Origin of the sequence: Pseudomonas helleri, assembly GCF_009600315.1 — a bacterium.
Taxonomy (GTDB): Bacteria; Pseudomonadota; Gammaproteobacteria; order Pseudomonadales; family Pseudomonadaceae; genus Aquipseudomonas; species Aquipseudomonas helleri_A.
Window position 1 is genome coordinate 57,143 of the sequence record NZ_WIWC01000016.1, and the last position, 42,279, is coordinate 99,421.

At 57.9% G+C, this 42,279-nt stretch carries 43 protein-coding genes and 1 riboswitch (1 of these 44 running past the window's edge); of the genes, 16 read left to right on the plus strand and 27 right to left on the minus strand.

Going from position 1 to position 42,279, the window contains the following annotated elements; genetic code table 11:
- From modA to GHN86_RS11950, 4 genes are all read right to left on the minus strand, one after another.
- Positions 1-374, minus strand: partial view of a molybdate ABC transporter substrate-binding protein gene (gene modA, locus GHN86_RS11935; RefSeq protein WP_153378802.1) — the 5' end (the start) only. The gene continues 394 nt to the left of window position 1, outside the view; only the first 374 of its 768 coding nucleotides appear in the window; the start codon lies at positions 372-374; its stop codon lies off the left edge, out of view.
- A 122-nt stretch (positions 375-496) separates the two neighbouring features.
- Positions 497-1,153 (minus strand): DNA oxidative demethylase AlkB, encoded by a 657-nt coding sequence (alkB, locus tag GHN86_RS11940; RefSeq protein WP_153378801.1) that lies wholly within the window; start codon positions 1,151-1,153, stop codon positions 497-499.
- Positions 1,154-1,155: 2 nt separating this feature from the next.
- The gene (locus GHN86_RS11945; RefSeq protein ID WP_153378800.1) at positions 1,156-1,332 is read right to left on the minus strand and encodes a hypothetical protein; all 177 of its coding nucleotides are present in this window, start codon (positions 1,330-1,332) and stop codon (positions 1,156-1,158) included.
- Between the two features lie 36 nt (positions 1,333-1,368).
- Positions 1,369-1,671, minus strand: coding sequence for a DUF1883 domain-containing protein (locus tag GHN86_RS11950; RefSeq protein WP_003445729.1), 303 nt, complete (start codon positions 1,669-1,671; stop codon positions 1,369-1,371).
- Positions 1,672-1,878: 207 nt separating this feature from the next.
- Here GHN86_RS11950 and GHN86_RS11955 point away from each other — a divergent pair, with 207 nt between their 5' ends.
- Entirely contained in the window at positions 1,879-2,229 is a 351-nt protein-coding gene (locus GHN86_RS11955; protein ID WP_153378799.1) for a hypothetical protein, read from the plus strand.
- Positions 2,230-2,314: 85 nt separating this feature from the next.
- Here the strand turns inward: GHN86_RS11955 and GHN86_RS11960 are convergent, their stop codons facing one another.
- On the minus strand, positions 2,315-2,596 hold the full coding sequence (locus tag GHN86_RS11960; RefSeq protein WP_153378798.1) for a hypothetical protein: 282 nt from the start codon (positions 2,594-2,596) through the stop codon (positions 2,315-2,317).
- A gap of 26 nt (positions 2,597-2,622) precedes the next feature.
- Entirely contained in the window at positions 2,623-2,814 is a 192-nt protein-coding gene (locus GHN86_RS11965) for a hypothetical protein (protein ID WP_153378797.1), read from the minus strand.
- Between the two features lie 281 nt (positions 2,815-3,095).
- Between GHN86_RS11965 and galU the strand changes: the two genes are divergently transcribed.
- The 5 genes from galU to GHN86_RS11990 all read left to right on the plus strand — a co-directional run bounded on the left by galU (position 3,096) and on the right by GHN86_RS11990 (position 7,512).
- Positions 3,096-3,935 carry a UTP--glucose-1-phosphate uridylyltransferase GalU gene (galU, locus tag GHN86_RS11970; protein WP_122782721.1) on the plus strand — a complete coding sequence of 280 codons (840 nt, stop codon included), beginning with the start codon at positions 3,096-3,098 and terminating at the stop codon, positions 3,933-3,935.
- A 133-nt stretch (positions 3,936-4,068) separates the two neighbouring features.
- Positions 4,069-5,427: a glutathione-disulfide reductase gene (gorA, locus tag GHN86_RS11975; RefSeq protein WP_153378796.1), complete on the plus strand. Its 1,359-nt coding sequence runs from the start codon at positions 4,069-4,071 to the stop codon at positions 5,425-5,427.
- Positions 5,428-5,738: 311 nt separating this feature from the next.
- Positions 5,739-6,344: an SCO family protein gene (locus GHN86_RS11980; RefSeq protein ID WP_153378795.1), complete on the plus strand. Its 606-nt coding sequence runs from the start codon at positions 5,739-5,741 to the stop codon at positions 6,342-6,344.
- A gap of 28 nt (positions 6,345-6,372) precedes the next feature.
- Positions 6,373-6,834, plus strand: a complete 462-nt coding sequence (locus GHN86_RS11985; RefSeq protein ID WP_153378794.1) for a copper chaperone PCu(A)C — start codon at positions 6,373-6,375, stop codon at positions 6,832-6,834.
- A gap of 186 nt (positions 6,835-7,020) precedes the next feature.
- Positions 7,021-7,512 carry a GNAT family N-acetyltransferase gene (locus GHN86_RS11990; protein WP_153386645.1) on the plus strand — a complete coding sequence of 164 codons (492 nt, stop codon included), beginning with the start codon at positions 7,021-7,023 and terminating at the stop codon, positions 7,510-7,512.
- 4 nt (positions 7,513-7,516) lie between these two features.
- Here the strand turns inward: GHN86_RS11990 and GHN86_RS11995 are convergent, their stop codons facing one another.
- The 6 genes from GHN86_RS11995 to GHN86_RS12020 all read right to left on the minus strand — a co-directional run bounded on the left by GHN86_RS11995 (position 7,517) and on the right by GHN86_RS12020 (position 13,656).
- Positions 7,517-8,860 carry an OprD family porin gene (locus GHN86_RS11995; protein ID WP_153378792.1) on the minus strand — a complete coding sequence of 448 codons (1,344 nt, stop codon included), beginning with the start codon at positions 8,858-8,860 and terminating at the stop codon, positions 7,517-7,519.
- The gene (locus GHN86_RS12000; RefSeq protein ID WP_153378791.1) at positions 8,857-9,297 is read right to left on the minus strand and encodes a pseudoazurin; all 441 of its coding nucleotides are present in this window, start codon (positions 9,295-9,297) and stop codon (positions 8,857-8,859) included. Before GHN86_RS12000 ends, GHN86_RS11995 begins: the two co-directional genes overlap by 4 nt.
- Positions 9,298-9,319: 22 nt before the next feature.
- Positions 9,320-10,096 carry an ABC transporter ATP-binding protein gene (locus GHN86_RS12005; protein ID WP_153378790.1) on the minus strand — a complete coding sequence of 259 codons (777 nt, stop codon included), beginning with the start codon at positions 10,094-10,096 and terminating at the stop codon, positions 9,320-9,322.
- On the minus strand, positions 10,093-11,094 hold the full coding sequence (locus GHN86_RS12010; protein WP_153386646.1) for a FecCD family ABC transporter permease: 1,002 nt from the start codon (positions 11,092-11,094) through the stop codon (positions 10,093-10,095). The genes GHN86_RS12005 and GHN86_RS12010 overlap by 4 nt, the downstream gene beginning before the upstream one ends.
- Positions 11,095-11,105: 11 nt before the next feature.
- Positions 11,106-12,119: an ABC transporter substrate-binding protein gene (locus GHN86_RS12015; protein WP_153386648.1), complete on the minus strand. Its 1,014-nt coding sequence runs from the start codon at positions 12,117-12,119 to the stop codon at positions 11,106-11,108.
- 145 nt (positions 12,120-12,264) lie between these two features.
- A riboswitch (cobalamin riboswitch) is annotated at positions 12,265-12,460 on the minus strand.
- 32 nt (positions 12,461-12,492) lie between these two features.
- Positions 12,493-13,656 (minus strand): DUF1624 domain-containing protein, encoded by a 1,164-nt coding sequence (locus tag GHN86_RS12020; protein WP_153378787.1) that lies wholly within the window; start codon positions 13,654-13,656, stop codon positions 12,493-12,495.
- 197 nt (positions 13,657-13,853) lie between these two features.
- Between GHN86_RS12020 and GHN86_RS12025 the strand changes: the two genes are divergently transcribed.
- The 3 genes from GHN86_RS12025 (at position 13,854) to GHN86_RS12035 (ending at position 17,754) form a co-directional block, all read left to right on the plus strand.
- Positions 13,854-15,182: an MFS transporter gene (locus tag GHN86_RS12025; protein WP_153378786.1), complete on the plus strand. Its 1,329-nt coding sequence runs from the start codon at positions 13,854-13,856 to the stop codon at positions 15,180-15,182.
- Positions 15,179-16,381, plus strand: coding sequence for a benzoate/H(+) symporter BenE family transporter (locus GHN86_RS12030; RefSeq protein WP_153378785.1), 1,203 nt, complete (start codon positions 15,179-15,181; stop codon positions 16,379-16,381). Before GHN86_RS12025 ends, GHN86_RS12030 begins: the two co-directional genes overlap by 4 nt.
- A 272-nt stretch (positions 16,382-16,653) precedes the next feature.
- The gene (locus GHN86_RS12035; protein ID WP_153378784.1) at positions 16,654-17,754 is read left to right on the plus strand and encodes a polyamine ABC transporter substrate-binding protein; all 1,101 of its coding nucleotides are present in this window, start codon (positions 16,654-16,656) and stop codon (positions 17,752-17,754) included.
- 7 nt (positions 17,755-17,761) lie between these two features.
- Here GHN86_RS12035 and GHN86_RS12040 read toward each other — a convergent pair whose 3' ends face one another.
- From GHN86_RS12040 to GHN86_RS12070, 7 genes are read right to left on the minus strand one after another with little or no spacing between them, the layout of a single operon-like run.
- Complete coding sequence (locus GHN86_RS12040) at positions 17,762-19,858, minus strand: flagellar biosynthesis protein FlhA (RefSeq protein WP_153378783.1); 2,097 nt, start codon at positions 19,856-19,858, stop codon at positions 17,762-17,764.
- Positions 19,859-19,860: 2 nt separating this feature from the next.
- Positions 19,861-20,991 (minus strand): flagellar type III secretion system protein FlhB, encoded by a 1,131-nt coding sequence (locus GHN86_RS12045; RefSeq protein ID WP_323369287.1) that lies wholly within the window; start codon positions 20,989-20,991, stop codon positions 19,861-19,863.
- On the minus strand, positions 20,981-21,784 hold the full coding sequence (fliR, locus tag GHN86_RS12050; protein ID WP_153386650.1) for a flagellar biosynthetic protein FliR: 804 nt from the start codon (positions 21,782-21,784) through the stop codon (positions 20,981-20,983). The genes GHN86_RS12045 and fliR overlap by 11 nt, the downstream gene beginning before the upstream one ends.
- 3 nt (positions 21,785-21,787) lie before the next feature.
- Positions 21,788-22,060 (minus strand): flagellar biosynthetic protein FliQ, encoded by a 273-nt coding sequence (locus GHN86_RS12055; RefSeq protein ID WP_122782738.1) that lies wholly within the window; start codon positions 22,058-22,060, stop codon positions 21,788-21,790.
- Positions 22,060-22,827 carry a flagellar type III secretion system pore protein FliP gene (gene fliP / locus GHN86_RS12060; RefSeq protein ID WP_153378782.1) on the minus strand — a complete coding sequence of 256 codons (768 nt, stop codon included), beginning with the start codon at positions 22,825-22,827 and terminating at the stop codon, positions 22,060-22,062. The genes GHN86_RS12055 and fliP overlap by 1 nt, the downstream gene beginning before the upstream one ends.
- Positions 22,824-23,192 (minus strand): flagellar motor switch protein FliN, encoded by a 369-nt coding sequence (gene fliN, locus GHN86_RS12065; protein WP_153378781.1) that lies wholly within the window; start codon positions 23,190-23,192, stop codon positions 22,824-22,826. The genes fliP and fliN overlap by 4 nt, the downstream gene beginning before the upstream one ends.
- The gene (locus GHN86_RS12070; protein WP_153378780.1) at positions 23,189-24,034 is read right to left on the minus strand and encodes a FliM/FliN family flagellar motor switch protein; all 846 of its coding nucleotides are present in this window, start codon (positions 24,032-24,034) and stop codon (positions 23,189-23,191) included. Before GHN86_RS12070 ends, fliN begins: the two co-directional genes overlap by 4 nt.
- A 349-nt stretch (positions 24,035-24,383) precedes the next feature.
- On the opposite strand from GHN86_RS12070, the gene GHN86_RS12075 reads away from it, so the two are divergent.
- From GHN86_RS12075 to GHN86_RS12105, 7 genes are read left to right on the plus strand one after another with little or no spacing between them, the layout of a single operon-like run.
- Positions 24,384-25,775: a sigma-54-dependent transcriptional regulator gene (locus tag GHN86_RS12075; RefSeq protein WP_153386662.1), complete on the plus strand. Its 1,392-nt coding sequence runs from the start codon at positions 24,384-24,386 to the stop codon at positions 25,773-25,775.
- Positions 25,776-25,826: 51 nt separating this feature from the next.
- Positions 25,827-26,159: a flagellar hook-basal body complex protein FliE gene (locus GHN86_RS12080; protein ID WP_153378779.1), complete on the plus strand. Its 333-nt coding sequence runs from the start codon at positions 25,827-25,829 to the stop codon at positions 26,157-26,159.
- Positions 26,160-26,176: 17 nt separating this feature from the next.
- Positions 26,177-27,844, plus strand: a complete 1,668-nt coding sequence (gene fliF, locus GHN86_RS12085) for a flagellar basal-body MS-ring/collar protein FliF (protein ID WP_397462593.1) — start codon at positions 26,177-26,179, stop codon at positions 27,842-27,844.
- The gene (locus GHN86_RS12090) at positions 27,816-28,871 is read left to right on the plus strand and encodes a FliG C-terminal domain-containing protein (protein WP_153378777.1); all 1,056 of its coding nucleotides are present in this window, start codon (positions 27,816-27,818) and stop codon (positions 28,869-28,871) included. Before fliF ends, GHN86_RS12090 begins: the two co-directional genes overlap by 29 nt.
- Positions 28,872-28,881: 10 nt before the next feature.
- Positions 28,882-29,574, plus strand: a complete 693-nt coding sequence (gene fliH / locus GHN86_RS12095) for a flagellar assembly protein FliH (RefSeq protein ID WP_323369285.1) — start codon at positions 28,882-28,884, stop codon at positions 29,572-29,574.
- A 3-nt stretch (positions 29,575-29,577) separates the two neighbouring features.
- On the plus strand, positions 29,578-30,897 hold the full coding sequence (gene fliI, locus GHN86_RS12100; protein ID WP_323369284.1) for a flagellar protein export ATPase FliI: 1,320 nt from the start codon (positions 29,578-29,580) through the stop codon (positions 30,895-30,897).
- A gap of 26 nt (positions 30,898-30,923) precedes the next feature.
- Positions 30,924-31,373 (plus strand): flagellar FliJ family protein, encoded by a 450-nt coding sequence (locus GHN86_RS12105; protein ID WP_153378776.1) that lies wholly within the window; start codon positions 30,924-30,926, stop codon positions 31,371-31,373.
- Between the two features lie 689 nt (positions 31,374-32,062).
- On the opposite strand, the gene GHN86_RS12110 is transcribed toward GHN86_RS12105, so the two are convergent.
- From GHN86_RS12110 to GHN86_RS12145, 8 genes are all read right to left on the minus strand, one after another.
- Positions 32,063-33,673 carry an ABC transporter ATP-binding protein gene (locus GHN86_RS12110; protein ID WP_153383211.1) on the minus strand — a complete coding sequence of 537 codons (1,611 nt, stop codon included), beginning with the start codon at positions 33,671-33,673 and terminating at the stop codon, positions 32,063-32,065.
- A 15-nt stretch (positions 33,674-33,688) separates the two neighbouring features.
- Positions 33,689-34,711, minus strand: coding sequence for an ABC transporter permease (locus tag GHN86_RS12115; RefSeq protein ID WP_153386652.1), 1,023 nt, complete (start codon positions 34,709-34,711; stop codon positions 33,689-33,691).
- Entirely contained in the window at positions 34,711-35,781 is a 1,071-nt protein-coding gene (locus GHN86_RS12120; RefSeq protein WP_153386654.1) for a microcin C ABC transporter permease YejB, read from the minus strand. Before GHN86_RS12120 ends, GHN86_RS12115 begins: the two co-directional genes overlap by 1 nt.
- Before the next feature lies 1 nt (position 35,782).
- On the minus strand, positions 35,783-37,660 hold the full coding sequence (locus GHN86_RS12125; RefSeq protein WP_153386656.1) for an extracellular solute-binding protein: 1,878 nt from the start codon (positions 37,658-37,660) through the stop codon (positions 35,783-35,785).
- Between the two features lie 136 nt (positions 37,661-37,796).
- A complete protein-coding gene (locus tag GHN86_RS12130) occupies positions 37,797-40,514 on the minus strand; it encodes a TonB-dependent receptor (RefSeq protein WP_153383149.1) in 2,718 nt (905 codons plus the stop codon).
- Positions 40,515-40,791: 277 nt separating this feature from the next.
- Positions 40,792-41,193 (minus strand): ExbD/TolR family protein, encoded by a 402-nt coding sequence (locus GHN86_RS12135; protein WP_122783591.1) that lies wholly within the window; start codon positions 41,191-41,193, stop codon positions 40,792-40,794.
- On the minus strand, positions 41,193-41,897 hold the full coding sequence (locus GHN86_RS12140; protein ID WP_153383151.1) for a MotA/TolQ/ExbB proton channel family protein: 705 nt from the start codon (positions 41,895-41,897) through the stop codon (positions 41,193-41,195). The genes GHN86_RS12135 and GHN86_RS12140 overlap by 1 nt, the downstream gene beginning before the upstream one ends.
- A gap of 51 nt (positions 41,898-41,948) precedes the next feature.
- On the minus strand, positions 41,949-42,279 hold a 331-nt coding region (locus tag GHN86_RS12145; protein WP_153386658.1), incomplete at its 5' end, for an energy transducer TonB.

The following is a 42,279-nucleotide window of genomic DNA, read 5'->3' on the forward strand; positions in this document are numbered from 1 at the left end:
TGACCCTCCGGGTCGACGTAACCGTCCTTGGCGGACCACAAGGCGAGGGTGCCCACTGCATAGGTAAACCGTGAGCCGGGGACGGTTTCGCCTTCCTTTTCAAGCTTCTCGGGGGTGCTGTCATCGGCTGCCAGAAACACCTCAAAAGGCGCGCCGTTTTTTATTTGCGTATAAAACTGGCCGGTGGCGCCATATGCAGCAATCAGCTTATGCCCGGTATCTTTTTCGAAGTCGTTGGCAATGGCTTGAATCGGTGCCGTGAAGTTGGCTGCCACAGCCACTTGCACGTCATCGGCGCAGGCGGTGCCCACTGTGAAGCTGGTGATCAGTGCCGCAAGCACGGTGGGGGCAAACAGACGAGCGCGAACGAGCATGACAAAACTCCATGTAGAAACGAGGGCAGCCCGGCGTAATTGGGGTGTGTCGGGCGGTAGGAAGATAAACGGTATAAATGGAAATTTATAGCGTTTTGCACCCTGACGCGGCAGCGTCCGGTTCAACCTGCCTGGCGCAGGGTGATATTGACGCGTTGCTCACCCAGCAACGGATGATGGCCGGGTTTAACCGGCAGTACACCGTGATAGCGTAAGCGATCGACACCGCCCCATACCACAATGTCGCCATGAAACACCGAGATGCGTTGGGTCGGGTCGCTGCGTGCGAACCCGCCGAACTGAAAGACAGCGGGTAAACCCAGCGAAACTGATACGACAGGAGCTTCCAGGCACCGCTCGTTTTTGTCCTGATGCAACGACATTTTTGCACCTGGGCAATAGCTGTTGATCAGGCAAGCATCAGGCACAAATGGGTTGAACCCTGCGGCACTGGTGGCTGTTTCAGCCAGCGCCAAAAAGACCTCGGGCATGGCTGGCCAGGGCTGTGCGGTCAACGGATCAACTGGGCTGTAGCGGTAGCCCATGCGGTCGGTTGTCCAGCCCAGAGCGCCACAACTGCTAAGGCGTGCTGACATCGTGTAGCCGCCGGGTGTTTGCATCTGCCGAAAAGGCGATTGGCGTAAGACGGGTGCCAGTGCGGCCAGCAATGAGTCGACCCACGGCAAAGCAAACCCGCGCAACACAACAGCTTGCTCGCCGATACGCTCGAGCCGGTCAGGTTGCTGCAGGTCTTCAACGGCAAATAGGTCGAGCGTCATGCTTAGAGCGGCGTGCTGACTTTTACATTTTCGATCAGATCACCCTGATCATGCATGCGCTCAAGGGCTGCACGCGCTTCTTCATCAGATTTATGGCTCAGATTCACAAACTCGAAACGACGTTCGCCGTTGAGTGTGTATTTGATGACGTATTTTTTAGTCTCGGAAGGTGTGTTCACGCTATATCCTGTATTTAAAGGCTGTGGGCGTCAGGCTTAGCGGAGCTTTGAGCTGGATCGACGGACAATCTTGATGGTCGGCTGGAAGCTCGGCTTGCGGGTGACGCTGATCGCACGGCTGGTGACGGTGTCGATGGTAATGTTCCAGAAGCCTGTGCTCGGCGCCGTGATACGGGCCGGGAAATCCTTGAACGCACCACCGTGATAGGAGTGACGACCGCCATTTTTGAAGCTGCGAAAATGTGCGTCGCTCATCAGGCGAATGTTGCAGGGCTGGGAGCATTCGATGACGACGATATCGTCTTCGTTCAAATGCTCGCGCTGGTGAATAAACTTCATGGGTGCTCCAAAAGGCTGCTGTCGCTAAAAAATCAGCAAGATAACATGTGCTTTAGTACTAACAGGCGTCTAAAGGCGCTTATTATGCCGCGATGCGATATTTCTGACGTAAAATCCTGACAAATCGCCACAGCAAAATCTTTATTCCCTCAATCAGGGAGAAATTTCGGGAATTTACGGTCGTAAGATCTTTAACGGAGAACATTTATGAAGTGGGGCGTTTTGCTGGCGATGCTGGCTTTGGGTGGCTGTGCATCAGTTACGGATATTGAGCAGACGTTACCGACCATGAGTGTGATTTCAGGCAAGAAGCCTGATGCGTACGCTCAGTGCCTGGTGCAGCAGTTGTCTCAGACACGTAAGGCACCGCAGATTGAACCGCATAAAGAAGGGTTACGTATCATCGTCCCGCAAAAGTTGACTTCCAACCCTACTGCCGTGATTGATATCGAAGAGCGTTCGGGTGGCAGCAGCATCAAGGTTTACGAAAGCATGTCGAATGTGCCCGTTAGACCAGGCGACATTCGCAAAGCCGCAACCCATTGTATTTCTGGTTAACAAGACTTCCATCAAGCCCTGTCAGGGCTCTCGGCCTGACGACTGCCTCATGCAGCGTCAGGTAGCCCTGATGCCCCTCACGCGGTTACTTGCACACGACCACGATATTTCGGCTGTTGAAATTGCCTACATCCACGCCAAGGGTCTTTTCGCTGTCCTTGACGGCAGGTGAACCGTCCGTCCCGACAATTGAATAACCGGTGCCTGCGCAAGACGCGTCAGCTTTTTCGTAGCACTTGGCCCACGACATGGCTTCGCCAGAACAGTCTATGCTCAACCCTTGTTTGCCGTCGGCCAAGTAGGTGTTGGATGCAGTGGCACAGCCGCCAAGCGCCAGAAGTGCGAGTAGTGTCAGGGCTTTATTCATTGAGGGTCATCATCGAAAGTGGGAGGTCAGGATTTACTTTTGCCCTTGCGGGCGGGTGCTGCGGGCTGATCCTGAAACACAGAAGCCACCTCGATGGCTGACTGTTCCGAGGTAAAAGGGCCCGCCACGTTTTCATCTGAAGCATCGGCAATCCACCATTGGTCTGTGCCGACTTGTTTGATCAGGTAGCCATTGATGATGTTTGTTGGAACTGACATGGAGCGTAGGCCTTGTTGGCAGGGAAATTGGCGCAATAATAGCGCCTATTACCCATCGCCGGCGGCTTATATGGCACGTTGCCCCTACCGATGAGCAGACCGGGAGGCGGCGTCATAGGTTCAATAAACCCGTGCTGAATATGAAAAAAACGTAATAAATGAACTAACTGGCACTAATTTTCTCTATGAGAGATCAGTTTGCTATCAGGGGCCATTGTAACGCTGCAGCCGCCTGATTAGACTGCGCCAAATTCGAACGTACAGCCCTTTAAAGGACTCATATGATCAAGAAATGCTTGTTCCCAGCAGCCGGTTACGGCACTCGCTTTTTGCCAGCGACCAAAGCCATGCCTAAAGAAATGCTGCCGGTGGTGAACAAGCCACTGATCCAGTACGGGGTTGAGGAAGCGCTGGATGCCGGCCTGAACGAAATCTCCATCGTGACAGGGCGCGGCAAACGCGCACTTGAAGACCACTTTGACATCAGCTACGAGCTGGAAAACCAGATCAAGGGCACTGATAAAGAGAAGTACCTGGTCGGCATCCGTCGTCTGCTGAGCGAGTGCTCGTTCTCGTACACCCGTCAAACTGAAATGAAAGGCTTGGGTCACGCTATTTTGACGGGCCGCCCGTTGATCGGCGATGAACCCTTCGCCGTCGTACTGGCGGACGACCTGTGCGTTAACCTGGAAGGCGACGGCGTTCTGACGCAAATGGTCAAGTTGTACAACCAGTACCGCTGCACCATCATCGCTATTCAAGAAGTTGACCCGGCAGAAACCAACAAGTACGGCGTTATCGCTGGTGACCTGATTGGCGATGACCTGTATCGCGTGCGCAACATGGTCGAAAAACCGGCACCGGAAGACGCGCCATCGAATCTGGCCATCATCGGTCGCTACATTTTGACTCCGGATATCTTTGAGCTGATCAAGCAAACCGAGCCGGGCAAAGGCGGCGAAATCCAGATCACCGACGCCCTGATGAAGCAAGCGCAAAACGGTTGCGTTATTGCCTATAAATTCAAAGGCAAGCGTTTCGACTGCGGCGGTGCCGAAGGCTACATCGAAGCGACCAACTTCTGCTTCGAAAACTTCTACAAAACAGGCAAAGCTTACTAACACTGCCTGCGTTGAGTGTGTTTCAAGACCAAGCCACCTCCGGGTGGCTTTGTCGTTTTTTAGCCTTCGGCTAGCCCGGCGCTGGTGAATCGCGTCGGAGCGATTATGCTGTTGGACTTCCTGGGAGAGCGAAATGGCCTACGAATTTGATTTGTTTGTAATTGGTGCAGGTTCCGGTGGCGTGCGTGCTGCACGTTTTGCTGCGGGCTTCGGTGCAAAAGTCGCGGTAGCTGAAAGCCGCTACTTGGGCGGTACGTGCGTCAACGTGGGCTGCGTGCCTAAAAAGCTGTTGGTATACGGCGCTCACTTCGCTGAAGACTTCGAGCAGGCCTCGGGTTTTGGCTGGAGTCTGGGTGAGGCAAGCTTTGACTGGGCGACACTGATCGCCAACAAAGACCGTGAAATCCATCGCCTAAATGGCATCTATCGCAACCTGCTGGTTAACAGCGGCGTCACCTTGATGGAAGGTCATGCCAAAATCACTGGCCCCCACGAAGTGGAAGTGAACGGCCAGCGTCACAGCGCCAAGCATATTTTGATTGCGACTGGTGGCTGGCCGCAGATTCCGCAAATCCCCGGGCATGAGCACGCGATCAGTTCCAACGAGGCGTTCTTCCTCAAAGAATTGCCCAAGCGGGTGTTGGTCGTCGGCGGGGGCTACATTGCCGTGGAGTTCGCCGGGATTTTCCACGGGCTGGGTGCCAAAACGTCCTTGCTGTACCGCGGCGAGATGTTCCTGCGCGGCTTCGACGGGGCAGTGCGCAAACATTTGCACGAAGAGCTGACCAAACGCGGCATGGATGTGCAGTTCAATGCCGATATTGCACGCATCGACAAGGAGCCAGATGGCAGTTTGAAAGCCACGCTCAAAGATGGCCGTGAATTGATCACCGATTGTGTGTTCTATGCCACCGGACGACGTCCGATGCTGGACAACCTTGGCCTGGAAAACACCGGCGTCACACTCGACAAACGCGGTTTTGTTGAAGTTGACGATCTGTATCAAAGCGCTGAGCCATCCATTCTCGCGATCGGCGATGTGATTGGTCGCGTACAGCTGACGCCGGTTGCTCTGGCGGAAGGCATGGCCGTGGCACGGCGCTTGTTCAAGCCTGAGCAATACCGTGCGGTGGACTACAACATGATCCCGACAGCGGTGTTCAGCCTGCCTAACATTGGCACGGTGGGGTTGAGTGAAGAGCAGGCCATCGAAGACGGGCACAAGGTGCAGATATTCGAAAGCAGCTTCCGTCCCATGAAACTGACGCTCACAGAGTGTCAGGAGCGCACCTTGATGAAGCTCGTGGTCGATGCCGACACCGATAAAGTGTTGGGTTGCCACATGGTTGGGCCAGAAGCGGGAGAAATCGTGCAAGGTTTGGCGATTGCCTTGAAAGCAGGCGCCACCAAGCAACACTTCGACGAAACCATCGGCGTTCATCCCACTGCGGCCGAAGAGTTCGTAACCATGCGCACGCCGGTCAATCGTTAAGCGACCCACGCAGCTTCAGGCTTGAGCAGCACAGGTCTGAAGTTTCCTGCTTGATGCCTGCCTGAGACGATTTGTCGCAGGCGGGCCGTGTTGCCCGGTTTTACTGGCTGTAAGAAGCGCGGCGCACTAAATCAGTGCGTGCCCGCCGTGCGGCAAGTCGTTGAGAGTGTTAAATTCGCCCCCCATGTAAAGGTCTACTCCACAGCAATCGTGCGCACAGACCCTTGGGTCGAGCCGCGTACACACCTGCCATCCAATGCGCAGGTTCAAGGCTTCTGAATGCAGTCGAAGTCGCTTAGAGGAACGATGACATGAACGAATTACTGACTCGCCGCCACGTGCTTGCAGGCCTTGGTGTGCTCAGTCTGGGTGTACTGGCGGGCTGCGACATGGGCAGCGGTTTGTCTTACAAGTACGCCAAAGATCTAAGCAATGAGATTCTCGGGCGCAAATTCAAACTGCGCGACGTGGATGGCAACGAAGTGATGCTGGGCAGTTTTCGCGGAATGATGCCGATGATTTTCTTCGGTTTCACTCAGTGCCCTGCGGTCTGCCCGACAGCCCTGGCGCGTGCGGCACAAGCCAAGAAGTTGATGGGGCCGGACGGCGATCGTTTGCAGGTGGTGTTTATCACCCTGGACCCAGAGCGGGACAAACCCGCCATGCTCGATGCTTACGTAAAAGCGTTCGACCCGACCTTTATCTCGCTGTCCGGCACGTTGGAAGAGACTGCCGCCACGGCGAAGGAATTCAAGGTGTTTTACGAGAAGATCCCTACCGGTTCGTCGTATACCCTGTCGCACACGGCCACCAGTTTTGTCTTTGATTCCCGTGGCGTATTGCGCATGGGCTTGTCGCCGTCGCTGTCCGCCAAGCAATGTGCCGAAGACCTGCTGACGGTGATGTCAGTCTGCTGATTTAACGTCCTTTGAATGAGCCAATACCATGAAACCTGTTAAGTATCTAATGTTGTCGTTACTGGGCATGAGTCTGCATGTGTCTGCGCAAACCGTGGTGGATGATGCCTGGGTGCGCGCCACAGTGCCCGGCCAGCCGTCCAGCGGTGCCTTCATGCACATTACTGCCGCCACTGACAGCAAGCTGGTAGAGGTCAAGTCACCTGTCGCCAAGACCGTGCAAATTCATGAGTCGAAGATGGAAAACGACGTGATGAGCATGCAGGCTGTGCCTTCAATCGCCTTGCCGGCGGGCAAAACCGTCAACATTGAGCCTGAGGGCTATCACGTGATGTTGATTGACCTCGTGGGGCAGATCAAAGAGGGCGATAACGTACCGCTGACCCTGATTGTCGAAGACAGCAAAGGGATCAAGGAGTCAATTGAAGTTCAGGCGCAGGCGCGTGCGTTGAACACCATGCCGATGCACGACCATCAGCACATGCACTGAGGCGTGACTGTAGATACCCTTGCGTAGCAGCTGACGAGCAGCGCGAGGCTGCGTTCGGCGATGCAATCGTCGCAAGTCCTGCGATGTCCTGAAGCACCGTATTGAAGGATTTTACGACGGCTTTGCCGCCGATCGCAGCCTCGCGTTGCTCGTCAGCTGCTACAGGATTTGGTGAATACCTTCGACATGATCACGATTGAACAGGTCACTTCAGCGGACGTTCCGCAAACGCTGGAATTTGTCTTGAACGCCCGGGCCGCGCTGTTTCCCAAATTGAGTGCCAGCGGTGTGCCTGCTGATCTGGCTCATTTCGAGCAGACTTATCTTCAGGGCGAGGGCTGCTTTCTGATCGCGCGTCAGCATGGACGCATCGTCGCCTCGATTGGCTATGTGCCCTATGACCATCGCTTCGCGCAACTGGATTACCGGGGGCTCAAGGTGGTAGAGGTGGTGCGCCTGTTTGTACTGCCGCAGTGTCACCGCTCAGGGCTGGCGGGCGCACTCTACGACGCCTTGAAAACCCGTGCTATGGGGGCAGGTGTCGAGCTGATGTATTTGCACACCCACCCGTTTCTGCCCGGTGCCATCGAGTTCTGGCGTCGACAGGGTTTTACCATCACGGATGTAGAAGACGATCCGGTCTGGCAAACGACCCATATGCAGTGCCGTTTGCCGTAGTCCATCAGAAACGACCAGTAAGCGGGTATTCAACGGCCAGGCGAATCTGGTCAGTGTCCAGTTCCGCTTGCGCGGTGTTGCCCCGATGAACGTTGTGGCGCAGTGAAATGACCGCGCCCTTGGCGGTGCCGCTTTGCACCACATAACGCGTCTCCAGATCACGTTCCCAGTGTTTGCCATCCTTGCCATACCCCAAATAGGCATAGCCGCCTTTGGGGTCTACGTGGCTGCCGTCGATATGGCTGCCGCGCACATAGGCTGCGCTGAACACCAGTCCGGGCAGGCCCCAGGGGGTCATGGCCAGGTCGTAGCGGGCTTGCCAGGATTGTTCGTTTGGCGCGTTGAAATCGGACAGTTGCACAGCATTGGTGATGAAAATTGCGCCGCGTGTCACGTAGTCAAATGGCGTGTCGCCATGCACTTTCTGGTAGCCAAGGCTGAAGTTATGCGGGCCGTGGGCGTAGGAACCAAGCAAACTCCAGGTTGTATTGTCGATAGTGCCTGACAACGCTTTGCCTTCATCGGTGGTGCGATACAGGTTCAGATTCAGCGAAAGGGACTGGTTGTCAGTGATGGCCTGGCTGAACACGGCGCCCAGATAGTGCTGGTTCCAGGTGTCTTGATAACGAGAGGTGTAAAGGCTGGTTGTCAGGTTTTTGGCCGGGGTGTAGACCACGCCCGCCAGGTCGAATGCATCGCCTTTTGGCCCGTTTGAATAGTTCACCACAAAGCCTTGATCGTGGCTGCTGGCGTTGCGGTCAGTGCTCTCGGTAAAGTGCCCGCCGACCATTTTCAGGGCATTGAATTCGTTGCTGGAGACAAACACCCCTGTGGCTGTTTCGGGTAGCAGACGGCTGTCGGACGAGCTGAACACCGGGGTTTTGACGCGTTGCTCACCGTAGGACAGCACCGTGTTGGAGAGGCGCAGTTTGACCGCAGCACCACCCCGACCGTAGTTGTCTTTGGGGTAGCCGTCGTTATCCAGCCCCAACAGACGAGCCTTGCCTGCACGGCCGCCGCCACTGTCCAGCTTCAGCGCCATATAGCCGTGCGCATCAATGCCGACACCGATAAGCCCTTGGGTAAAACCAGATTGCACAGTGCCCATTAACCCGTATGCCCATTCCTCGGCATAGCCATTGCGTTCGGAGCGTGGCTTGTAGGCATTGCGTGCGCCACTGTTGCTGGCACCGTGGCGGTATTCGCGATGGTCATAAACCGTGCGGTTGAGCACGCTCCAGGTGCTGTCTTCGATAAAACCCTTGGCTTGCTCCTGTGCTGACTCAGCCAGCGCCAAGGGGCTGGCCAGTGCCAGCACCATGGCAGAGCGCGAGTACAGGCTGGTCATTGGCTCGCCTGCTGTTTTTGCAAGGCCGCGTTCATTCGGTCCAGCGCGCGCTTGGGCAGGGTGGCGGGCAATTGGGGGGCTTGCGTGGCGGGTTCGCCAACCTGAATCAGCATCACCATGCCCATCGCCAGGTGCGGAATGCATTGAATGCCGTAAAGCCCGGGAACGGTGAAGGTCTGTTCAATTTCCTCGTTGATTTTGCCTTTGAACGCTTGCGCGCCTTCAGGCAGCAGCCCCGGCAACGTAGCGGCGTTATGGCCACTTTGCGTGGCGACGAACTTGACGGTATCGCCGGGGGCTATCTGTAAGTAATCCGGCTCATAAACCATGCCTGCTGTTGCACTGCGGGTGAGCATTTTCACTTCATGGGTTTGGGCCAAGGCCGATGAACAGAGCAGGGCAGCGCTCAACAGCACAACAAGGGATGAAATACGCATGGTGTGTAATCCGTTAAAGGGTTCAGGAGGGGCGAAAACGCAGAATCTGCGCCCCATCAAAAGGGTCGGTTAAATAATGGGCGTTCACGCCAAATGTGGCGTGCAAGCGTTGAGGGGTCAGCACCGCACAGGGCTTACCCAGAGCCACCAGGTGCCCGCGCTCCAACACCGCCACCCGGTCGCAACTCAGCGCCTGATTAAGGTCATGGAGGGCGATCAGAGTGGTCACGGGCAAATCCTGCACGGCCTTTAAAATGGACAGCTGATGCAGGATGTCCAAATGATTGGTGGGTTCGTCCAGCAGCAGAATCTGCGGGCGCTGGGCCAACGCCCGGGCAATATGTACGCGCTGACGTTCACCGCCCGAAAGGTCGCGCCATATCCGCTTGCGCAGATGGCTCACGTCTACATCGCGCAGCGCTTGCTCGACAATGGTGGTGTCTTCGACCGACCACGGACGCAGCGCCGACAGCCAAGGTGTGCGGCCCAGAGCAACCGCGTCGAACACACTCACCGCGTCATGGGTATCAGCCTGTTGCTCGACCACGGCCAGTTGCTGGGCAATACGCCGTCTGGGCATTGCCCGCAGTGGCTGGTCGTTTAACAGCACTTGGCCCTGACTGGCTGTCCGTAGATTGGCCAGCAGCTTGATCAAGGTCGATTTGCCCGAACCGTTCGGGCCGACAATCCCCAGCGTCTCGCCCTCGCGAACATTCAGGTTGATACCGCTGAGCAGCCGGGCATCTCGCACCGTGTAACTCAAGTCTTGGCAACTCAGTACCGCCCTCACATCTGTCATCGGGCACTCCTGCGGCCAATCAATATCAGCGCAAACACCGGCGCGCCCACCAGTGCGGTGACGACACCGACGGGGATTACTTGGCCCTTGATCAGGGTGCGCGAAAGAATATCGGCCGCGATCAGAAACAGCGCGCCACCCAGTGCGCTGGCAGGCAGCAGCCGACCGTGGCCGGTACCCAACAGCAGGCGCGCAGCATGGGGAATCACCAGCCCGACGAAACCGATGGAGCCGACAATGGACACCATCACAGCCGTGATCAGCGCCGCACAGCTGATCAGCAGAAACTGCACGCGGCGCACCGGGATACCCAGTGAAGCGGCGGAATCACTGCCAAAGGCGAAGGCATCCAGCGCCCGCCAGTGCCACAGGCACACCGCCAGACCCGCCACCGCCACGGGCACGGCCAGCCCCACCGAAGGCCAGCGCACGCCGCTGAGATTGCCCAATAACCAGAACATAATGCCGCGCGCCTGTTCAGCGCTGGCCGATTTAGTGATCAAAAAAGCAGTGATTGCGTTGAACAATTGCGAGCCTGCGATGCCGGCCAGAATGATTTGGCCGGTTCCGCTGGCGGGGCCACTGGCGCGAGCGAGCAAAATCACCAGTGCAAAAGCGCCAATGGCGCCTGCAAATGCCCCCACCGACAGGCTGATCGCTCCGGCACCCAAGCCCATTAAGGCAATCAACACCGCTCCGGTTGAGGCTCCGGCCGAAATGCCCAGCAGGTATGGGTCGGCCAGAGGGTTGCGCAACAGCGATTGCAACACCACCCCGCAGGTGGCCAGCCCGGCACCGCAGGCCGCCGCGACCAGTGCACGGGTCAGTCGGTAGTTCCACACAATGCCTTCGTCGATCGGGTCCAGCACATAGCCAGCGCCCCATATTTTGTTGGCCAGCACCCGCACAACCACCCCCGGCTCAATCGCGGTTTCACCAATAGCCACCCCGGCCAGGATGGCCAACAACAGCATCGCCAGAGACGCAAACCAGGGCATCAACCTCACACTCATTGCGCCGCGTTGCTGCTGTGAATAGCGTTTGCGAGTGTTTCAAACCCATCAAACAGACGCAGGCTGGCTTGCATGGCGTCAGCATCGAGAATGATGATGCGGTTGTTTTTGACCGCATCCATGTTGCGCGTCACAGGATCAGAGCGCAGGAATTGGAGCTTTTTCTGATAGTCGTCCGCGTGGAAGCGACGGCGATCCATGCGTGCGATGACCACAAAGGTCGGGTTGGCCTTGGCCAGAGTTTCCCAGCCAACCGTTGGCCATTCTTCGTCGGACTCCACCACATTGCGCACGCCCAGCGTGTTCAGCATAAAGTCCGGAATGCCCTTGCGACCGGCCACATAGGGGTCGATGTCGAGGTCTGCACTGGAAAACCAGAACAGCGCGCTGGTGTGCTTGAGGTCTTTACCCTTGATTGAGGCCAGGGATTTATCCAGACGCGCATTGAGCACTTCGTTCAGTTGCTCACCGCGACCCTGTACATCAAAAATCTGCGCCAACTGGCTGATGCTTTTATACAGGCTGTCGATGCGAAAGGGTTGCAGGCGTGTGCCGTCAGCGCCGACCAGATTGTCTTTGCCTTCGCAATCCGAGGGCATCAGGTAGGTCGGGATGTTGAGGTCATGAAACTGCTCGCGGGTGCCGACTACGCCTTGCGGGCCGACCATCCACTCCAACTGCACGGCCACCAGTTCAGGGCGCTTGCCGACCACCGCTTCGAAGCTGGGATCGTTGTCTGCCAGACGCTCAACCTTGTCGTTCTGTGCCTTGTACAGGGCAGAGACATCGTTGAACCACAACGAGGTACCGACCAGCTTATCGCCCAACCCCAAGGCATAGAGCATTTCAGTCCCGGCCTGGCCGATGGTCACGGCGCGTTGTGGGGCATGCTCAAACGTCAGCGTAGTGGCACAGTTTTCTATCGTCAGCGGATAGTGGGTGGGCGCGGCCTGAGCCAGGGCACAGACGCTCAAAGCGGTGGCAAGGGCGACAACGCGTAACAGCAGCATGATGCAATCTCCTTTTGGATCGTACACAGAGCGGGGGCGTACGGCCTGGAAACACATCGTTGAGCACGGCTTGATAAGCCGAGCAAGGCCGGTCAAATGAATGACACGCGCAGCAAGGATGTCCATCCCGGGCACCCCGCCGGTCAGTAGGTGTAACTATGCCGGCAGGTCTCCTGACTGATGCGTCATCGCCCGGCTCCAACCTTCCCGGGGGGTGACCCAGTGGCGTTCAAGGAGCAGGCTCAGCACCTACAGTTGCGGGGGCAGTTCCGTTTGAGGCTGTAGTAGCCCCTCGGATTCCCTTTTAATCCCGTTGGGGGACCGGCGGCGGCATGTTAGACGAACACGCCGTGGAGTGGGGGAAAACTCATGCTCAGAAGTATTTCAGCCATGAAATATCTCGGCGTCGACCTTTAAGCGCTGCAAACCAGCGCACGGGCAGATAAAGCGCCGCAGCCAGCAACACAGCCGTTAACCAGACGGAGGCGATGCTGTCGAATCCATAGTAACTGCCCTGATTAAGACCCAGCACCGCCACGCAGATCAGATAAAGCACTTTCAAGACGTAAAGATGCAGCAGGTAGAAAAACATGGGTGCCGCGCCAAACACCGCGAGCGTGCGTATCCATAACCGTTGTTGTGCCCGCTCGAAAGCCAACAGCAGCAACAGGCCCGTGCCCAGCGTCAAGGCCAGAAACAGCAGAGAAGGCGGGTACTTGGTGATATTGAAAAAGCTCATCAGTGTGGCTAGCCAGTGTTCGTGGTTCACCCACGCAGCCTCGCCATAACCATTGAGCAATCGCAACAGCACAAAGCCGAGCAGGGCGCCTAGACCCGAGCGCAACAGGTACTGCTGACGCTTGATCGCCGAGGCATTGCGTGCGAACCACGGGCCTATGCAGTAGCCCAGCGCGATCACGCCGATCCATGGCAATAACGGGTACGACGTGCGCAATCGCAGGGTCTCCGAGAATTCAATCCAGCCGCGGTCATGCAACACCGCCCACGGCACATGCAGGGCTGAACCCTGCGGGAAGTGGACGGTATCGAGCAGGTTATGCCCGCCAATAATGACCAATGCCAGTAGCAACAGCAGCGGGCGTGGCAACCAGACCAGCGCCGCCAGGGCCATCATGCTGACGCCAATGGCCCAGATGACTTGCAGGTAAATCACGGTCGGGGGGAATTGAAAGGTCCAGGCGAAGTTCACCAGCGTGAACTCCAGCACCACCAGGAACAGCCCGCGCTTGAACAGAAACGCCGAAACGTCGCGTGTGCCCTGATATTTTTCGCCGAACAGGTACGCCGACAGGCCCGTCAGCAACACGAACACGGGCGCACACAAGTGGGCGAGGGTGCGGCTGAAAAACAGGCTGGGGTCGGTGAGTTCGATGTTCATCGGGTCTGCGACCTGGCGGTGCAGAAAGAACGTTTCGCGCACATGGTCCAACAGCATAAACAGGATCACCAACCCGCGAAGGGCGTCGATGGACAGCAAGCGCTGGCTTGAAGGCGGGGCATGGGTAGCGGTCGTCATTAGAGGATCACAAACAAGGGATGGGCCAGAAAGGTTGTTACCTTATAACATCATGAGTGCGATTGTCATCCGCTTAACTGCGTTGCAGGAAACGGATAGCGATGTGCAGGAATCGGCTAGAGGCCTGCAGAGCGCCTCCCTATGCTGCTCAAACCTGCACGTGCAGCTACCACAATAAAAACAAGAGTGACGACGCCATGCGAGAAATAGACGTTCATCAGGTGATTGATAACGCACGTTTTAGCCGCTTTCACGGATCGGTGGTCGCACTGTGCGCGCTGCTGCTGATTTTTGACGGCTATGACCTGCTGATTTTCGGCGTGGTGCTCCCGGCCATCATGCTGGAATGGGGGCTGACCCCCTTGCAAGCGGGCGCACTGGGCAGTTATGCGCTGTTCGGGATGATGTTCGGTGCCTTGGTGTTCGGCACGCTGGCCGACAAAATCGGGCGCAAGAAGGGCATCGCGATTTGCTTCATGTTGTTTTCCACCGCCACCCTGGTGAATGGTTTTGCCAGCAACCCGACCGAATTCGGCATTTGTCGCTTTATTGCCGGTTTAGGCTGCGGCGGGCTGATGCCCAATGCCGTGGCGCTGATGAGCGAGTATGCGCCCAAGCGTTTGCGCAGCACGCTGGTGGCAATCATGTTCAGCGGTTATTCGCTGGGCGGGGTGCTGGCGGCGGGTGTGGGGATTTATATGCTGCCGCAGTACGGCTGGCAGTCGCTGTTTTTTGCAGCCGTGGTGCCGTTGTTGTTGCTGCCGGTCATTCTCTGGCGGTTACCCGAGTCCGTGGGCTTTCTGATGCGTCAGGGGCAAACCAAAAAAGCGCGTCGTATCTTGCAAGAAATCGATCCGGCACTGGCACTCGGCGCGGATGACACCTTGTTCATGGCGGATATCAAGGGGCGGGGTGCCGCCGTTCTGGAGCTGTTTCGTGACGGTCGGGCCATGCGCACGCTGTTTTTGTGGGTGGCGTTTTTCTGTTGTCTGTTGATGGTCTATGCCTTGAGTTCCTGGCTGCCGAAAATGATGGCCAGCGCAGGCTATAGCCTCGGTTCGAGCCTGTCCTTTCTGTTGGTGCTGAATGCTGGCGGCATGGTCGGCGCCGTATTTGGCGGTTGGCTGGGAGACCGTCTGAGCTTGAGTAAAGTGTTGGTGGTGTTTTTCATCATCGCCGCCGTAACGGTGACGTTGCTGGGGTTCAAAAGTGCGCCCTTGCTCCTGTATCTGCTGATCTTTGTGGCCGGTGGTACCACGGTGGGTACGCAAATCCTGCTGTATGCAGTCACTGCACAGAGCTACGGCCAGTCGATTCGTTCCACCGGTCTTGGCTGGGCCTCCGGTATTGGCCGCAATGGCGCGATTCTCGGGCCGCTGCTGGGCGGTGCGCTGATGGGCATGAATCTGCCCCTGCAACTCAACTTCATGGCGTTCGCCGTGCCCGGTGCGGTGGCTGCGTTGGCCATGCTGCTGTTCACCTTTAGCCCGCAACGGCGGGGGGTCGAAACGGTGGCCTACCCATGAAAAGGCTGTTCAAGGACTGTTCGTTGTCCGCGTTGATTGCCGGAGTGATCGCCACGCTGATTTCTTATGCCGGGCCGCTGGTGATTGTGTTTCATGCGGCGCAAAGCGCGCAGTTGTCACCCCACATGCTGTCCTCCTGGGTGTGGGCCATCTCCATCGGCAGCGCTGTGCTTGGCGCTGTCTTGAGCCTGCGCTACCGCGTGCCAGTGGTGATCGCCTGGTCCATTCCGGGGTCTGCCTTGCTGGTCGGAGCGCTGCCACAGATCGGTATTAATCAGGCGGTGGGGGCGTATCTGGTGGCCAATGTGATCTTGCTGCTGGTGGGGGTCACGGGCGCATTTGATCGCATCATTGAACGCTTGCCCGGTTCAATAGCCGCCGGCATGCAGGCGGGCATACTGTTTGCTTTCGGCATTGAGGTCTTTCGTGCCTTGCCCGTGCAACCGGGGTTGGTGTTGGGCATGTTCATCACCTATATCGTCATGCGTCGGTTCTGGCCGCGTTATGCGGTGGCGGGAGTGTTACTGGTGGGGGTCGCCCTCACCTTGTCCGGTGGGGAGTTGCGCACCGAGGCGTTGGTGTTCGAGTGGGCGACCCCGCAGTGGATCAGTCCTGAGTTCAGTCTGTCAGCCACCTTGAGCCTTGCATTACCGCTGGTGCTGGTTGCCCTGACCGGGCAGTTCATGCCGGGCATGGCGGTGCTTCGCACAGCGGGGTACACCACACCGGCCAGCCCGATCATCAGCAGCACGGCAATCGGCGGGTTGCTGTTGGCCCCGTTCGGTTGTCACGGGCTTAATCTGGCGGCCGTCACCGCCAGCTTGTGTGCGGGCAAGGAAGCCCACGAAAACCCCCGGCGTCGCTACATTGCGGCACTGTCGGGCAGTGCGGCTTACCTGTTGTTCGGCATTGCCGGGGCGACAGTGATATCAGTGTTTGAGGCTTTCCCGACAGCTTTGATTACCGCCTTGGCGGGCTTGGCCTTATACGGCGCCATTAGCGATGCGCTGGTGCGCAGCCTGAGCGAACCGCAGGAGCGCGATGCCGGGTTGTTTACCTTTTTGGTGACGGCTTGCGGTGTGTCTTTTTTGGGGTTGTCCTCAGCTTTTTGGGGGTTGCTGTTCGGCCTGTTGGTGCACGTGTTGAACATTGCCCGGCGTCCTGTCGTCGCCCCCGAATCCGTAGCAGCTGACGAGTAATGCGAGGCTGCGTTCGACGGCGCAGCCGTCGTGAAACCCTTCCACTCGGTGCATCAAGCACACCGCGACCCTAAAACTCACGACGATTGCATCGTCGGACGCAGCCTCGCATTACTCGTCAGCTGCTACGGGATATGAGCCTTACACCTACCGCGCAGATACAGATCGGGTCACACAGATTGGCCAGATCCATCCCTTATTGGCCGGTCTCCCACTGTGATCCGGCCAAGTGCTCAGCAAGAATCGAAAGCACAGATAAAGGGAACTCATTCATGGTCTCGATCAAACACTTGCTGGGCGCCGCTGTGTGTTCGCTTTCACTGCTGGCCACTGCCGTGCACGCTGAACAGCGTGAACTACGGGTATATAACTGGGCGGATTACATCCTGCCGTCCGTGCCCAAAGACTTTTCCCGCCAGACAGGCATCAAGGTGATTTGGGACACGTTCGATACCAATGAATCCCTTGAGGCCAAGTTACTGACCGGCAACTCGGGCTATGACCTGGTGGTGCCGTCCAATCAATTTCTCGACACCCAGATCAAAGCCGGGGTGTTCCAGAAGCTCGACAAGTCCAAACTCCCCAACTGGCAGCATCAGGACCCGGCCTTGCTCAAGCTGCTGGATGCCAACGACCCTGGCAATCAATACGCCGTGCCCTACATGGTCGGCACCGTGCTGATCGGATTCAACCCGGCCAAGGTCAAGGCTGCCTTGGGTGACAACGCGCCGGTGGACAGTTGGGACTTGGTGTTCAAACCCGAGAACATGGAGAAACTCAAATCCTGCGGCGTAGCGATGCTCGACTCACCTTCGGAAATTCTGCCGCTGGCGCTGCATTATCTGGGCCTGGACCCCAACAGTGAAAACCCGGCGGACTATGAAAAAGCCAAGGCACTGATGCTGAAAATTCGTCCCTACGTCACTTACTTCAATTCGGCCAAATACATGACCGACATTGCCAACGGCGATATTTGCGTGGCCATCGGTTACTCGGGCAGCTTTTATCAGTTTGCCAATCGCGCCAAGGAAGCCGGTAACGGCGTAGTGGTTGACTGGCGCTTGCCGAAAGAGGGGGCGCCGATCTGGTTCGATACCTTTGCGATCCCTAAAAGTGCGAAAAACGTCGAAGAGGCTCACCAGTTTCTAAACACCTTGCTGGAGCCGAAAGTCATCGCTGGCATCAGTGATTTCCTCGGCTACCCCAACGCCAACAAAGACTCACTGGCGTTGATCAACAAGGACATTACCGGCAACCCCAACCTGACCCCGACCCCAGAGGCCTTGAAGTCGTTGTACATCGTCAAACCGCTGCCGCAAAAACTGGAGCGCGTGCGTACCCGTACCTGGACCAGTATCAAGTCGGACAAGTAAATCGGTCCTAACCCAAGGTCCCGACAATGTTGACGCTGACGTTTTCCGGTATTTCGTTCTGCGACAGCACGTGCAGCCCCGGGCTGAACACACGGGCATAACGGGCCAGCAGCGGGCGCAGTTGCGGCATGACGGTCAGCACCGGCGGGTGGCCGTCCTTGCGCAGTTTCTCTTTGACAATCGGCATGGCATTTTGCAACTGGTTAAGCAGATTCGGCTCCACCGGAATATTGTCCAGGCTCACTGGCCCGGCTTGCTGGGCAATGCTCAGTGCGCCGAGCAAGGTGTTTTCAAGGGCGTTATCCAACACAAAGACACTGACTTCGTCGCGCCGCCCGGTAATGCCAGCCACGATAGTGCGGCGCAAGGCATAGCGCACGTCCGCCGCCAGCAGCACCGGGTCCTTGGTGTTTTCACTGCTTTCTACCAGGGCGCTGGCCACCGTGATGATGTCGCGCAATGAGATGTTTTCGCTCAGCAATTGGCGGTACACCTTGTGTTGCTGGGTGTAGTTGAGTTGCGCTTTAAGGTTGTCGGCCAGCTTGGGTGCCACTTCGCCGAGGCGTTGCATCAGATGGTCGACATCGTCGTGTTTGAAAATATCGGCCAAGTGGTCGCGAATCACCTTGTTCAGGTGCGTCGCTATCACGCCCGCGCAATCCACCACTTGATAACCGAGGTTAAGCGCCCGGCTTTTATCGGCGGGCTTGATCCACACCACTGGCATTTTGTAAGCCGGATCAATGCCCAGAATGCCATCGATTTCGCCATACAACTGCGCCGATGCAATCGCCATCAGGTGGTCTGCATGCACCTCGGCGCCCTCGATCTGCTCGCCGTTGATATGGATCGAGTAAAAGGCCGCTTTGAGTCGCAAGCTGTCGCGCATGTGGATTTCAGGCAACAAAAACCCCAGGTTCTCTGACAACGACTGGCGCAACCCGCGTACCCGGTGAGTCAAGGGCGCGCCCGCCGCTTCATTGACCAGTCCGACCAACTTATAGCCCAGTGACACCGACAGCCGTTCAACGTGGGGAATGTCCTCCCACGCCAGGGTATGGGTGCGCTCCTGCTGCATGGACTCGCTGAGTGCGCCGACCGCGTCAAGCTCTTGCGCCTCCAGCGGCGATTGATAGCGCGAGACACACCACGCCAGCCCGGCCACCACCGCGGCAAAACTGAGAAAGGCCAGATGCGGCATGCCCGGCACAATGCCCAGCACCAGCAGAATGCCAGCCACGGTGTAGAGCAGGCTAGGGGATGCCAGCAATTGTCGGCGCACCTGAGTGGTGATTTCGGCGGCCTCATTGATACGTGTCACGATCAGGGCTGCGGCGGTAGACAGCAGCAGCGCCGGGATCTGTGCTACCAGACCGTCGCCGATGGTCAACAACGCGTACTGTTTAAAGGCCAGCCCGGCAGGCAAGTCGTAGACGAACATGCCAATGGCAAAGCCGCCAAACAGGTTGATGGTGAGAATCAGGATGCCGGCAATCGCATCACCGCGGACAAACTTCGAAGCACCGTCCATTGCACCGTAGAAGTCGGCTTCCTTGGCGATGGTCTGGCGGCGCTGTTTGGCCTGATCCTGAGTAATCAGACCGGCATTTAAATCAGCGTCTATGGCCATTTGCTTGCCGGGCAGGGCGTCCAGGGTGAAGCGCGCCGTCACTTCCGAAATACGCTCGCCGCCTTTGGTTACCACCATGAAGTTGATGATCATCAGGATCACAAACACGATCATGCCGACAATGAAATTGCCGCCGATGACCACCTCGCCGAAGGCTTCGATCACTTTGCCCGCAGCCCCGGTGCCCGTATGGCCTTCCAGCAGCACGATACGGGTAGAGGCCACGTTCAGGGTCAGGCGCAACAGGGTTGTGACCAGAATCACGGTGGGGAACAGCGAGAAATCCAGCGGGCTTTTCGAGGACACGCTGACCATCAACACCAGCACCGCCATGGCAATGTTGAACGTAAACAAAATATCCAGCAGTAAGGGCGGCAGCGGCAGGATGATCATCGCCAGAATGGACAGGATCACCACCGGGATGCCGATACGTCCGCTGCGCAGGGTCGGCAGGAGGGTGTGCAGTACGTTCATGATTACGCCTTGTTCGCCATGCGTTCTGGAATAGGGAGGTTGTCGGGCAGTTGCGGCTTGCCGCGCAGGCCACTTCTGTAGGCTTTCAAGTGCAGGATGTAGGTCAGCACGTGCGCCACGGCCGCATACAGCGGGCTGGGAATCTGTTGATTGATCTGTGTGCTGAAGTAAATCGCCCGGGCCAGCGGCGGTATCTCCAGCACTTCAAGCGCATGGGCGGCGGCCATCGAGCGGATGTACAAAGCCATCTCGTCGACGCCTTTTGCGACCACGTAAGGGGCCTGGGCTTTTTTGATGTCGTATTTGAGCACCACGGCGTAATGCTGTGGATTGACGATCACGGCGTCCGCGGTCTTCATCACGTGGCTGACCTGACGCTGGGAAATCTGGCGCTGAATCTGTTTGATCCGGGCTTTGACCTCGGGCCGACCTTCCTGATTTTTATGTTCTTCCTTGCGCTCCTGCTTGGTCATGCGCAGTTTTTTAAGGAAGAAATACTTTTGGATCGGGATGTCGATGGCGGCGAACGCCACGAAGATGCCCATCAGCGCCAGCAAGGTATCAAACAGAATCCTGAAGGAGGTGCCGATGGCGGTGAGCAGGCTGGTGCGTTGCAGCGCGATCAGGTGCGGCACGGCATCGCTGATCAGCGCCCAGGCCACGATGATCAGCAAGGCAATCTTGAGCATCGACTTGATCAGTTCAATCCAGTTTTGTTTGGAGACGATGCGGCCCAGCCCGGTAATCGGGTTGAGCTTGCTGAATTTTGGCGCGAAGTTTTTGGCCACAAATACCCAGCCACCCGGTACCAGTGAACACACCACCACCAGCACGCTGGTAAGCAGCAAGGGGGCGAGCATTGCGATAAACAAGCCGAGGTTGTGAGCCAGTATCAGGGTGAGGTCCTGCTGGGTTATTTCGCTCCAGTTGAGGTTCAGATACGAAATACGAAAACTGTCCTGAAACCCCTGATAAAAGCGCTCAAAGGTGAGCCTGAGAATAAACAGCGTCACCAGCAGCGACACGGTGGTGGACAGGTCTTTGGAGCGAGTGACCTGGCCGTCCTCGCGGCTTTTGCGCAATTTTTGCTGCGAAGCTTCTTCGGTTTTTTCCTGCGCGCTGTCATTGGACACCCTGGCCGTCCTCCATCATCAGGCCGATGTTGTCCAGCAACTCGCGGGTCAGGTGCACGTAGTGTTCCGGCAGGTTGGGGATGGTCATATAAATGCACAGCAGGCCGACCACGATGGTGATCGGGAATCCCAATGAAAACAGGTTCATGGACGGCGATATACGGTTCAGCAGGCCAAAGCAGAACTGCACCAGTACCATGCAGAACACCATTGGCAGGGTCAGCAATACGGCGGCGCTGAACACCCAGGCAATGGCTTTGATAAACAGGGTATAGCTGTGATAGTTTAGACCGCTGCCCACCGGCCAGTGATTGAAACTTTTGAATAGCACACTCAGCACCAGCAGATGCCCGTCAATGGCCAAAAACAGAAAGGCCAGCAACACGAAATACAGTTGGTAAATGATGGAAGACGACGACACCCCGTTTATCGGGTCGTTGTAGCGGGCCATGCTCATGCCCATTTGCGACGACACCACTTCACCGACCACGCTGAACACCGTGAACACCAATTGCAGGGTCAGCCCCAGCATCAAGCCAAAGGCGATCTGCTCCAGTGCGGTCATCACCCCTTGGGCAGACAGCGGGTCAATGTGGGGCACGGGCGGCAACGCGGCGCCCACGGCCGCAGTGATGACCAGTGCCAGCAACACCCGGATTTTCCTCGACATCGCCTTGTGATTGAACAGCGGGGCCATGCTGAACACGGCCATCAGCCGACAAAAAGGCCACCAATAACCCTGCAAGGCCTGCAGGTACTGACTGGCCTGAAACAATGGCTCAGTTGCGTGCATGGCTCAGCCCACCAAGGTTCCGGCTTGCTTGAAGGTTTCGATAAACAGGTCGCTGAGGGTGCGCAAGATCCAGTTGCCGCCCCAGATGAGCATGCCGAGGGTGATCAGCAGGCGCGGCAAGAAGCTGAGCATTTGCTCATTGATCTGGGTGGCGGCCTGAAACACGCTGACCACCAGCCCCCCCAACAGGCTCGGCACCACCAGCACGCAGACGATCAGCGCGGTGATCTGAATCGCATTGCTGACAAGGCCTGCGGCGATTTCCGGTGTCAGCATCAGCCACCTCCAAAGGGTTGAATGCTGGAGGTCAGGGTGCCCACCAGCAGTGCCCAGCCGTCGACCAACACAAACACCATCAACTTGAAGGGCAGCGAAATCATCATGGGCGAGAGCATCATCATGCCCATGGCCATCAGTACACTGGCCACCACCAGATCAATCACCAGGAACGGCAGGAAAATCATAAAGCCCAGTTGAAAAGCGGCTTTGACCTCGCTGAGCACGAAGGCCGGGAGCAGCAAGGAGAAATCCAGGGTTTCCAGGTTCTGCGGCAAAGGTTCGTTGGCCAGCGCCACCATGGTTTCGAGCGATGCGGTGTTGGTTTGCGCCAACATGAAACCGCTGATGCGCTTCTTGGCCACGTCGAGCCCTTGCTCCATGGAAATCTGATCGCTTTGAAAAGGCACATAGGCTTCGGTGTAGATGTGCGTCCACACGGGGCGCATGACCAGCATGGTCAGGCACAGGGCAATGCCGATCAAAATCTGGTTGGGTGGGCTTTGCTGCAAGCCCAGCGCCTGGCGCAAGATGGCCAGCACGATAATAAAACGGGTAAAGCTGGTCATCATCATGAGCATGGCGGGCAGAAAGCCGAGCAGGGTCATCATGATCAGGATTTGCAGCTTGATGCTCAGCACCTGGCCGGTTTCGCTGTCATTGAGGCTGAACAGCGAAATGTCACCGCTGGCAGCCACGGCGGGCAGCGGCATCAGCACCGCGAGTAGCACCAGGCAGCACCGGGCGACCTGTTTGAAACGGCTCATCCGCGCAAGTCGCTGAGGTTAGAGCCACACAGCTCAACGATCCTCAAGCCATAGTTGCCATTGACCACCACCACTTCAGCTTTGGCAAAGAGGGCGCCGTTGACCTTCACATCCAGCGGCGCGCCGGCCAGTTTGTCGAGGGCGATGACACTGCTGATGTCCACCTCCATCAACTCGCGCAACGTGATGTCGGTGGAGGCCACTTCGAGAGTCACATTGACCGGAATCTGGCCGAAAAACTTCAAGTCCTGCTGAGGCAGTGGCTCACGGGCAGGGGCGGCGGGCAGAGGGGGCTCAGGCTCGAGGTCAAGCTGAGTCTCATCAAGCAAACTGTCCAGTTCGGTATCGCTAAGGGAAGGGTTCATGGGCTTTTGACACTGTCCAGTGAGGTTAAATACAAGGCGCCGTCATCTTCGGCGAGCGTCGCGTAGAACAATTTTTGTTGTTTGATGTGCACTTCGCAGCGTTCCAGCAAACGCACCATCACAATGTCATCGACGTTCAATGCCAGAACGCTGGCCAATGGCATTTGCATACGCACCAGAACGCAGTCCAGGCGCACCGGCAGTTGGCTGATACGTTGCTCGTCGGGCGCCGCCGTGGCTGGCGCAAGTTCGCTGAGGTGGCGGGTGAGCTCGTCTACGGCGTGGGTATCGAGAAACAGGTGGACCGAAGCGTCGACGCCCGCTTCCAGGTCGCCAAATACAAACTCGACGCAATAGCCCCAGTGAATCTCTTCATAGGTACTGACCGCGTCGTCAATGTGCTCCAGCGGCAAACCTCCGTTGAGCATCTGCGCGCATAGCTGGCATAGGTCGATGCCCATTCTTGCGAGCAGGCGGGTTTCCGACGCGCTGACCGGCGGGTCATTCTGGCCTGTGGGGCTAATACCGCCGTAATAACGTTCAAGTAACTCAGCCACTAGAGGGCGGTCAATACTAAAACCCAAGGTGCCAATTTCAGTGTGGTAACGACAGTCGGCCGCGCGCGTAAAGTGTTCGTGAATACGCACCTGCTGCAAGTTGCTATTGATTCGGTACTGGCTCAGAAAGTAATCGGGAATAACGCGGGCATACTTGTTGGTGACACTTTTTATATAGCCAGGCACTTTATGGTAATGCCGCCCCAGTTTCTCAGGCTTTAAAAACGTGAGGACTTCAGCGGGCACCGAATGGTGAACTTTTGTACGAGGTGTATGAGGCGTCATGGTGATTGCAACATGCTCTGATTACTACTTTTGTAGGGTCACTGAATGGGGCAAACGCTAAGGAATATGCGCACGGCTGGCTAATCAAAAACTATCAAAAGTCCCATTTGACAAGAGTTTGATACGCCCGTTGAAGATTTGATGATTCATGATTTTCCTTCGTGCGGGGGGCAAAGGTAATGTTCGTCAGTGTCGTCGCTGTAAAACGACCGTGCACAAGTTTTAGTTTAGTGAGTGCGGGGCGGTGTAATAAAAGTGTCATGAGTCAGCCTTCGGGTATATCGGTCAACCGCCTGAAGTAAGGCGATGTATAGAGCAGGAACTTACGGTGAGATCAGTCAATAGTGCGTTGAGTTATTCCAGTGTTGGGCACTCTAAAACAACGACATCGCCTTCGGCTGTCATTGTTGTCGGGCACCCGGAGTGCCGTGGCTATTCAAAACTGGTCGACTGTTTGACACAGCAACAGCGAACGGTAGAGTGCCATGAAAGTTGTGCGCAACTTGGGCCGCCACTGCTCGCAAACGCCACGTTGGTGTTTATTGTGGTCAGCGGTTATAACCCGCAGTTATTGCACACCGATGTGGCTCATCTGATTCGTCGTGCAGCGCATATCAGTGTGATACCCGTTGTCGAATACGCCGAGCAGGACAGGGCGGCGGCCTTGATGGACAGCGGCTGTGTCGATTACCTGCTAGCCCCGTTCTGCGCGTCGCAGATAAAAGCCTTGCTGGAGCGTCAAGCCGCGTCGGCCAGTGTGCAGGACAGTTTTATCTCCTGTTCAACGGCCAGTCGACGCCTGTTGGCAATGGCCCAGCGGCTGGCAGGTACACGAGCGCCGATCATGATCACGGGCGAGACAGGCACCGGCAAAGAGATGCTGGCACGTTATATCCATCGGTTTTCTTCAACGGCCAATGCGCCTTTTGTGGCCGTCAATTGCGCCGCCATCCCCGAGCAAATGCTTGAATCGTTGTTGTTTGGTCACGAGCGCGGAGCTTTTACCGGGGCTGTCAGCGTGCAGCCGGGAAAGTTCGAAATGGCCAATGGCGGCACGCTATTGCTGGATGAAATCGGTGAGTTGCCACTGGGCTTGCAAGCCAAATTGCTGCGTGTGCTCCAGGAACAGCGCGTCGAACGACTCGGCGGGCAAAAGGAAATTACCCTGGACGTGCGCATTATTGCTGCCACCAACCGCGATCTTGGCGGCGAGGTGGCCGCGGGCAGGTACCGTGCCGATCTGATGTTTCGCCTTGATGTGCTGCCTTTGCACATCACCCCGTTGCGTGAGCGCCGAGAGGACATTCTGGCCTTGGCCAGACGCTTTATTGGCCAGTACGCCGCGCAGGACAATCGCGATGACCTGCTCACTGATGAGGCCTGTCAGGTGCTTTTGCAACACGACTGGCCGGGCAATGTGCGTGAGCTGGAAAACACCCTGCAACGTGCATTGGTGTTGCGCAAAGGACTCTTTATTCAACCCCGCGACCTGGGGCTTTGCAGCCCTCTGCAAGACAGCGTTGGCGCTTTGCCTCAGAACACGCCTCAGAACACCTTGTCCCACGGCAAAGCGGCGTTGCGTGCAACAGGAAAATGGGCTGAATACCAGCATGTGCTGGATGCCATTCGCAAATGCGACGGCCACAAAAGCAAGGCCGCGCAGAGCCTTGGCATGACCCCGCGAGCCCTGCGTTATCGCCTGAGCGCCATGCGCGATCAGGGCGTACCGATGCCGGTTTGAGCCTGCCCTGTAAATTAAACCCCCCTTGGCCAAAGCGATGGAGACCTACCCATGACCTCAATCCAAAGTGTCCAGCAACAGATGCTGGGCCAGATGGAACAGGCCAAAAGCCTGCTGCAAAACCCCGTCATTCAACCGCCTGCCCTGTTTGATCAGGGCGCTGAAGCAGGCATTGGTCTGGCCTTCGATCAGGCGCTAAAAGCGGTGGACGCCCAGCAGCATGTGGCGAGCAACGCGATGGCCGCTGTGGACAGCGGGCTGAACGACAACCTCGCGGGCGCGATGATAGAAAGCCAGAAAGCGAGCGTAGCGTTCAGTGCGTTGTTGCAAGTACGCAATAAATTGACCACGGCATTTGATGACGTGATGAGAATGCCGGTGTAACGACAATGAGTGCTGACGTGCTGCAAACAATCAACGAAAAATTCAGGGCGCTGCTCGCCGGGTTCAAACGTGATCCGCGGATTGCGTTGGGTTTGATGGCCGGCGTCGCGGCGCTACTGGCAATCAGCGCGGTGATGTACCTGTGGCGCGATCAGGACTCATTGCGCCCACTCTATGGTGCCGGCGAAGCCTATCCTGCGGCACAAGTGATGCAGGTGTTGGATGCCGATCAAATCGCTTATCAGCTGCACCCGCAAAGCGGCCAGATTCTGGTCCGCGACACTGATCTGGCGCGTGCGCGCATGTTGCTCAGTGCCAAAGGTGTGCAGGTGGCGGTGCCGGTCGGTTACGGTCTGTTCGATAAGGACGAGCCGCTGGGCACCAGCCAGTTTGTACAGGATGTACGGCTTAAGCGCAGCCTCGAGGGTGAACTGGCCCGCACCATCATGAGCCTTAAGGGGGTTGATGGCGCGCGCGTTCACCTGGCGTTGCAAGAGAGCAATTCATTCGTCATCAGCAATCGTGAGCCTGCCAAGGCCTCGGTGATGGTGCAGATGAACGCGGGGGCCAAACTCAGCCCTGAACAGGTCGGTGCAATTGCCAGCCTGGTGGCCAACAGCGTGCCCAAGCTTGAGGTCGCAGACGTCAGTGTGGTGGACCAGTACGGAACCTTGTTGTCCCGTGGCCTCACTGAGGGTGATAGCGGGCCGCAGCAGAGCCGCCAGCAGGTCGAAGACTATCAGCAGCGGGTCACGGGCAATGCCGAACAGGTGCTGGCGCCGATTTTAGGCAATGGCAACTACCGGATAAGCGTGGCCGCCGACATAGACTTCAGCCAGAAAGAAGAAACCCTTCAGGCGTTCGGTGCTACGCCGCACGTGCGCAACGAAGAGCTGCGTGATGAAAGTGTGCTCGACCAACTGGCGCTGGGTGTGCCGGGGTCGCTCAGCAATCGCCCGGTGCCGCCGTCCGGAGGCACAGCGCCTGCGGCTGGCACGGCCCCGGATGCTGCCGACAAGGGCACCACCTCACTGCGCAAGGAATCGAACCGCAAGCTGGATTACGACCAGAGCGTCACCCACGTCAAACACTCATCCTTCAATGTGCGCAGCCAAAGCATTGCCGTGGTGCTCAATGGCAGTCCTGAAGCAGATGGCGGCTGGCCGCCTGCCGCCCGTGCAGAGCTGGAGGCGATGTTAAAGAGTGCGGTGGGTTTCAACGCCGCTCGCGGCGACGTCCTGACCTTGAGCGTGTTCCCTTTTGCGGCAGCGGACATGTCTGTGGCTCCCCCTGTCTGGTGGCAGCAGGAGAGGTTCCTTGAGCTGGTCAAACTGGGCGTGATCGCGCTTGTCAGTTTATTGCTGCTGTTGCTGGTGGTACGTCCGGTACTGTCCCGCTTGCTGGGGCGCACGCAGGGGCAACACGTGCAGGGTCATGACCCGTTAAAACTGGGCAGCGAGGGTGATGAGCGGGCACTGCCCCCAAGCCTGGCTACCCAGAACAGACCGAGCATGCTCGGCGAACTGAATCCGCTGTCTGAAATTCAACTGCCAGCGGCGGGGTCGGGGCTTGAATTACAGGTCGAACACTTGCAAATGCTGGCTGAAAATGACCCCGAACGTGTATCGGAAGTGCTCAAACAATGGATAGGTCGCAATGAAAGCAGTCTCCCCTCGTCCAACTGACGTCATGCAGGAGCTGCGCGCACGTACGGCGCAGAACCGCAGCATGAGCTCACTCGAACAAGCGGCCATTCTCATGCTGAGCATGGGTGATGGCGTGTGTGCGGGGGTGCTCAAGCATTTTTCCCGCGAAGAAATTGTCATCATCAGCCAGGCCATGGCGCGCCTCAGTAATGTCAAACAACCGATGGTGTCGGAAGTCATCTGCCGGTTTTTTGATGACTACAAAGAGCAGAGCAGCATCAAAGGCGCTTCGCGCAGTTACCTGTCGGGCATGCTCGGTAAAGCCTTGGGCAGTGACATCACCCGCAGCTTGCTGGACAGCATCTACGGCGAAGAAATACGCGCAAAAATGGTTAAGCTCGAATGGGTCGACCCCAAACAGTTCGCCACCCTGATCGCCAATGAACATGCGCAAATGCAGGCGGTTTTTCTGGCCTTTCTACCGCCGGGCATGGCCAGCGAAGTGCTTGAACACATGCCGGACTGGCGCCGCGACGAGCTATTGTTCCGCATCGCCAACCTCAGCGAAATCAACAGCGATGTGATCAAGGAGCTGGAGCAACTGATCGAACGCAGCCTCTCGGTGTTGTCCGCCCAGGGTTCCCAAGTGCGCGGCGTCAAGCAGGCGGCCGACATCCTGAACCGTTACAAGGGCGACCGTGAGCAGATGTTTGAACTGCTGCGAGCTCAGGACACGTCGCTGGTTGAACGCATTGAAGATGAGATGTATGACTTTTTCATACTCTCCCGGCAAACCCAGGACGTGCTGCAAACCTTGCTTGAAGCCATCCCGTTGAGTGAATGGGTCGTCGCACTCAAAGGGGCCGAGCCGGCCTTGGTCAAGGCGATTCAAGGCGCGATGCCGCGCCGCCAGATGCAGCAGATGGAAGCACAAAACCGCAGGCAGGGGCCGGTGCCCCGCAGCCGCGTTGAACAAGTGCGCAAAGAGATCATGGCGGTCGTCCGTGAAATGGCGACTGTAGGCGACTTGCCTGTGCAGTTATTCCGTGAGCAAACGGTTGAGTGAGGGGTATCGCGTGTCGATCAAAGTGGTAAAAGCCGCCAGTGTTGAGTGGCGCCCGTATCGATTTTCGCCTTTGCCTGACCTTGAAGCGCAAGCGCTGATCAATGACCCGATTGCGTTTCAGCGGGCCGTCGCCGAAGGGTTTCAGGAGGGCAATGAAAAAGGCTATCTGGAAGGTCTGGCGCAAGGTCGTGAGTCCGGCCATCAGCAAGGTTTTACTGCGGGCCATGAAGAGGGACTCAAACAAGGGCTGGCTCAAGGGCAACGCGATGGCCGGCTGGCGTTCGATCAAGCCAGCGCGCCGCTGCAAGCGACCAATAACCAATTGCGCACCTTTATGGCTGAGTTCGAGCTCAAACGCCGTGAAGAATTGCTGGCGTTGGTGAAAAAGGTCAGTGAGCAGGTGATCCGTTGCGAGCTGACCTTGAGCCCCATGCAATTGTTGACCTTGGCCGAAGAGGCATTGTCAGGCATGGCGCTGGAATCTGAAGACGTACACATCCAGTTGCACCCGCAAGAGTTTGCCCGCATCAAGGATTTGGCGCCTGATCGCGCCGCCGCCTGGCGTCTGGTGGCCGATGAAACCCTGGCCTTGGGCGAGTGCCGCATCGCCACCCCTCAAGCGGAGGTCGATGTGGGTTGCCAGCAGCGCTTGGATGCGTGTGTAGCGACCCTCAGCGAGCACCTGCACCTGATAGAGGAATGACCTGTGCTCAAACAGTTCAAGCTGGACGAGGCGTTGCGCTCACTGGACGCTGTGCAACTGGCCAAGGTCAGCGGCAGGCTGGTGCGCATGTCGGGCATGCTGCTCGAAAGCATTGGCTGCCAGCGGGTGACGGGGCAGCGCTGCTACATTGAACAGGCCGATGGCAGCTTGCTGGATGCACAAGTGGTGGGTTTCAATCGAGACATCACCTACTTGATGCCGTTCAAAAAACCCTTGGGCTTGAGCTCCAGTTCGCGCGTGTTCCCAGCCCGCGATGATGCCGCCTTGCAGATAGATGAATCCTGGCTGGGTCGGGTTCTTAACGGGCTGGGCGAGCCAATGGATGAACGGGGCAAACTGGGCGGGCGAGATGCCCTGACCACCGAATTGCCCAAGGTCAGTCCGCTCAAGCGTCAGCCGGTCACCGAACCGTTGGACGTGGGCGTGCGCGCCATCAACGGCTTGTTGACACTGGGCAAAGGCCAGCGCGTGGGGTTATTTGCCGGTAGCGGTGTGGGCAAAAGCGTACTGCTGGGCATGATCACCCGCCAGACCAAGGCCGACGTGGTGGTGGTCGGGTTGATCGGAGAGCGGGGTCGCGAAGTACAGGAGTTCATTCAGCATTCGCTTGGCCCTGAGGGATTGCGCAAGGCCGTGGTGGTCGTGGCTCCCGCCAACGAATCACCGTTAATGCGCCTTAAAGCCGCCGAGTTGTGCCACAGCATTGCGGCTTACTTTCGCGATCAGGGGCATGACGTGCTGTTACTGGTGGACTCCCTCACGCGTTATGCCATGGCCCAGCGCGAAATTGCCCTGGCGCTTGGCGAGCCCCCCGCGACCAAAGGCTATCCACCGTCAGTGTTCGGGATGTTGCCCGAACTGGTTGAAAGCGCAGGCAACGGCGAGGGCGCCACGGGCAGCTTGAGTGCGCTCTACACCGTGCTGGCAGAAGGCGATGATCATCAAGACCCGATTGTCGACTGTGCCCGGGCCATCCTCGACGGTCATATAGTGTTGTCGCGCAAACTGGCCGATGTCGGTCATTACCCGGCCATTGATGTGGCGGCTTCCGTGAGTCGCTGCATGAGCCAGATCACTGATCGAAAGCACCTCAACGCCGCCCGCCAGTTCAAGGAGTACGCCAGCCTGTATGACGGCATCAGGGAGTTGATTCCGTTGGGCGGCTATACACCGGGGATGGACCCCGGCACAGACCGTGCGGTGAAACTGGCGCCTAACATCGAGCGTTTTTTGCGTCAGGACGTGGGCGCCAGCGCCGAGCTGAAAGCCTGCATTGAAACGCTGCAAAGCATCGTCAGGTAAGGCGAGGGTAAAGGAGTGGGCAAGGTATGAAAGACCGCATCAGAGTGCTTAATCGACTGGCCGGGCTGCGCGCCCTGCAAGTGCGGCAGGTAATGGGGCGGGTGACGTACCAGCAAAACCTCTGCCGGCGTTATCGCAACAATATTGCTGCGCTGACCCGTCTGTGCGACGTCAACAGTGTGACCAGCACACCGTTGCAGCGCCATAACGTGCAGCAATATAAGGCGACGTTGCACGCCATGAATAACTTGCAGGTGCGAGAGTTGAAACTGGCTGAGCAAACCCTTGATCGCATACAGCAAGAACTCTTGGCTGTGATGCGCCAGGAGAAGGTGTTGGTGCAGGTGATCGATGAAAAAATGCGTGTTTGGCAGGCATCGTTGGCCCTTCAAGAGCAGAAGATACAGGACGGTCTTGCCAGTCAGAGCTGGTGGCGGAACACGGTAGAGACTGGACGCTGCGACACCGGAGCCTGAGCTAGATTGTTATCTGCTTTTGCTCTGCTTTTGCTCTGCTTTTGATCTTGATCTTGATCTTGATCTGCCGCCCCATCGGGAGGCCGAATGGAGGTTCTGCGTAGTGGGTCGACCGGCATGGATGCCGGGAGAGCTGCGATCGGGCCAAGGATGGCCCGTCGCAGCGTGCCCACGGAGCGGGACCGGAGTGAGGGAACCTGAGCGCAGCGAGGGCCGTACGCAGGGGCAAGGACCTTTTGCTTACTTTTGGGTGGTCCGACATTCAGCTGTTTGCCAAAAGTGAGCCGCCGTAAGGGCGGAACCCGTAGAAAAGTATTAATAAATCAAATGGATATGTACTCGATGTCTCACAACAGTGGTATTGAGTACATATCCATTATTAGCGTCTTACTGAAATATTGGTTTCGCTTTTACAGCGAGTAACTTTTGGCAAACAGCCCCAAAAGTCACCAAAAGGTCCTTGCCCCTACGTACGGCTTTCGCTGCGCTCAAGTTCCCTCGCTCCGGTCCCGCTCCGTGGGCACGCCGTGACGGGCCATCCATGGCCCAACACGGCTCTCCCGGCATCCATGCCGGTCGACCCACTCCGCGAAACCTCCTCTCGGCCTCCCGACGGGGCGATAGATCAAAAGCAAAAGCAAAAGCAAAAGCAAAAGCCAAAGCACTGCACTTGAACTGTCGTTCTGCCGTTATGCCAATACGGCGTCTATCGGCCGTTCTGGCACTTTCAAACTGCTGGCGTGCAGTAACTCCCGCGTATAAGGATGTTGCGGGTCGGCAAAGATTGAATGCGCATCCCCTTGCTCCACCACTTTGCCCTCCTTGATCACGATCATGTCGTGCGCCAACGCATGCACCACGGCCAGGTCATGGCTGATAAACAGATACGTCAGGCCATGCCGGGCTTGCAGGTCGCGCAGCAGGTCAACCACTTGCTTCTGTACTGTGCGGTCAAGCGCCGAGGTGGGTTCGTCCAGCAGGATCAACGCCGGTTCCATGATCAACGCCCGGGCGATGGAGATCCGTTGACGCTGGCCTCCGGAAAACTCGTGGGGGTAACGATGGCGGCTGTCCGGGTCCAACCCCACTTCCTGCAAGACCCGGATCACCGCTGCCTCGCGCTCTGGCACGGTGCCTATACCGTGGGCCAACAACCCTTCGCTGATGATTTGCTGCACTGACATGCGCGGGCTGAGGCTGCCAAACGGGTCTTGAAAGACCACCTGCATTTGCCTGCGCAATGGGCGCAGCAGGTTCTGGTTGAGCAGGTTCAGTTGTTTGTTGGCGAAGCGAATGTCGCCCTCGCTGTCCACCAGCCGCAGTATCGCCTGTCCCAAGGTGGATTTGCCGGAACCGGACTCGCCGACGATGCCCAGAGTGCGGCCTTTTTTGAGTTCAAAACTGACCCCGTCCACGGCCTTGATGTAGTGCCGCTCCCGGCTGAACAACGGCTTGGGCAACGGGAACCAGACTTTGAGGTTGTCGACTTGCAGCAGGTTATGCCGGTATTCGCTGGTGACCGGATGACCGCTGGGTTCGGCTTCGATCAGCATGCGGCTGTAGGGGTGTTTGGGCTCTTTGAACAAGGCTTGGCAATGGGCATGTTCGACTATTTCACCGCCGCGCATGACGCACACGCGCTGGGCGATTTTACGCACCAGATTAAGGTCATGGCTGATCAGCAGTAACGACATGTCCAACCGCTGTTGCAGGTCGATCAGCAGTTCAAGAATTTTCTGTTGCACGGTGACGTCCAGCGCCGTGGTCGGTTCATCGGCGATCAACAGTTCCGGCTCGTTGGCCAGCGCCATGGCAATCATTACCCGTTGTCGCTGACCGCCGGACAGTTGGTGCGGGTAGGCATTGAGGCGATGTTGCGGGTCACGTATGCCGACCAGTTCCAGCAGTTCAAGTGTGCGGGCGCGGGCGGCGCGGTTTTTCAGGCCTTTGTGGGTGATGAGAATTTCGCTGATCTGTTTTAGCACGGTGTGCAGCGGGTTGAGCGAGGTCATCGGTTCCTGAAAAATCATCGCAATCCGGTTGCCGCGCAGGCTGCGCAATTGGCTGTCGCTGGCCGTCACCAAATCTGCCCCGTCATAACGGATGCTGCCTTGTGTCTGCACGTCCTTGCCGGGCAGCAGGCGCAGGATTGAGTGCGCGGTTACGGACTTGCCTGAACCCGACTCGCCCACCAGCGCCAGGCACTCGCCGCGGCGGATGTCGAGGTTGATGCCGTGCACCACTTCCTTGCCGCCAAAACTGACCCGCAGGTCGCGTATTTCAATCAGGTTTTCGCTCATGTCAGTGCTCATTTATCAAGTCCGGGGGTCGAAGGCATCGCGGCAGGCTTCGCCGATAAACACCAGGAGTGACAGAATCAGTGCCAACGCACAAAACGCGGTCAAGCCCAGCCAGGGCGCTTGCAGGTTGTGTTTGGCCTGGCCGATCAGTTCACCCAGCGAAGCGCTGCCCGGCGGCATGCCAAAGCCGAGAAAATCCAGAGCGGTGAGGGTGGCGATGGCACCGGTGAGGATAAAAGGCAGGTAGGTCAGGGTGGAGGTCATGGCGTTGGGCAGGATGTGCCGACGCATCAGTGCGCCGTCGGTCAAGCCCAGAGCCCGGGCCGCTTTTACGTATTCCAGGCTGCGCCCGCGCAAGAATTCAGCGCGCACCACGTCCACCAGCGCCAGCCAGCTGAACAGCGCCATGATGCCCAGCAACCACCAGAAACTCGGCGCGACAAAACCGGACAGAATGATCAGCAGGTACAGCACCGGCAACCCGGCCCAGATTTCCTGCACCCGCTGGCCAAACAGGTCGACCAGACCGCCATAGAAGCCCTGCAAGGCGCCGGCAGTAATGCCGATTACGGTACTGATGGCAGTCAGGATCAAGGCAAACAGAATGGAAATTCGCGCGCCGAAGATCACTCGGGCCAACACGTCCCGGGCCTGATCGTCAGTGCCCAGCCAGTTAGTGGCGCTGGGCGGGCTGGGGGCGGGTTCCTTGAGGTCGTAGTTGACGGTGTCGTAGCTGAACGGGATGGGGGCGAAGAGCATCCAGCCACCCTGATCGGCAATCAGCTTGCGCACGTAGTCGCTGCTGTAATCGGGCTCAAAGGGTAATTCGCCGCCAAAGTCGGTTTCGAGGTGGTGGGAGACAATCGGGAAATACCACTGGTCTTTGTAGTGAACCGCCAAGGGTTTGTCGTTGGCGATCAGTTCACCGCCCAGGCACAGCACGAACAGGGCGATAAAAATCCATAGCGACCACCAGCCACGGCGGTTGGCCTTGAAGTGTTTGAGACGGCGACGGCCAAGGGGGGAGAGGGTAAACATCAGACAGTCCTCGCCGAGAAATCAATTCGGGGATCGAGCAGCGTGTAGCAGAGGTCGCCAATCAGCTTGATCAGCAGGCCGAACAGGGTGAACAGAAACAACGTGCCGAACACCACCGGATAGTCCCGTGACACAGCGGCTTCGTAGCTCATGCGGCCGATGCCGTCGAGGTTGAAGATGGTTTCGATCAGCAGGGAACCGGCAAAGAACACTTCGATCAGCGCCTGGGGAATCCCGGCGACCACCAACAGCATGGCGTTGCGCATGACGTGGCCGTAGAGCACACGGCGTTCGGTCAGGCCCTTGGCCCGAGCAGTGACCACGTATTGGCGGCTGATTTCGTTGAGGAAGCTGTTTTTGGTGAGGATGGTCAGCGTGGCGAAACCGCCGATGACCAGCGCCGACACGGGCAGCACCATGTGCCACAGGTAATCGCCGATTTTGCCGAACAAGCTCAGGCTGTCGAAGTTGTCGGAGACCATGCCCTGCACCGGAAACCAGCTGACGTAACTGCCGCCAGCAAACACCACGATCAACAAAATGGCGAACAGGAAGGCCGGCATGGCGTAGCCGATGATGATCGCGGTGCTGGTCCACACATCGAAGGCGCTGCCGTTGTGAATGGCCTTGCGGATACCCAGCGGGATTGAAATCAGGTAGGTGATCAAGGTGGCCCATAAGCCCAGCGAGATGGACACCGGTAACTTTTGCAGGATCAGGTCAGTGACCTTGGCCCCGCGAAAGAAGCTGGTGCCGAAGTCCAGTTGCGCGTAGTTCTTGAGCATCAGCCACAGACGCTCGTGCATGGGTTTGTCGAAGCCGTAGTGTTTGGTGATTTCTTCGATCAGGGCCGGGTCAAGGCCACGGCTGCTGCGGCTGGCCCCACCGGCGGACGCGGCCATTTCGCCGCCACCCCCGCCTACGGCACCACCACCGAAGCCCTGCAAGCGGGCGATGGCTTGATCCACCGGGCCGCCGGGGGCGGCCTGCACGATTAGAAAGTTGACCACCAGAATGCACAGCAGGGTGGGGATGATGAGTAACAGGCGACGGCTGATGTAGTGCCACATCTCAATGACCCTCCGACTGTGCGCTGGCCTGGCCAAACGCCGCATTGGTTAACGGGGTTTTGCTGACTTCCCACCAGGTGTCCAGGCCTTCATCGAATTTGGCCTCCTTGGCGGGTTGGCCGAAGCGGTTCAGGTACACCGTCGGGGTGCCGACCGAGTAGTAGTGAGGAATCATGTAGTAGTTCCACAGCAATACGCGGTCGAGGGCGCGGGTGTAATGCACCATCTCGTCACGGCTGGTGGCTTGCACCAGCCCGTCGATCAGGCTGTCGACGGCCGGGTTGCGCAGCACCATGTTGTTGGACGCGCCCGCCTGGGTGGCGCTGCGTGAGCCAAACATGTCGTACAGCTCACGGCCGGGCGAGACGATCGGCTGGCCGTTGCGAGGGAACTGGCCGACCATCATGTCGTAGTCACGGGCGTTGGTGCGGTTGATGTACTGCGCAGAGTCGACTTTGCGAATGTCCATGGTGATGCCGATTTGCGCCAGCGTGCGTTTCCAGGGCAAGACCATGCGATCAAAGCCGCTGGGGCTGTCGAGAAAGGTGAATCGCAGCGGTTCGCCCTTGGCGTTGACCAGCAGGTTGTTTTTGGGTGTCCAGCCCGCTTCCTTGAGCAGCGCCAGGGCTTGCAGTTGTTTGTCGCGGATATAACCGCTGCCATCGGTTTTCGGTGCCTGGTACACCTGAGTGAACACTTCATCGGGGATCTGCCCGCGCAAGGGTTCGAGAATTTCCAGCTCACGGGCGTCGGGCAGGGCAGTGGCGGACATTTCGCTTTTGGGGAAGTAGCTCTGCGCGCGGACATAGAAGTTGCGCATCATCTGCTTGTTGGTCCATTCAAAATCCCACAGCAGGCTCAGCGCCTCGCGTACCCGGCGATCCTGAAAAAACGGGTTTTGCAGGTTGAAGGTAAAGCCTTGTCCGGCGCTGGGTTTTTCCTTGGCGAACACGCCTTTTTGCAGGCGCCCGTCGCTGAGCACCGGGCTGGCATAACCGATGCTGAACCCGGTCGCGGAAAACTCGCGGTTGTAATCGAACGCGCCGGCTTTGAGCATTTCGCGGGCGACGTCGATGTCGCTGTAAAACATCACTTTCAAGCGATCGAAGTTGTACAGGCCTTTGCTCACCGGCAAGTCTTTGGCCCACCAGTTTTTGTTGCGCTCAAAACTGACACTGCGGCCTGCGTCGACATGGGAGACCACATAGGGGCCGCTGCCCAGCGGCGGCTCGTAGCCACCTCCAGCAGCGAAGTCGCGGGTCTTCCACCAGTGTTCCGGCAGGATGTGCATGCTCGCCAGATCCAGCGCCAAGGTACGGTTCTGGTTGTTCTTGAAGTCGAAGCGAATTTGCAGCGGGCCTTCGATAACCCGGTCCTTGACCTCGCCGTAAAGCATGCGATAGCTCAGGCTGCCTTTGGTCATCAGGGTGTCGTAGGTAAAGGCCACGTCTTGCGCGGTGATCGGGGTGTCGTCAGCAAAGCGTGCCTTGGGGTTCAGGAAGAAACGCACCCAAAGGCCGTCCGGGTCGCGTTCCATTTTTTGCGCGATAAGCCCGTAAACCGTATAGGGCTCATCCAGCGAACGGAACGCCAAGGGGGAGTTCACCCACTGATCGACCTGGGCGACACCGGTGCCTTGGTCGATATACGGCGATAGGTAGGTGAACTGACCGATTTCCATCGACGTGCGACTCAGCGAACCGCCTTTGGGCGCGTTCGGATTGACGTAGTCGAAGTGCTGGAAATTGGCCGGGTATTTGGCCGCTTCGCCATAGACCGTCATGGCCTGACTGGGCGCGGCGTTGACGCTCAGGCACAGGCAAGACAGCACGGGCACAAACAGCGAACGGAGCAGGGGCAGGAAAAATGCAGACATCATTGGGCTTCCTTGTACCGCGTGTTGAACCATTGACTGCGTGTAAAAATCCCCGCCGCATTGCGCGTTAAAACGCGGCGGGGTCGCGAATTCGCAGTTAAACCGGTGCTGGCTGGAGTGTGCCAGCACCGGCGTTCACTCAAAAGTGATAGGTGGCACGGGCGAAGAACGTACGGCCCATTGGATCGGCATAACGTGGATCGTATCCGGTCTGGAAGTTGTAGGTCTGATTGGTGAACGGCGGGTTGCGGTCAAACATGTTTTTGATCCCCACGTCCAGGTCCACGGTTTTGTTGAAGGTGTAACCCCCGGAGATGTCCCACAGCGTGTAAGACGCTACACGAGAGTGGGTCTCGGTGTCGTAGTCGTCATAACCACTGGTGAAGCGGTTGACCAACGAGGCACGGTAGGCGCCCAGGTTCCAGGTGCCGCTCAGCACGTGCTTCCAGCGCGAAACCACGCCCGTGCCTTCAAAGGCATCGACGCGGTCAGTGTACGAACCGCCAATGGTGGTCTGGTAGTCATAGCGCGAGACGTACGTGCCTTGCAGGCCCAGGCCAAACTGGCCGTAAGGGGTATTGGGGAATTTGTAATCCATCGACACGTCGACACCGCTGGTTTTAACCGCACCCAGGTTGGCCAGACCGGTCTGCACGTAGTCCAGAGAACCGTCGGCGTTACGCACATAGCGGTCGGCGTACTGATCCGGCTCGTCGAATACCGTGGACTCAGGGAACTCCTCAATCTGGTTGGCGATATGAATCCACCAGAAATCAAGCCCCACCGACAGGTTGCGCATCGGTTGATAGACAAAACCCACGGTCACGTTACGGGCTTTTTCGGGGGACAGTTGGGTGTTGCCGCCGGTGCGGTTGAGAAATTGCTGGCCGCAGTCGCGTCCGGCGTTGCCGCCGGGTTGTACGACACCGCCGGCGCACAGAACCGGGTCGTTGTAGCTGCCTTGGGTGTAGGTGGTGTAGGGCGTGTTGTACAGCTCGTAAAGTGACGGTGCACGAAACCCTTCACTGTAGGCACCGCGCACCACCAGTTCTTTAACCGGCTGGTAGCGGAACGAGTATTTCGGGTTGGTGGTGCTGCCGAAGTCGCTGTATTTGTCGTGGCGCACGGCGGCGGACAGTTCGAGGCTGTCGAGTACCGGCACGTTCAGCTCGGTGTAAACCGCCTTGACGGTGCGATCGCCCTGAACACTGGCGTCCGAGGTGACGCCCAGGCTGCCGACGTCGGAGAGATAGGGCTCGTATTCCTGATGGAATTTCTCCTGCCGGAATTCGCCACCGATGGCCAGGCCGGAAGGCCCGGCGCCGAACCAGTCACCGATTTCACGGCTCATGCGACCGTCCAGCCCTGTCACGCGGCCTACGGATGAGGAGTACTGGCCGTGGTAGCGGCTGGAATCGATCAGCGCCTGCCCGGCAGCCGTTTGCGGACCGAACGGGTTGATGATGCCGTTGGCAATGCCGTCGATCATGGCGGCATCGCTGATATAGCCGTTGGTGAGGCTGGATACGACCTGGTTCTGGTTATACGACGCGCCGACGTTGTAATCCCAACCCTTGGCGACACCGTCGAAGCTCAGCACCAGACGCTGGCTGGTGTTCTGGTCCTTGGATTGGCGGGCACCGGCAGCGGTTTCACGCCAGTTCAGATCAATCGGTTGGGTCGGATCGAAACCGGGGATGGTTGAGCCGGGGGTCACGCCATTGCCGGGGTAGTAAGGGGAGGTCGGGTCCATGGTCAAACCGCTAAGGGGCGCTGGGCCTAATGAGGTGGCATTGTTGTTGCGCGCAAAGAAGTACTCGAGGTTGACGTTGTCTTCGTCGGTGATTTTGCCGGTGGCCCGACCAAAAAATGAGGTTTTTTCGGTCTCGGGGATCAAGTCGATGTAGTTGCGCGTGCTGAAGCGGCACCCCCCCTGACGTGACACCAGATTCGGCCCGTTGCAGTCGCTGCCTGCCAGCGGGTTGGTGGTGACACCGTTTTGGCCGTAGTTGGCCGGGAAGGAGGTGCCGGAGGTTCCGTCCAGACCACGGCCGGGGTCGTAGGCCGTGGCAAAGGTGCGGTCCTTGGCCCGCAGGCTGTCCTGCTTGTTGTAACCCACCACGCCCATGATGTTGAAGCGGTCTTTCTCCAGGTTGCCATAACCCCAGCTGGCGTTGAGGTCGTGGCTGCTGCCACCGCCACTGGCATCTGCGCCTTCACCGCCCAGCGACAGGGTGCCGTCGGTCATGGATTTTTTGGTGATGAAGTTGATCACGCCGCCAATGGCGTCGGTGCCGTACAGGGCCGAGGCGCCGTCGCGCAGCACTTCGACGCGGTCGATGGCAGCAAACGGGATGGTGTTCAGGTCAACCGCCGAACCGTCGATGGCGTTGTTGCCCAGACGGCGGCCATTGAGCAGCACCAGGGTTTTGTTGGCGCCGATGCCGCGCATGTCGGCAAAACTGGCGCCGCCGGTTGAGCTGCCGACCGAGCTGGCGGCGTTTTGCAGGCTCTGGTTGCCGGTCACGCGCTGCATGATTTCTGCTGTGGTGGTCACACCCTCATTGCGCAATTGTTCGACGCGCAGAATGGTGATGGGCACCGCGGTTTCGGCATCGACCCGGCGTATGGCCGAGCCGGTGACTTCGACGCGGTCCAGTTGCGTGGTGGCGGGTGCGGCCACCGCATCTGCGCTGACGGCGACAGCGCTGGACGAATCCTCGGCGGCGGTGGCTTCAGCGGCCTGTAGCTGTCCTGCGCTTATACCCAGCGCCATGACGTACAAAGGCACGAATCGATGCCGTTGCAGGCTGGCAACGAGGGGCTTGAGGGTGAAACCTGAACGCTTCATCTGCATGGTTACTTCCGACTTTTATAGACGTTTATTGGAATGGCCTTATGGGCCCTCATGACTCCAGATGGGTTGTGTCGACCCGGTGTGAAACACTTTCTTCAAGCAAGCCGCTCACCTGCAGGGGCTAAGTGGCCCTTGCGCGGCAGGTGTAGCCTGTGGAGTTAAAAGCCCCTCACCCCAGCCCTCTCCCGGAGGTAGAGGGGGCTAAAAGCAGAAGCCTATTTGCGCAACGCCACCTGTCAGCTCCCTCGCCCTTTGGGAGAGGGTTGGGGTGAGGGCCTCATTTGGCCGTCATCACGGAAATCTTGCTGATGCCCGAGCGCTCGATGGAGGCCATGGCCTTGGCCACCTGGCCGTAATTGACGCCTTCGTCCGCCTGCAACTGCACGCGTACTTCCGGGTCCTTGGCTTTCACTTCCTGAAGACTTTTTTCCAGCAGTTCAGGGGCCACTTCGTTCTTGGCCAGAAAGAACTTGCCGTCCTGGTCAACACTGACCACCACCGGGTCTTTCTTTTGCTCGGAAACCACGGCGTCGGTCTTGGGCAAGTTGATTTTGATGGCGTTGGTCATCATCGGTGTGGTGACGATAAACACCACCAGCAGCACCAGCATCACATCCACCAGAGGGGTGACGTTCATTTCACTGAGGACTTCGTCGCTGTCCTGGGTTGAGAAAGACATCAGCTCGCCTCCCGCACAGCGGTGCGCTTGTTGGAAATGGCCTGACGGTCGATGGCGAACGCGCTGCGCTGAGCGAGGGCGTCAAAGTCGTGGGCGAAGTCGTCCATATTGGCCGAGGCCAGTTTCAGGCGGCGCAGGAAGAAGTTGTAAATCAGCACAGCGGGTACAGCGACGGCGATGCCCACACCAGTGGCGATCAGTGCATGACCGATAGGGCCAGCCACGGTTTCAAGGCTGGCCGAACCGCTGGCGCCGATGCTTTGCAGGGCTTCCATGATGCCCCACACCGTCCCGAACAGGCCGATGAAGGGCGCGGTGCTGCCGATACTGGCGAGAATCGCCTGGCCGCTTTCCAATGCGCGGCGTTCCTTTTGAATCTGCTGGCGCAGGTTGCGTTCCAGACGGTCTGAACGGTTGATGGTGTGCGCCAGTTGTTGAGTATTGCGCGGTGTGTCATCGACGATCATGGCTTCAAAGCCGCTGTTGGCAATGCGCGCCAAAGAGCCGGGATACTGGCTGGCGTGTTCGGCAGCTGTGAGTAGATCGGGCGCGGCCCAGAACGCTTTGCTGAACTGGTTGTTCTGGGATTTCTGACGCAGGTATTGCGATGACTTGATGAGCAGCAAGGCCCAGCTCACCACCGAAAACAGCACCAGTGCCCACAGCACTCCAGGGACAATCATGGAAGACATCGACTCGTTCATGGCTACACCTCGCACAGTGTCTAAATAGGTAAGTGTCGGTAACCGACAGGGTTATTCCGGTAATTTGAAAGCGATGGTTTGGGTGGCAAAACCTTCTATGGGCGTGTCACCGCGTTTGGCCGGGACAAACTTCCAGTTGCGTACGGCTTCGACCGCTGCGTCATCCAACGCTTGTTTGCCGCTGGACTTGGTCACTTCCACGGTGCCAGCACGGCCGTTGGGCAACACTTTGATGCGCAATACCACGGTGCCTTCCCAACTGCGGCGCAACGCCAGAGATGGATATTCCGGCGGCGGGTTGCCCAGGCTCGCCAACCCGGATACGGCAGCGGTTTCCTTGACCGGGCCGGGTGCTGCGGCGGGCGCTGGCGGGGCGGTAGGC

What these genes read in the sequence shown, in the direction of transcription:
- GHN86_RS12030 (WP_153378785.1), top strand. Translation starts at nt 15,179, where the DNA reads ATGAAAAGGCTGTTCAAGGACTGTTCGTTGTCCGCGTTGATTGCCGGA.
- GHN86_RS11950 (WP_003445729.1), bottom strand. Translation starts at nt 1,671, where the DNA reads ATGAAGTTTATTCACCAGCGCGAGCATTTGAACGAAGACGATATCGTC.
- GHN86_RS12115 (WP_153386652.1), bottom strand. Translation starts at nt 34,711, where the DNA reads ATGTTTACCCTCTCCCCCCTTGGCCGTCGCCGTCTCAAACACTTCAAG.
- gorA (WP_153378796.1), top strand. Translation starts at nt 4,069, where the DNA reads ATGGCCTACGAATTTGATTTGTTTGTAATTGGTGCAGGTTCCGGTGGC.
- GHN86_RS11965 (WP_153378797.1), bottom strand. Translation starts at nt 2,814, where the DNA reads ATGTCAGTTCCAACAAACATCATCAATGGCTACCTGATCAAACAAGTC.
- GHN86_RS12005 (WP_153378790.1), bottom strand. Translation starts at nt 10,096, where the DNA reads ATGACAGATGTGAGGGCGGTACTGAGTTGCCAAGACTTGAGTTACACG.
- GHN86_RS12055 (WP_122782738.1), bottom strand. Translation starts at nt 22,060, where the DNA reads ATGCTGACACCGGAAATCGCCGCAGGCCTTGTCAGCAATGCGATTCAG.
- GHN86_RS11990 (WP_153386645.1), top strand. Translation starts at nt 7,021, where the DNA reads ATGATCACGATTGAACAGGTCACTTCAGCGGACGTTCCGCAAACGCTG.
- fliN (WP_153378781.1), bottom strand. Translation starts at nt 23,192, where the DNA reads ATGAACCCTTCCCTTAGCGATACCGAACTGGACAGTTTGCTTGATGAG.
- GHN86_RS12000 (WP_153378791.1), bottom strand. Translation starts at nt 9,297, where the DNA reads ATGCGTATTTCATCCCTTGTTGTGCTGTTGAGCGCTGCCCTGCTCTGT.
- alkB (WP_153378801.1), bottom strand. Translation starts at nt 1,153, where the DNA reads ATGACGCTCGACCTATTTGCCGTTGAAGACCTGCAGCAACCTGACCGG.
- GHN86_RS12135 (WP_122783591.1), bottom strand. Translation starts at nt 41,193, where the DNA reads ATGTCTTTCTCAACCCAGGACAGCGACGAAGTCCTCAGTGAAATGAAC.
- GHN86_RS11955 (WP_153378799.1), top strand. Translation starts at nt 1,879, where the DNA reads ATGAAGTGGGGCGTTTTGCTGGCGATGCTGGCTTTGGGTGGCTGTGCA.
- fliP (WP_153378782.1), bottom strand. Translation starts at nt 22,827, where the DNA reads ATGAGCCGTTTCAAACAGGTCGCCCGGTGCTGCCTGGTGCTACTCGCG.
- GHN86_RS12090 (WP_153378777.1), top strand. Translation starts at nt 27,816, where the DNA reads ATGAAAGCAGTCTCCCCTCGTCCAACTGACGTCATGCAGGAGCTGCGC.
- GHN86_RS12080 (WP_153378779.1), top strand. Translation starts at nt 25,827, where the DNA reads ATGACCTCAATCCAAAGTGTCCAGCAACAGATGCTGGGCCAGATGGAA.
- GHN86_RS12120 (WP_153386654.1), bottom strand. Translation starts at nt 35,781, where the DNA reads ATGTGGCACTACATCAGCCGTCGCCTGTTACTCATCATCCCCACCCTG.
- galU (WP_122782721.1), top strand. Translation starts at nt 3,096, where the DNA reads ATGATCAAGAAATGCTTGTTCCCAGCAGCCGGTTACGGCACTCGCTTT.
- GHN86_RS12105 (WP_153378776.1), top strand. Translation starts at nt 30,924, where the DNA reads ATGAAAGACCGCATCAGAGTGCTTAATCGACTGGCCGGGCTGCGCGCC.
- GHN86_RS12070 (WP_153378780.1), bottom strand. Translation starts at nt 24,034, where the DNA reads ATGACGCCTCATACACCTCGTACAAAAGTTCACCATTCGGTGCCCGCT.
- GHN86_RS11985 (WP_153378794.1), top strand. Translation starts at nt 6,373, where the DNA reads ATGAAACCTGTTAAGTATCTAATGTTGTCGTTACTGGGCATGAGTCTG.
- GHN86_RS12035 (WP_153378784.1), top strand. Translation starts at nt 16,654, where the DNA reads ATGGTCTCGATCAAACACTTGCTGGGCGCCGCTGTGTGTTCGCTTTCA.
- GHN86_RS12015 (WP_153386648.1), bottom strand. Translation starts at nt 12,119, where the DNA reads ATGCTGCTGTTACGCGTTGTCGCCCTTGCCACCGCTTTGAGCGTCTGT.
- GHN86_RS11960 (WP_153378798.1), bottom strand. Translation starts at nt 2,596, where the DNA reads ATGAATAAAGCCCTGACACTACTCGCACTTCTGGCGCTTGGCGGCTGT.
- GHN86_RS12125 (WP_153386656.1), bottom strand. Translation starts at nt 37,660, where the DNA reads ATGATGTCTGCATTTTTCCTGCCCCTGCTCCGTTCGCTGTTTGTGCCC.
- GHN86_RS12025 (WP_153378786.1), top strand. Translation starts at nt 13,854, where the DNA reads ATGCGAGAAATAGACGTTCATCAGGTGATTGATAACGCACGTTTTAGC.
- GHN86_RS12130 (WP_153383149.1), bottom strand. Translation starts at nt 40,514, where the DNA reads ATGCAGATGAAGCGTTCAGGTTTCACCCTCAAGCCCCTCGTTGCCAGC.
- GHN86_RS11995 (WP_153378792.1), bottom strand. Translation starts at nt 8,860, where the DNA reads ATGACCAGCCTGTACTCGCGCTCTGCCATGGTGCTGGCACTGGCCAGC.
- GHN86_RS12010 (WP_153386646.1), bottom strand. Translation starts at nt 11,094, where the DNA reads ATGCCCTGGTTTGCGTCTCTGGCGATGCTGTTGTTGGCCATCCTGGCC.
- GHN86_RS12140 (WP_153383151.1), bottom strand. Translation starts at nt 41,897, where the DNA reads ATGAACGAGTCGATGTCTTCCATGATTGTCCCTGGAGTGCTGTGGGCA.
- GHN86_RS11980 (WP_153378795.1), top strand. Translation starts at nt 5,739, where the DNA reads ATGAACGAATTACTGACTCGCCGCCACGTGCTTGCAGGCCTTGGTGTG.
- GHN86_RS12020 (WP_153378787.1), bottom strand. Translation starts at nt 13,656, where the DNA reads ATGACGACCGCTACCCATGCCCCGCCTTCAAGCCAGCGCTTGCTGTCC.
- GHN86_RS12110 (WP_153383211.1), bottom strand. Translation starts at nt 33,673, where the DNA reads ATGAGCGAAAACCTGATTGAAATACGCGACCTGCGGGTCAGTTTTGGC.
- fliR (WP_153386650.1), bottom strand. Translation starts at nt 21,784, where the DNA reads ATGCACGCAACTGAGCCATTGTTTCAGGCCAGTCAGTACCTGCAGGCC.
- GHN86_RS12040 (WP_153378783.1), bottom strand. Translation starts at nt 19,858, where the DNA reads ATGAACGTACTGCACACCCTCCTGCCGACCCTGCGCAGCGGACGTATC.